Raw genomic sequence first — 56,706 nt, forward strand, 5'->3', positions numbered from 1 at the left:
GTGCGGCGGCATCCGCCGCATTCACCCAGCGGTAGGTCAGGTGTTCCGTGAACACGATCTCCCGCTCATGGGGAAGCGCAAGGCAGAACCACGATTCCGTATTGCGCTCAATGCCCGGTGCATAGCGATGACGTAAATGGCTAAAAATTTCAAACTCCACCGTGCGCTGACAGTCCTTCAGGGTCAGTTGCTCGCGAGCAACGTCAATGGCGACCTCTTCCTTTACTTCACGCGCGGCGGCCTGCGGCGCGGTCTCCCCCTCTTCCAGGCTGCCGGTAACCGACTGCCAGAAATCCGGATCGTCGCGCCGCTGCAACATCAGCACCCGCTTCGTGTCTTCTGCATAAATGACCACCAGAACCGAAACGGGACGCTTATATGCCATATCAGTTTTTCTCTTCCTTCTTCACCACCTCAATGCCCAGCTCAGCCAGCGCGGCTGGGTTGGCAAAGCTTGGCGCTTCAGTCATCAGACACGCCGCTGCGGTGGTTTTCGGGAAGGCGATCACATCACGGATGTTGTCGGTGCCGGTCAGCAGCATGGTCAGACGGTCAAGACCGAAGGCCAGACCCGCGTGCGGAGGGGTACCGTACTTCAGGGCGTCCAGCAGGAAGCCAAACTTCTCGCGCTGCTCCTGCTCGTTAATGCCCAGAATGCCGAACACGGTCTGCTGCATTTCACCGCTGTGAATACGCACGGAGCCGCCGCCCACTTCGTAGCCGTTGATGACCATATCGTAGGCGTTTGCCACCGCGTCTTCCGGCGCCGCTTTCAGCTCTGCCGCCGTCATCTCTTTTGGCGAGGTGAACGGGTGGTGCATCGCGGTCAGGCCGCCTTCACCGTCGTCTTCAAACATCGGGAAGTCGATTACCCACAGCGGCGCCCATTTGCTTTCGTCGGTCAGGTTCAGGTCTTTGCCAAGCTTCAGACGCAGCGCGCCCATCGCATCCGCAACCACTTTCTTGTTGTCTGCGCCGAAGAAGATCATGTCGCCATCCTGCGCGCCGGTGCGCTCAAGGATCGCTTCCACGATGTCCGCATTCAGGAATTTCGCCACCGGGCTGGTGATGCCTTCCAGACCTTTTGCACGCTCGGTTACTTTAATATAGGCCAGACCTTTCGCGCCGTAGATCTTGATGAAGTTGCCGTAGTCGTCAATCTGCTTACGGCTCAGGGCAGCACCGCCCGGAACGCGCAGGGCAGCCACGCGGCCTTTCGGATCGTTAGCCGGGCCAGCAAAGACCGCGAACTCAACGGCTTTCACCAGGTCTGCCACGTCCACCAGCTCCATCGGGTTACGCAGGTCTGGTTTGTCAGAACCGTAGCGACGCTCGGCTTCCGCGAAGGTCATGACAGGGAAATCGCCCAGCTCAACGCCTTTCACGTCGTTCCACAGGCTACGCACCAGGGCTTCCATCACCTCACGCACCTGCTCAGCGGTCATGAAGGAGGTTTCCACATCGATCTGGGTAAATTCTGGCTGACGGTCAGCGCGCAGGTCTTCGTCGCGGAAGCATTTCACGATCTGATAGTAGCGATCGAAGCCGGACATCATCAGCAGCTGTTTGAAAAGCTGTGGTGACTGCGGCAGCGCGTAGAATTTGCCTTTATGGACGCGGGATGGCACCAGGTAGTCGCGCGCGCCTTCCGGCGTGGCTTTGGTCAGCATCGGGGTTTCGATATCAAGGAAACCGTGGTCATCCATAAAACGGCGCACCAGGCTGGTGATTTTCGCACGGGTTTTCAGGCGCTGAGCCATTTCCGGGCGACGCAGATCCAGGTAGCGGTATTTCAGACGCGCTTCTTCGGTGTTGACGTGGTTGGAGTCCAGCGGCAACGCTTCCGCGCGGTTGATGATCGTCAGATCGGACGCCAGCACTTCGATAGCGCCGGTCGCCATGTCGGCGTTGACGTTTTTCTCGTCACGCGCACGCACGGTGCCCGTCACCTGAATGCAGAACTCATTGCGCAGCTCAGAAGCCAGCTTCAACGCATCAGCGCGATCCGGATCGAAGAACACCTGAACGATACCTTCGCGGTCACGCATATCAATAAAGATAAGGCTACCAAGATCGCGACGACGATTGACCCAACCACACAGGGTGACCTGCTGCCCGACGTGGGACTGACGCAGCTGCCCGCAATATTCTGTACGCATGAGATATCCCTTAATTAGCCGCAGGCTGATTGTCGCCTGTCTCGCAGGCTACGATGTCGCAGCTTTCTGTATGTCACAACTGGATGAAAAAAGGCGGCTATTATACTGGAAATTCTGCCGCACGATAAGAGCGAAGCACGGCCTGACGCGCGTTTGCTGAACTCTTATTGCCTATTCTCACAAAAATTAACAAAATTATCCGACCGATAACAGGCCATCACGTCGTAAGGTGTAGAAAAGCAATCATTTGACGGGAGTGACGATGTTTACACTTGATGCCACCAAAACCGCCCTTGTGGTCATTGATTTACAGGAAGGCATTCTGCCTTTTGCCGGTGGTCCGCACACCGCTGACGATGTGGTCAGCCGCGCTGCGCGCCTGGCAGAAAAATGCCGCGCCAGCGGCTCGCCTGTTGTTATGGTGCGCGTCGGCTGGTCCGCTGATTTCGCCGAAGCGTTAAAACAGCCGGTTGATGCTCAGGCCCCGGCGCAGGCGCTGCCGGACAACTGGTGGACATATCCTGTCTCGCTCGGTAAACGCGACAGCGATATAGAAGTCACCAAACGCCAGTGGGGCGCATTCTACGGCACCGACCTGGAGCTCCAGCTGCGCCGTCGCGGGATCGACACTATTATTCTGTGCGGGATCTCCACCAACATCGGTGTGGAATCCACCGCCCGTAACGCCTGGGAGCTGGGCTTTAACCTGGTGATCGCGGAAGATGCGTGCAGCGCAGCCTCTGCGGATCAGCACCAGGGCAGCATGACCCATATCTTCCCGCGTATCGGTCGCGTGCGCAGCACGGATGAGATCCTCAGCGCGCTATGATGTACGTGGGCCTGCCCCAGTGGTCGCACCCGAAATGGGTGCGCCTGGGTATTACCAGCCTTGAAGAGTATGCCCGACACTTTAACTGCGTGGAGGGCAATACCACGCTGTACGCCCTGCCCCGCGCGGAGATCGTCGAACGCTGGCGTGAGCAAACCAGCGACGACTTCCGCTTTTGCTTTAAATTCCCGGCGACCATCTCCCACAACGCCGCGCTGCGCAACTGCGATGATTTAACCCACGAGTTTTTCACCCGGATGTCGCCTCTGGCCAACCGTATTGGCCAGTACTGGCTCCAGCTTCCCGCCACGTTTGGCCCGCGCGACCTGCCTGCCCTCTGGCAGTTTCTCGACGCCCTGCCGCATGGCTTCACCTACGGCGTAGAAGTAAGGCATCCGGAATTCTTTGCCAAGGGCGACGCGGAGAAAGCGCTCAATCGCGGCCTGCATGAACGATCGGTCAACCGCGTGATCCTCGACAGCCGCCCCGTACACAGCGCAATCCCGCACAGCGAAGCCGTTGTTGATGCCCAGCGCAAAAAACCGAAAGTGCCCGTCCATGCGATCGTAACGGCGCAGAACCCGATGGTCCGGTTTATCGGCAGCGATAACATGCAGCAAAATGAAGAGATGTTCGCCGTCTGGCTGCAAACGCTGGCGAAATGGGAGCACACCACCACGCCGTATCTTTTTTTACATACGCCGGATATCGCGCAGGCGCCTGAACTGGTCGATGCTCTCTGGCAGGCCTTGCAGCAGGCGGTTCCGTCGGTTGGCCCCGCGCCGTCCATCCCACAACAATCTTCTCTTTTCTGAAATCACCCCCTATCATAGAGACGTGCCATCTGCCAAAAACAGGGAGTTAGTATGGTCAGCGCGCTGTATGCGGTGTTAGGTGCATTACTGCTGATTAAATTTTCATTTGATGTTGTGCGCCTGAGAATGCAGTACCGCGTCTCGTACGGTGACGGGGGCTTTTCTGAGCTGCAAAGCGCAATCCGGATCCACGGCAACGCGGTCGAGTACATTCCCGTCGCGTTAATTTTACTGCTGTTAATGGAGATGGATGGCGCTGAAACCTGGATGGTGCACGTCTGTGGGCTGCTGCTGATTGCAGGGCGTTTGATGCATTATTATGGTTTTCACCACCGCCTGATCCGCTGGCGTCGTTCCGGCATGAGCGCGACCTGGTGCTCGCTTTTGCTGATGGTGCTGGCTAATCTTTGGTATATGCCGTGGGAGTTGGTTTTCTCCTTCCATTAGCGCACAATATGCCCCTTTATTTTTCCCGGATTTTTACGTTATGTCAGATCGCGACACGCTTTTTTCCGCGCCTATCGCCAGCCTGGGCGACTGGACCTTTGATGAACGGGTAGCCGAAGTCTTCCCGGATATGATCCAGCGCTCTGTTCCCGGTTATTCCAATATTATCTCCATGATCGGCATGCTGGCGGAGCGTTTTGTTCAACCCGGCACGCAGGTCTATGACCTGGGCTGTTCGCTGGGAGCGGCAACGCTGTCTATTCGTCGTAACGTTCATCACGAAGGCTGCAAGATTGTAGCTGTCGATAACTCACCGGCCATGGTCGAACGCTGCCGTCGCCACATTGACGCGTATAAAGCCCCTACGCCTGTGGAGGTGGTAGAAGGCGATATCCGCGATATCGACATCCAGAACGCCTCGATGGTGGTACTGAACTTTACCCTTCAGTTCCTGGTGCCGGACGATCGTCAGCGGTTGCTGGATAAAATTTATCAGGGCCTGAACCCGGGCGGCGCGCTGGTGTTGTCTGAGAAATTCAGCTTTGAAGACGCCAGCGTGGGCGAACTGCTATTCAACATGCACCATGATTTCAAGCGTGCAAATGGCTACAGCGAGCTGGAGATCAGCCAGAAGCGCAGCATGCTTGAAAACGTCATGCTGACGGATTCCGTAGAAACCCACAAAGCGCGCCTGCGCAAAGCCGGATTTGAACACAGCGAACTGTGGTTCCAGTGCTTTAACTTTGGTTCTCTGGTGGCGCTTAAAGCCGGAGACGCAGCATGATCGAGTTCGGTAATTTCTATCAGCTGATTGCCAAAAACCACCTTTCCCACTGGCTGGAAACCCTGCCTGCGCAAATTGCCACCTGGCAGCGCGATCAGCAGCATGGTCTGTTGAAGCAGTGGTCCAACGCCGTGGAGTTTCTGCCTGAACTGACGCCTCATCGTCTGGATTTACTGCACAGCGTGACGGCGGAGAGCGAAGAGCCGCTCCCGGCCGGGCAGATCAACCGCATCGAAACGCTGATGCGTAACCTGATGCCGTGGCGCAAAGGGCCGTTCTCGCTGTACGGTGTAAATATCAACACCGAGTGGCGCTCTGACTGGAAGTGGGATCGCGTTCTGCCGCATTTATCCGACCTGACCGGGCGCACCATTCTGGACGTGGGCTGCGGTAGCGGCTATCACATGTGGCGCATGATCGGCGCAGGCGCGCATCTGGCCGTCGGTATCGATCCGATGCAGCTGTTCCTGTGCCAGTTTGAAGCGGTGCGTAAGCTGCTGGGTAACGACCAGCGTGCGCACCTGCTGCCGCTGGGTATCGAGCAACTCCCTGCCCTGAAAGCGTTTGATACCGTTTTCTCGATGGGCGTGCTGTACCACCGTCGTTCCCCGCTGGAGCATCTCTGGCAGTTGAAAGATCAGCTGGTCAGCGGCGGCGAACTGGTGCTGGAAACGCTGGTCATCGAAGGCGATGAACATGCCGTTCTGGTGCCGGGCGATCGCTATGCGCAGATGCGCAACGTTTACTTCATCCCTTCCGCGCTGGCGCTGAAGAACTGGCTGGAGAAATGTGGATTTGTCGATGTACGCATCGCCGATGTGTGCGTGACGTCGGTTGAGGAACAGCGCCGCACCGACTGGATGATCACCGAATCGCTGGAGCAATTCCTCGACCCGGACGATCACAGTAAAACCATAGAAGGCTATCCGGCCCCGATGCGTGCGGTATTGATTGCGACCAAGCCGTAGCCTTTAGCCGGGTGGCGGCTGCGCCTTACCCGGCCTACGCGTGATTTCGTAGGCCCGGTAAGCGCAGCGCCACCGGGCAAAAAAGAAAAAAAGACCCCTGTGTAATTTGCAGGGGCCTGGTACAAGCAAGCATCATATTGGGCGACATGATGCGCGGTAAAAATCGGTACGTTGCTACACGTGATGACGTTCAATCAACGATTTCATTACCGCAACCGACTCTCCATCCACACCGTAGCGCGAGTACTCATCCGCTTCAGCATCCGTCGACATTGACAACCCTGTATTGCGATAACGCATGGGTGAAGGTATCCATTTACCCGCCGAGCTGTGCAGCTCTTCCACCCCTGCGTTTAAAAACAGTTCCAGATTGCTGGCGCGTACTCCTGCGCCCGCCATGATTATTGGAACACCGGAATGTGCTTTTAGTTCCGTAATTAATTTCAGTCCTTTTTCAGCCGAGGACTGCTGGCCCGACGTCAGAACGCGCGCCACGCCCAGTTCTGCCAGCGTATCAAAGGCTTGTATCGGATCCTTACACATATCGAACGCACGATGAAAAGTGACCGCCATCCCCCGGGCGGCGCGCATGACCTGACGCATACGCGGAAGATCGATGTTGCCGTCTTCGTCCAGCACACCGATCACCAGCCCCGGAAAACCGGAATCACGGACGAGGGCGATATCCTCAAGCATGGCACTGAACTCACCCGCCGTATAACAAAAATCACCGCCGCGCGGGCGAATAATCGGGTGCACCGGAATGGTGATGGCCTGGCGGGCTGATTTCAGCACGCCAAAGGACGGGGTTAATCCTCCTTCTTTCGGTGCCGCGCAAAGCTCGATGCGATCGGCCCCCTGCCGTTGCGCAGTGACGGCACACTCCACGCTGTAACAACAAATTTCCAGCAGCGCCATGTCATCCTCCTTAAATTTCACTCAACGTACCATCGTGGCACGTTGCCCGATTGGTGTCTGGATCGACGCTCACAATGCTTACGCTTCGCTGGCGACGATCTGCTCGATAGTCCAGGGATGGAATTTCACCGTCACGTTGCCGTCCGTTACGGCAAGCGTAGGGTTCGGTAAGCGTTCGCGCTCCCCTTTTGGCGAGCTGGTTTTGACGAAAATACCCGGCTGGCTTAACCCCTCGTCGGAAAGCAGCGCCAGCGCACGGGCGTTCAGCGTCTCGGGCTCCCCAGGCAGAACAATTTCGATATGCTCCCAGCCTTCGTGCGGATAACGCTTCTCTCCTGGCCAGGGCAGTTCCACAACGGTGAATTGCCAGTGCGCCACCGTTACCGGCGCGTGAAGTTTGAACAGGCAGATCGGGCGACCGTTAATGATATTCTCCGACAGCAGTTCTCCGCACTGCTCAAAGCCACGCCGCCAGCGTTCGGCGGTGGCATTCTGGTGGCAGCGCAAAGAGATGTGATCGGCCTCAAGCGGCGCGATATCTAGCCCGAGACGGGTGGCAAGTTCTGTGAACGCCTGAGTGAAGCGCGGTAAATCTGCGGAAATATCATGCAGTTCGTCAATGGTATGCCAGTTCGCCATAGGTCAGTCTCGTTTCGTGTCGCAAAGCCGCTAATTTACTCTGTTGCCCTCTGTCGACCAACCGCAGAATCACGGTTTTTTCGACTGCATGATTATGCATACCGTCTTCGCCTGGATTCTGAGCGATCTTCGCCCCCCGCAGGGCTGACGCCCGAAGGCATTTGCAGTATACTCCCGCCCTAAATTCTTAAACTGGCGTGGGTGTTTTTTACCCGCATCAAAAACGTAAGGTATCCAGGTGAATATTCAGGCTCTTCTCTCAGAAAAAGTCAGTCAGGCACTGATTGCCGCAGGTGCGCCTGCGGATTGCGAACCACAGGTTCGTCAGTCAGCGAAAGTACAGTTTGGCGACTATCAGGCTAATGGCGTGATGGCAGTGGCTAAAAAACTGGGCATGCCGCCGCGACAGCTCGCTGAGCAGGTACTGACGCATCTGGATCTCACCGGCATCGCCAGCAAAACCGAAATCGCCGGTCCAGGCTTTATCAACATTTTCCTTGAGCCTGCATTCCTCGCAAGCCACGTTGACGCGGCGCTGAAATCTGACCGTCTGGGCGTGGCTCAGCCAGAAGCGCAGACCGTGGTGGTTGACTACTCCGCGCCAAACGTGGCGAAAGAGATGCACGTCGGTCACCTGCGCTCCACCATCATCGGTGACGCGGCGGTGCGTACCCTCGAGTTCCTTGGTCACAAGGTGATCCGCGCTAACCACGTAGGCGACTGGGGCACGCAGTTCGGCATGCTGATCGCGTATCTGGAAAAGCAGCAGCAGGAAAACGCAGGCGAAATGGCGCTGGCAGACCTGGAAGGTTTCTACCGTGAAGCCAAAAAGCACTATGACGAAGATGAAGCCTTCGCCGAGCGCGCGCGCAGCTACGTGGTGAAACTTCAAGGCGGCGACCCGTACTTCCTCGAGATGTGGCGCAGGCTGGTGGACATTACCATGTCCCAGAATCAGCTCACCTATAACCGTCTGAACGTGACCCTGACCCGTGACGACGTGATGGGTGAAAGCCTGTATAACCCGATGCTGCCAGGCATTGTGGCGGACCTGAAAGCTAAAAATCTGGCGGTGGAAAGCGAAGGCGCAACGGTGGTGTTCCTTGATGAGTATAAAAACAAGGAAGGCGAACCGATGGGTGTGATCGTCCAGAAAAAGGATGGCGGCTATCTCTACACCACCACCGACATCGCCTGTGCGAAATACCGTTACGAAACCCTGCATGCGGACCGCGTGCTATATTACATCGACTCCCGTCAGCACCAGCACCTGATGCAGGCGTGGACTATCGTGCGTAAAGCGGGTTATGTGCCGGATTCCGTGCCGCTGGAACATCACATGTTCGGCATGATGCTGGGTAAAGACGGTAAGCCGTTCAAAACCCGTGCGGGCGGCACCGTGAAGCTTTCCGATCTGCTGGATGAAGCGCTGGAACGCGCGCGTCGCCTGGTGGCCGAGAAGAACCCGGATATGCCTGCTGACGAGCTGGAGAAACTGGCTAACGCGGTTGGGATCGGCGCGGTGAAATACGCGGATCTCTCCAAGAACCGTACCACCGACTATATCTTCGACTGGGACAATATGCTGGCGTTTGAAGGCAACACGGCGCCATACATGCAGTACGCTTATACCCGCGTACTCTCCGTCTTCCGTAAAGCCAATATCGACGAAAGCGTGCTGGCGAATGCTACGGTGACCCTTACCGAAGACCGTGAAGCACAGCTGGCTGCCCGCCTGCTTCAGTTCGAAGAGACGCTCTCCGTGGTCGCGCGTGACGGTACGCCGCACGTTATGTGTGCATACCTGTACGATCTGGCCGGTCTGTTCTCTGGCTTCTACGAACACTGCCCTATCCTCTCTGCCGAGAGCGAAGCGGTGCGTCACAGCCGCCTGAAGCTGGCGCAGCTGACGGCGAAGACACTGAAGCTCGGTCTGGATACCCTGGGTATCGAAACCGTAGAACGTATGTAAAAAAGAAACCCGGCGAGCGCCGGGTTTTTTATTATCAGAAATATTTCCGCAAATATTCCGTCAGACACAGAATCGCCATTGCCTGGCCATACGGCATCGAGGTCAGCGGTATCTGGCGGTAAAACGCCAGATCGCTTCCCATCCCCGTCCCGAAGGACGTTTGCAGCAGCTCCCCTTCCGGCGAGATGTTTTGCACGATGCCGCGAATCGCTTTCTCCGCCACCTCTGCGTACTCTGCGCCGACATAACGCTTGCGCACGGCTTTCAGAATGCCGTAGGCAAACCCTGCCGTGGCCGACGCCTCCAGATAAGAATCAGGATCGTCCAGCAGCGTATGCCACAATCCGCTCTCGTCCTGACATTTTGCCAGTGCGGCGATCTGCGCGTTCAGTACCTGCACCAGATAGCGACGAACGGCGTTGTTTTCCGGCAGATCCACCAGCTCGAGGAAATCCGGGATCACGATGGTCAGCCAGCTGTTGCCGCGCGCCCAGCGAGCCCGGGCAAAGTTGTGATTGCCGTCGTAATTCCAGCCGTGGAACCACAGCCCGGTCTCCCGATCCATCAGATTCTGTACGTGGAGCAGGAACTGATAGATCGCCTCCTCGACGTACTCCGGCTTGTTCAGCAGCTTGCCGATTTTCGCCAGCGGCAGCACCGTCATCATCAGCGTGTCATCCCACATCTGCTGATGGTTCTCTTCCGCCAGGGTGATGTGCTGCATGCCGCCATGTTCGGTGCGCGGCATCTCATTCATCGCCCATTCCGCCCAGCTTTCCAGCCACGGCAGCCAGGCAGGGTTTTTGGTCTCTTCGTAGCGATACGCCAGCGTCAGGAACGGCGACATGGTATTCACGTTTTTGGTGGTTGCGCCTTCAGCGAAACGGTCAGCAAACCAGCTGTCGATAATCTCGCGCATGCCTTCGTCACCGGTCTGGCAGTAATACTGCCAGATACCGTATAAACCGACGCCGTGGGTCCATTCCCATCCGGCCCAGCCTTTGGTGTCGATCACGCGCCCGTCGTCCAGCCGCAGCAAAAACTCACCCGTTTTGTCGTGGATATTGACCAGGTTATGCGTCACCTTTTGAATCAGCGATTTCAGCTCATCCCTGGCGATAAAGCGCTCAGGCTGACGCAGTAACGGGCTATGTTTGACAGGCCAAACTTTCATCATCTTAACCTCTGTTGTATGTCGAATTCAGTACCGCACGATCCTTCAGCGAAGGGGCCGCCGGCTTATTGCGATTCAGATAACCGATGTTGTTGTTGCCCCACAGGGATTCATACGGCATACCGGCCAGCATCTCCACGGTAGCGCGGGCCTGCGGGGTCACCGCCTCTGGCATCGCATGGCCGGACTCGCGCATTTTCGCGGTCTCTTCACGCAGGGTGCTGTGGGTCTGCAAATTGAGTTTGAAGCGCAGGGAGACAAGGAAGCCGCAGAACAGCACCAGAATAGTGCCAACGCTCAGGATCATCAGAATGGTGTGGCTCACTTCCGCAGGCTGCACTTTTTGCCCGCTGACAAAGCCCGACATCTGCATCACGATCCCCACCAGCATCACCGCACCGGCCTGAGACGCTTTACGGGTCAGCGTCATGATGCCCGCGAAGATCCCTTCGCGACGCTGACCGGTGATCACTTCGTCCACGTCAGCAATGTAGGTGTAGGTATTCCACGGTACGTAGTTGATACCCCCGCGGCCAAGACCGGCAACCGCAGAGATCAGCAGCAGCAGAGCGTAAACGTCGCTCAGGCCCGCGTAATAAAGCACCGCGTAAGAGAGCGAAGCCAGACCAAACAGCACGACCACCATGCGGTAAGACGGCGCAGGTCCGAAGCGAATGCACAGCGGGATCATGCCGATCACGGCGAGGAACTGGAAAATGGCCATCGTGCCCAGCAGGTTGGACGCCATTGACGCCTCCTGCATCAGCACAAATACCACGTAATAAGTGAACACCGCATTAAAGACGTCCTGGGCGATGTAGCCGCCAAGGTACATTCCCAGATGCTGGCGGAAAATCTTGATGCGCAGCGTCGAACTTAATTCGACAAAAAGACGGTTCAGGCTCTGGCCCAGGGTCAGCTTTTTCTTCTCTTCTTCAGCACGCAGGGCCGCTTCAGACCACTCTTCCCGCGGACGCTCCCAGGTGAAGAACCAGACGAAAGTAAGCATCAGCGCGCAGAGTACGGAGAAGACCAGGCTTGCATAGAAGAAGGAGATCGCGTTGTCTTTGCCGAAATGCGTGAGCAGGATCCCCGGCAGGAAGGAGGCCAGAATGGCGGACATCTGCGCCATTGAGATACGCGCCCCGGAGAATTTGGTTTTCTGTTTGAAATCGTCCGTCATCTCCGGCACCAGCGTTTCGTATGGCACCAGGATCATGGTGTAGACGATATCAAAGATCAGATAGGTCAGCAGGTAGTACCAGAAACTCATGTCCCCTACCCACATCAGCGAGTAGCTGAAAACGCAGGGAATACCGAGCAGGATGAAGAACTTACGACGGCCAAAGCGCTTGCCCAGCCAGGTGGTGCCAAAGTTATCGGTTAAAAAGCCCATTAACGGGCTGACAACCGCATCCAGCACCCTTGCGGCAGCGAAGATAAAGGTTGCTTCAATCGGTGTGAGTCCACAGAAGGTGGTATAAAAATACAAAAGCCAGGCGGCCGTCAGGGCGGTAGTCCCCGCCCCGAGGAAGTCCCCTGACCCGTAAGCAAAATAATTTGCGAGTCCAATTTTACGTGTTTTCATTGCCGTCAACCCTAATCAGTTTTGGGAGACTCCCTGTAAGCAACCTCGTCCGGGAGTTTTTACACGGCTACAGTAAAAGTATCGACCTGTTGATACCTTTCTGTTTCTGCCATCACAAAGTGGTGAATGGCAAAAACGCAAAGAGTGTCAATACGCGCGTCACTGATTTATAAAACAGCGTTTCTTTTGTATCAAAAGGGAAGGTCATTTTTGCGAGCCAGCCTTCAGAAATGCCTGGAGACTGGCGAAAAGGCGGGCAGTTAGCGGTAGTTGACGAGCACCTCGTTGCGCTGAACCTTCAGCGCCGGGATGAGACGTCCACCGCCTGGCACTTCCCAGATAAAGCGTAAAGGCTCCTGAGCAGACACCCCGTTGAAGGCCTGGGTAGTGCCACGTTGACCCTCGATTTCCGCGCAGCGGGTCAGCGAGCACAGCCGCACCTGCAACCCGGCCGGTGTGGGTCCCGTCAGGGTGTAATTCCAGGCCACCAGCGTCATCTGCCCGGACACGGGCTCAGAGGCGGACAGCGGACGGGAGGAGATCGACTCACCCCGATGGTTGAGCGTCAAGCCGATACTGCTGGCCTGCCATGCCCCCTCGCCTGCGGCCTGCGCCGCCAGCGGGAAAAGTAAGATCCACAGCCACTTACGCATTATTTCCCTCCTATGGTCGCCGTCATGCGAATATTGCGGTTATCGGACAGCTCCATATTCGACAGCACTACCAGCTGGTTCAGGCTCCGGCGCAGGAAGCGCGACAGCAATGGACGCAGCGCGTGATTCACCAGCAGCACCGGCGGCGCGCCCAGCATCTCCTGACGCGCCAGCGCCTCCTGGGTTTGCGCCAGTAATCTGTCCGCCAGACCCGGCTCCAGCCCGCCACCGCCCTGCAACGCCTGAAGCAGCAGACGTTCCAGCGGCGTGTCCAGGCCAATGACCTGCACTTCGCCGGTTCCCGGGAACCATTGCTGGGTAATGGCGCGTCCAAGCGCCACGCGCACCACCGCCGTCAGTTCGTGCGGATCGCTTTGCAGCGGCGCATGTTCGGCCAGCGTCTCAAGGATGGTACGCATATCGCGAATGGGCACCTTCTCATCGAGCAGATTTTGCAGCACTTTGTGCAGGGTGGTTAAGGTCAGTACGCCCGGCACCAAATCTTCGGTCAGCTTCGGCATCTCCTGCGTTACGCGGTCGAGCAGCTGCTGCGCCTCCTGACGTCCAAACAGTTCCGCGGAGAACTGGCCAATCAGGTGGTTGAGGTGCGTTGCCACCACGGTACTGGCCTCAACGACCGTGTAACCCTGAATCTGGGCCTGCTCTTTCAGGGCGCTCTCAATCCAGATTGCCGCCAGACCAAAGGCCGGGTCGGTCGTCTGCTCACCCGGCAACGTGCCTGCGGCGGTGCCCGGGTTAATCGCCAGCCAGCGGCCGGGGTACGCATCACCGCTGCCGATTTCCACCCCTTTCATCAGGATGCGGTAGCGCGCGGGCGGGAGATCCATATTGTCCCGGATGTGGACCACCGGCGGCAGGAAGCCCATATCCTGGGCGAATTTTTTACGAATGCTGCGGATACGGCCAAGCAGCTCACCATCCTGCTGGAAATCCACCATCGGGATCAGGCGGTACCCCACTTCCATCCCCAGCGAATCTTCGAGCTGTACGTCGTTCCAGGTGGCTTCCACCGCCTGGGTGTTCTCAGGCATTTTGACCGGCGCAGGCTCTGCCTTAGGCTGCGTTTCCCGGCCACGCATCCACCAGGCAAGCCCCAGCAGCGCAGCGGTGAACAGCAGGAATACCAGGTTTGGCATGCCCGGCACCATACCGAGCAGGCCCAGCACCGCCGCGGAGAGCAGCATAACGCGCGGGTTGCTGAAGAGCTGCCCCACCATCTGCTCTCCCACGTCCTGATCGGTACTGACGCGAGTCACAATCACGCCCGCCGCGGTGGAGATCACCAGCGCCGGGATCTGCGCCACCAGACCGTCACCAATGGTCAGCAGCGTATAGCTTTCCGCCGCGTGGCCCATGTCCATGCCGTGTTGCAGCACGCCGACGAGCAGGCCGCCGACGACGTTAATCACCATGATCAGAATGCCCGCGATGGCGTCACCGCGCACAAACTTACTCGCACCGTCCATGGAGCCGTAGAAATCTGCCTCCTGGGTCACTTCGGCACGGCGTTTTTTCGCTTCATCTTCCGCGATCAGCCCGGCATTCAGGTCGGCGTCGATGGCCATCTGCTTGCCCGGCATCCCGTCGAGCACGAAGCGCGCGCCCACTTCAGCGATACGCCCCGCCCCTTTAGTGATAACCATGAAGTTGATAATCACCAGAATGACGAACACCACGATACCGATGGCGAAGTTGCCGCCCACCAGGAAGTGACCGAAGGCTTCGACCACCTTGCCCGCCGCCGCCGCGCCGGTGTGCCCTTCCATCAGGATGATACGCGTGGAGGCAACGTTCAGCGCCAGGCGCAGCAGCGTGGTGAACAGCAGGATCGTTGGAAACGCGGCGAACTCCAGCGTGCGCTGGGTGAACATCGCCACCAGCAACACCATGATGGACAACGCAATGTTGAAGGTGAAAAGCAGGTCGAGGATAAATGCCGGTAACGGCAGCACCATCATCGACAGAATTAGCAGGATCAGAATCGGTCCGGCAAGGATCTGCCATTGCGTCGATTTCAGGTTGCCGGGCAGGCGCAACATTGCCACCAGATTAGCCATCAGTGTCCTTCTCGTTCAAAAAATCCAGTGCTTCAGGCACCGGAAGGTTCTCAGGTTTTACAGGTCGTTGACCGCCCGCTAAACGCCAGCGTTTCAGTTGCCACACCCAGGCCAGCACCTCTGCGACAGCGGCGTAGAGCTGGCCCGGGATCTGCTGTCCAATTTCCGCGTGGCGATACAGCGCGCGAGCCAGCGGCGGTGCTTCGAGGATCGGCACACGGTTTTCCGTGGCGATTTCACGAATGCGCAGCGCAATCAGCCCGGCCCCTTTCGCCACCACTTTCGGCGCGCTCATTTTGTTTTCGTCGTACTGAAGCGCCACGGAGTAGTGGGTCGGGTTGGTGACGATGACGTCGGCTTTCGGCACATCTTCCATCATGCGCCGACGCGCGGCGGCACGCTGCATCTGGCGGATACGGCCCTTAACGTGCGGGTCGCCTTCCATCTGTTTATATTCATCGCGGATGTCCTGACGCGACATTCGCAGCTTTTTGATATGGGAATAGATCTGGAAGATAACGTCGAACGCCACCATCGGAATAATGCTCAGTACCACCAGCAGCGAGCATAACGCGACCAGGTTCAGGGCATTCTTCATCGCCGTCATCGGGGACTCGCTGATGAGGCGCATCATCTCCGGCCAGTGGTGCCACAGAAAAAACCCGGCGGTACTGCCCATAAGAAGCGATTTCAGGATCGCTTTAAGAAGCTCTGCCCCGGTTTGCGCGGAAAACATTTTCGCAATACCGGGTAACGGGTTGAGCTTGGAAAATTTCGGTTGCAGCGATTTACCGCTAAACACCAGGCCACCGAGCATGACCGGCGAAACAAGGGCCACGATGACCACGCCCGCGATCAGCGGCAGCAAGGCGAGCATCGCGCTTTTCACAAGGTTGATGATCTGAATGAGGATCAGATTGGGGTCATTGACCATGCTGTGATCAAAACGTAAGCCAGCCGAGAGCATTCCCGCCAGTCTGCGGGCGAGCATCTCCCCGCCCCACCAGATTATGCAGACGCCCACCACCAGGATCAGCAGGGATGTCAGCTCTCGGGATCGGGGGATCTGCCCATCCTCACGGGCTTTTTCAAGTCGGTGGGGTGTGGGGGCTTCTGTTTTGTCGTCGTTCTCTTCTGCCACTGTGCCTGCTCGCAGCCCATTAATTCACGGGTATCATGCCAGCGCAGAGAAAATCCAATGGCGGGAAAAGCCCGTTTATTCGGGCTCTTTTCGCTGTTTTTGTTCTGAGCTGCCTCAGGCCGCGTTAACGACCTGAGGCAGAACGGGCAATCAGAAACCAAGACTGTCCAGCAGATCGTCCACCTGATCCTGGCTCGCCACCACGCCCGCTTTGCTGGTGTCAAGCTGTGGACCATTGAGCAGGCTTTCGTTCTCGCGTTTCGGACGGGCAGCCGGTTCCGGAATGTTCTCCAGCAGCACCATCAGCAGCTGACGTTCAATCTCCTGAATCACATCCATCATGCGCTTGATCACCTGGCCGGTGAGGTCCTGGAAATCCTGCGCCATCATGATGTCCAGCAGCTGGGCGTTAGTGAAGCTGGTGTGGCCCGGCACGTCACCCAGGTACTGACGGGTATCCGTTACCAGTTCGCGAGCATCCGCCAGCTCAATAGGGTTCTCAAACCACTCATCCCAGCGTTTGCTCAGCGCTTTCGCCCCCTTCTCCATCGCATCCTGGTGCGGCTGCGAGGCTTCAACGCTGTTCAGCGCACGCTCGGCCGCCTGCGCGGTCATCTGCACGACGTAGTCCAGACGGTCGCGCGCGTCAGGGATGGCTTCCGCCGCTTCGGCGATAGCCTGGTCCAGCCCCAGCTCACGCAGGCTGTCACGCAGCATGCGGGTCAGGCTACCAATGCGGGCAATAATGTCGCTCGGCGAATGTTCTTCAACGGGTTTCATAGCAGGTTGCAACATATCCATCACCTCACATGCCGAGTTTCTCGAAGATCTTCCCGAGCTTCTCTTCCAGAGTCGCCGCGGTGAATGGCTTCACCACGTAGCCGCTTGCGCCCGCCTGTGCAGCGGCAATAATGTTCTCTTTCTTCGCTTCTGCGGTCACCATCAGCACCGGCAGAGAGGCCATGCCCGCATCCGCGCGGATGGTTTTCAGCAGTTCGAGACCGTCCATGTTCGGCATGTTCCAGTCGGAAATCACAAAACCAAACCCGCCAGCCTGGAGTTTGTTCAGCGCATCCACCCCGTCTTCTGCTTCTTCAACATTGTTGAAGCCCAGCTCTTTCAGCAGGTTGCGCACAATGCGACGCATGGTGGAAAAGTCATCCACAACCAAAAACTTAAGTTCTTTATCCGCCATAAAATAATACTCCTGAGTCAAATACGTATTGCCTGTCCGGCACTGATTTTCGCCAGCATCTGCTGGCTTACCTGGCTAAGATCGACCACTTCGCTTACGCCACCCATATTGATGGCCTCGCGCGGCATGCCGAACACCACACAACTTGCTTCATTCTGCGCAATCGTCCAGGCGCCAGCCTGGTGCATCGCAAGCATTCCGGCGGCGCCGTCGTTGCCCATTCCCGTCAGGATCACCCCAACGGCGTTGCGCCCCGCATGTTTCGCCACCGAATGAAACAGCACATCCACCGACGGACGGTGCCGGTTAACCGGCGGCCCGTCATGAATTTTGATTTGATAGTTCGCCCCGCTGCGCGCCAGCTCCATGTGCTTGTCACCCGGGGCGATATAGGCGTGACCCGGCAGCACGCGCTCGCCGTCTTCCGCCTCTTTCACGCTGATCTGACACAGCTTATTCAGGCGCTCCGCGAACGAACGGGTAAACCCTGGCGGCATATGTTGCGTAATCAGAATACCCGGGCTTGAGAGCGGCAATGGCTGGAGTACATGGCGAATTGCCTCTGTTCCTCCGGTTGACGCCCCAATGACCAGCAACTTTTCCGAGCTGAGTAACGGCCCTGCCTTCAGGGTTGCCGGAGCTGCCATCGGCTTGTGGGCCGCGAGTTTTGCGCGCGACGCGGTACGGATTTTCTCGGCGATCATCTCGCTGTACGCCAGCATCCCCTCGCGAATGCCGAGCTGCGGCTTGGTGACAAAATCCACCGCCCCCAGCTCCAGCGCGCGCAGGGTGATTTCTGAACCTTTACCGGTCAGAGATGACACCATCACCACCGGCATCGGGCGCAGGCGCATTAATTTTTCCAGGAAATCGATGCCATCCATGCGCGGCATTTCAACATCCAGCGTCAGCACGTCGGGGTTATATTTTTTGATTAAATCCCGCGCGACCAGCGGATCGGGTGCTGTCGCCACCATCTCCATATCGCTGTGGCTATTGATGATTTCGGTCATGATCTGACGCATCAGCGCCGAATCATCGACAGACAATACCCTGATTTTACTCATGCTTTTTCCTTACTCAGCGCATATACCGTTTGCCCACGCAGGCTAAACTCACGCACGAGGTTGCTGAAGTTTTCCGAGTGCCCGGCAAACAGTAAACCGTCAGGCTTGAGCAACGGAACAAAGCGACGCAGGATGTCCTGTTGCGTCGTTTTATCAAAATAGATCATCACGTTACGGCAAAAAATGGCGTCGAATGGCCCCGGCACGTTGTACTGCTTATCCAGTAAATTAACGGGAGCAAATTCCACGCAGTTCGCCAGCTCCTGGCGTACGCGCACCAGTCCTTCATGCGGGCCGGTACCGCGCATGAAGTAACGCTGTAGCTGCTGAGGAGACAGCGTTTTAAGCTCATCCTGGCGATAAACGCCGTTACGGGCTTTTTCCAGCACTTCGGTATCGATGTCGCTGGCGTACACTTTCCAGCGGCCCGGCGCCATGCCCAGGGTGTCCGCCAGGGTGATGGCCAGCGAGTACGGTTCTTCCCCGGTAGAGGCCGCCGCGCTCCAGACGCGATACTCTCCGCTACGGCGACGGGCGTGTTCCGCCAGCACCGGGAAGTGATGCGCCTCGCGGAAAAACGCGGTCAGGTTGGTGGTTAATGAGTTGATAAATGCCTGCCATTCGGCGCTGTTCTGGTTCGCTTCGAGCATGCTCAGATAGCGGCCAAAATCATCCAGCCCCAGCGTACGCAAGCGCCGCACCAGCCGGTTGTAGACCATGTCTCGCTTATGGTCCGCAAGCACGATCCCCGCACGCTGGTAGATTAACTGACATATCCGACGAAAATGCGCGTCGGACAGCGCGAGGCGCTGTGTCATCTGCAACAATAATGACGTTTGCCCTGAGGGCATGGGTGATGTCATAGCGCCTTCTTAATCACATTCAGGATACAACGGGCACGGCCTGTGACCGTCCGACTTCTGTTACTGCTTCAACGTGCTCTTTCACATTAAATACGGCGACCAACCCGGTAAGGTGATCCGCCTGGTTTGCCAGCTGATCGGTAGCCGCCGCCGCCTCTTCCACCAGTGAGGCGTTCTGCTGCGTAACCTGATCCATCTGTGTAACGGCCTGCGCCACCTGCTCAATACCACGGCGTTGTTCATCAGACGCCGAGGCAATCTCGCCCATAATGTCGTTAACCCGCGTCACGGAGGTGACAATCTCGTGCATGGTCTGCGCGGCGGTATCCACCAGCGCGGAGCCCTGCTGAACGCGGGAGACCGACTCTTCTATCAGCCCTTTGATCTCTTTCGCCGCATTGGCGCTGCGGCTGGCGAGGTTTCGGACTTCACCGGCAACCACCGCGAACCCGCGCCCCTGCTCCCCGGCACGCGCCGCTTCAACGGCCGCGTTCAGCGCCAGAATATTGGTCTGGAACGCGATACCGTCGATGACGCTGATAATGTCGCCAATTTTCTGCGAGCTGGCGGCAATCTCCTGCATCGTGCTGGCGACGTGAGAGGCCTGATCGCCCCCACGTTTCGCCGTCATCGCCGCCTGTTTTGACAAGTCGGACGCCTGACGCGCGTTATCGGCGTTCTGGCTTACCGTCGCGGTCAGCTGCTCCATGCTGGCCGCCGTCTGCGCCAGCGATGCCGCCTGCTGTTCGGTGCGGGATGAGAGGTCGTTATTGCCTGCCGCAATCTCGGAGATCCCGGTATGCATGGCGTAACTGCCCTGGCGAACGTTGCTTACCGTTTCCCGCAGCGACCCCTGCATCGCCTTCAGGCTGGCGAAAATCGCTGATATTTCATTCCTGCCATACACGGCCACCGGACGCGCCAGATCGCCCTTCGCCATACTGTCGAAGTGGCTGCTGACGATGGCCAGCGGCTGGACGATCATTTTGCGCGACCACCACAGCGAGCCGCCGGTCAGCAGGGCGGCCAGGATCACCATGGTCAGGAAAATCGCCCCTGACATGCGGTAGCTGGTACGGCTGTCCGCACCGGCACGCGCCACAAACTGGTTAATATCCTGCTGCCAGGCGTTAAAGCTGCCGTCGAACGCCGCCTGAGACGCCTGCACCGGCGCGGTCAGGAAGTCAGAAAGCTGGTTGTTCTCCAGCCACGTCGCCTGATGGTCGAGATCGCCGTACCACACATCAAAGGTCTTTTTCATGGAGACTTTCAGCGCTTTCTCTTTCTCACTGACCGCCTCCTGCGCCGTAAAGGCCTTAAACTGCGCGTCGGCCTGCTTCAGGCTGCTGCGGGCCACGACCATCAGCGCCTTAATATCCTCCGGCGGATAGCTCAGCGCGGTTAACGTCCCTGCTTTGTTCAGCGCAGTGCTTGCCTGCAACAGCACGGCACGCGTTTGTGCCAGTGCGGAGCGCTGCTGATTACTCGTCTCAACTTCCTGCAAATTCTGATAGCCATCGCGAAACGCCCAGAAAGACAACCCGTTACTGCCAACCTGCAAAACCCCACACAGGATCAGAATCAAAAACAGTGTGGTCGAGATACGAATACGATTTAACATCCACGCTCCCATCAAGCGGCAAGCAGCCGCGGTTTAATTGTCAGTCAAAATGTTTCCCAGTTTTCATCTTGTCCGGTCACCGCTGCGCGCGTACGTGTTGTCACGGGCGCCGGGGTTGCTTCGCTGTACGCCGACCGCGAGCTGACCGTATTTGTCGTTTTTGAAGTAAGACGGAACGCCGAGACGGCCATTTTCAGGCGGCTCGCCTGGTCCTCCAGCGCAGCGGCCGCGGCAGCGGACTCCTGCACCAGGGCGGCGTTTTGCTGCGTCACACGATCCATTTCCGATACCGCCAGGGCGACCTGGTCAATACCACGACTCTGCTCATCCGATGCAGAGGCGATTTCACCCATGATGTCCGTCACGCGCGTCACGGCATTCACGATGTCATTCATGGTTTCACCCGCACTTTCCACCAGCACCGAGCCGGTATCCACGCGTGAAACAGAGTCTTCAATCAGGGCTTTGATCTCTTTCGCCGCATTGGCGCTGCGGCTGGCGAGGTTACGCACTTCGCCGGCGACCACGGCAAACCCGCGCCCCTGCTCGCCCGCACGCGCCGCTTCAACGGCCGCGTTGAGCGCCAGGATATTGGTCTGGAAGGCGATACCGTCGATTACGCTGATGATGTCGGCAATTTTCTTCGAGCTGTCGGCAATGTCATGCATGGTTTTCACCACGCCGTCGACCACCCGACCGCCGCGCTGGGCGGTGTCGGACGCGCTTTCTGCAAGCTGCGACGCCTGGCGGGCATTGTCGGCATTCTGCTTCACGGTCGCGGTGAGCTGCTCCATGCTGGCCGCCGTCTCTTCCAGTGCGGATGCCTGCTGTTCGGTACGGGACGAGAGATCGTTGTTGCCCATCGCGATTTCACTCGTGCCGGTATAGATGGCATCCGCCCCCTCGCGCACGTTGGCGACGGTATCAATCAGCGAACGCTGCATATGGTCGACGCTGGTTGCCAGCTCGGTGATCTCATTGCGGCCAGAAACGGTCAGCGTTTTCGTGAGATCGCCCCGGCCAATATCACGGATATGGGCAATGACGCGGCCAAGCGGGTTAAGCAGGATATGACGAATGCCGTACCACACGGCCACCAGCACGATGACCAGCGCGAGGGCGAGAACCGCCATCTGCCATTTCGCGAAACGGTAGTCGTTCTGGCTTTGCGTGAACGCGGAGTGATAAAGCTCGCCGCTGGCTTTGGCGTACTCGCCGAGCGCCGCGCCGAGGGCGTTCTGCATTCCCTGGGTCGGCTGCGCGAAATAGGCGTCCATATTGCCCTTTTCCAGGAACTGCACCAGCTCCGTGAGGCCGGCGAAGTAGGCCTGATATTTTTCATCTATGTTCGCGCTCGCCTGCGCCATTGCTGGCTGAGGGGCGATTTTTTTGAAGGCGTCGTAATGTTTCGCCGCGTCTGCCAGCGTGGCGCGCGCATTCTTCAGCAGTTCCGTTTTTGCGCTGCTCTGCTGGTTATTTGGGTCCATCATCATGCGGGCAGACGAGCGGCTCAGGTTGATACGCGTCTGCAACATCAGATCCCAGGTCGTGGTCAGTTCGCTTTGCTGCATTCGCAAATCGTTCGAGGCCGCGAAGCTGTCCTGGTTCTGTTTTAACGACGAGAAAAAGAGGCCGCCAGAAGTAAGCTGAAGAAGTGCGAAAATGACCAGCACCATCATAAGCATTGTGACAACGCGGATACGGTTCAACATACAACACCTTCTCATAGATTTATTAACGGTGTTATCGGCACAGGCCACAGGAACTTTACATTTGCGAAAGGGAAAAGCGCGGGAGTCAGAATGCGACGTCGACAATCAGCGTGTCGGTGTAGGTTCCGGCAGGCGGCGTGGCCTGGCTGGTCAGAACTTTGGCGGTGTAGTTGTAGGTACGTAAAAGCCCGTCCGTACTGACCTGCGATGAGCTGGCGCTGGCCCAGCGCTCGCTGCCGCTGCTACCCCAGCGGTTGCTGGTCGCCTCTTTGTAGATGTCGTAACTCATGAAGTTGCTGCCGCTGACCATACGACGCACGTTGTTCAGGGCATTTGCCCCATTATTAATGCCTATGGTGTAGGTGCTGCCTTTGGTGCAGGTGACGGCAACCGACTGTGAAACGGTGGGAAAATTTTGCACCAGCGGCGCGCTGTTAAAATTCACGTCCGGCGTGGTCATGGTGCTGCAATCGTTGGTGACGGTCATGTTGAGGAGGATCGAGGTGGTTGCCGTGCCGGTTTGCGGGGTCAGGCACGCTCCGACCGCGCCAACGGCGCACACGTTGTAGTTAATGCTGAACGTTAACAACACCTGATACGGCCCGGCGGTGACGTTCTGCCCCATTACGGTCCGGAAATAAAGGGGAATGTTGTAGCGCCTTGAACCCAGCAGCCCGAGCAGCGTGTTTCCGCTCCAGGTATAGGCTTTGCTGATTTGTATTTCACTGTTTCCGCCGCAGCCGGACGCCCCGCACAGCCGCGCAGGGATGACATCGGTAATAGCCGCGTTGTCCGTACGCTTCATGGTCGCCCGGCTATTCGCGAAGACGGATGCCGAGGTGTAATTCAGCGTCACCGAGTCGTTAGTTAACAGGTTGAGAACGGTATCGCAGGTCACCACCAGCGTGCCCGTCGTTTCCACTTCCCCGGTGCCGCTGAGTGCGAACGAGGTGACGCTGCCAAACGAGGCATTCACCGTACTGACGGTACAGGCCGCCCAACTGCCGCCGGAGCACAGCAGCAGGAGCGCGATTAACAGGCGTCTCACGGCGCCTCCCGACAGGTCAGCGGACCGTAAGTTTGCAGTTTATGCTCAGGGTTTGCGCCAACGGTCAGCGTTGCCGTACAGCGTTTACCCTCCGGGGTGATGACCTCGAGCGGATTCACGTCGTTGAGGTTTTCCAGCCAGGCGAGGCCGTCGTAGCCGACAACCGCGCTGCTGCGGGACGCGCGTCTGACCTGGCTTCCTACCGGGATCGCATTGCCCTGCGCATCGTGCAGGATCACGCTGGCAACCCGCTCCTGCTCCATCGGGAAATCCACCAGATAACCGTTATGCCGACGAATCGCCACCCGACGCTCGGTCTCTTTCAGCCGGGTATCCGCAGGTAAGTTCAGGGTATCAATGCGGTAACTTGCCGGGTAATAGGCGGAAACGCCGCTCACCAGCAGATAGCCTTTGTTATTGGTTTTTCCGACCGGCTGGTTTTCGTAGCTGACGGGAACATCCGGATGTCCGTCGGTGCTGATCACCACAAACGCATCGTTGATTTTGTTCGCCGCAAACAGCTCACCGTCCATCAGCACGACAGAGCCCATCGCCTCGCCCCACCAGGTCATCATGCCCTTCTCACCGTAGCCGCCGCCCTGTAGCTCCACGTTGTTATTCCGCCAGCCGAGCGTGGCCTGCTGATAGTTACTCGACTGCGACTGGTTGGCCCAGGCCATGTTCCAGCTAAAGCCGCCGTCTGAAGGCATCGAGTGGTTGTAGTTAATGCGTTGAGTGCTGCCTGCGTCAGGGGTATTTTCAAAGGTGACGGCGGCGCTGTCACGTTCGCCGAGGGGAACCTGCAACGACAGCGCAACCGTCCAGTCGCCCCGCTGCTGGTCACGGCTGGCAGCCAGATAAATACTGCTTGAGCCCCACAGATTACGGCTCCAGGAGAGGTTGAGCAGCTCAGTTTTCTGGCTGTCAAAACTCTCAACGCCGATCCACGCCGCGCCGATATTGCCGTATCCGCCGAGGTTAAAGGTTAAGGAATACTGGTCGGTATTGCGGCTCAGGCTGGCAACGGGGTTATCATTTTCATCATAAACGGTGGGCTGATCGTACAGGGCGAGATTGCCAAAACCACGATCACGTCGGGTATGCTGGGTCGCTACGCTAAACTCGCTGGTGTTGTATTGATAGCCCCAGTTTATCTGGCCGCCGCTATCGCCGCGCATGCGGCTTTGGGTCCACGAGGTATTTACCACGCCAAAACGCCCGAGCTTCAGTACTGTGCCCGCGCCGCCAAGCGCCAGCGACTCCGCCCCTTCCGCATGCCCCTCCAGCGTCAGCCAGTCGGTCACCCCGTAGCGGTACGATCCGCTGCCCGCCGCCGGGCCATAGTCAAAATTCTCAATACCGTAGTTACGCCGCAGGCTGCCCAGCGTCACGGCGCCGTCGCTTAACCCCTGCTTAAGCAGATCGCTGCTGACATAAAACGGCAGCGTGGTACTCACCTGACGACCCAGCGCATCAGTGGTAACCAGTACTGCATCGCCAGCACCGTTGATATACGGCAGATTGGTGAGGGTAAACGGCCCCGGCTGAAGGCGGGTGGAGCCGGAACGGTAGCCGTTAATAAAGAGATCGACCGAGGTCGGGACAGCCGCCTCGCCGGAAAACGCCGGCAGCGGCCAGGTCACCAGATCCGGACGCAGGGAGAAGTCGCGCCCGTAGCTGATCCCGCCCATGCGCACGCTGGTGCTCCAGCTCAGCGCATCGCTGATGACGTCCCCGGCGGACCAGGTGGTGGCATCCTCTTCGTTGGTGATCAGTAACGTAGAGTCATAACGCACGTACCCTTCCTGCTGTCCGCTGTTACCGGTGAAATTCTGCCGGGCGTAACCCGTCGATGAAAATGAATAATCCTCATTGAAATAGCGGAACTCGTGCCAGACCGACGCCTGGCCGCCCGTGTGTTCGGAATGGTTGGTATAAACGTCGTAATTGAGCAGCGCGCCGCGGCCATAGTGCGGTTTGCTTTGCGTGCTCTGTTCGCTGAACGGCGTGATCCGCGCCGCGACCCAGTCCCGGGGGACCGTCAGCAACAGGCGCTGGGCCGTACTGTCGTACTCTGCGCGTACCGACGTAAGCGTCGAGAGATTCACCTCTCCGGCTGGCACATGCGCGGGCGGCAGCCCGGCGCGGAGCAAATCCGCGCCCGAAATAAACCAGGCGCCCTCACGCTGCGTCACCGGCACCACCAGACCCGTGTCATAGTGGTTCAGCACCAGGGCGAGCTGGAATACTGCTTCGCCGTTTATCGTCCGTGCATCCGGCGGCGGCGGTAAACTGTCGTCGCCGGTTTCGGCAAAGGCGCTGGTACTGACGCAAAGCAGGATCATCATCGCCGGTTTCAGTTGACGGGCGTCGATTGCCATTGCGTATCCCTGGCATTAATTTGCGCGCTCATCCGGTTCGGCTGATAAATCCCAGCCGGAAGCGGCCAGCTTCGGGTGCTGCCTGGCAGCACATAACCCAGCAGCCCCTCGGCAACCGTGCGTTTTTGCCCGCCCTGCTCAACCGCAACCTGGCTGAGCCGGACGTGCACATCCCCCTGATTACGGACCTGAAGCGCGGGTTTCCCCCCTTCCTGAACGACCCGCCAGCTCAGCTGTTGAGTATTCGCCAACGCGTGGTGCGCCCCTTCGTTGAGGGTGGGGATCCCCTGCCCATAAACAAATAAGGGAATGGAATAGCGCATTTGCAGTTTGAGGCCCATGGACGGTTCCGCTTTGGCATCCGGCTGGGGAATTTCATCCACAATAATGCGGTAGGCCTGCTCAACCCCCGACGGGATTGTCCCCTGCTTGATCAGGCGAATAAGCTGTTTACTGCCTTTGGCGATGGTCACGATCGGCGGGCTGGCAACCACATCCTGCTGGGCGGTGTAACGCTCATATCCTCCCTCCTGCTTCCAGCGCACAATACGCACCTGCATTGTCGTGGCGCTGTTGCCCTGATTCTGGATCCACAATTCAGTTGCTCTGGCCTCTGCCGAAAGCCACGGATCGATGGGCCACAAAAGAATGGTTGCCGCTGCCTGCGCCTGGCCCGCTGCCAGAGCCGTTGCCCCCAACAGACCCACCAGGCCTGATCGCCTGAAAAATGGCTTCATCGATGTTCTCCCTTTCCTACCATGACAAGGTCACGGTGAGTTGATCTGAATATGTTCCCGGCAGGCTAAACCCCGTCAGGAGCGCGACGCCAAAAAGAGGCAGCGCGATGTTATTGCTGTTGGTATAGGTAATCGGTATGGCCTGGTTAACCCCAATTTCGCTGTTCGCCGCCAGAGAGCTGCTGCTGTAAAGCCGGTAACCAACAACTTCGGTCCCACCTGAACGCGTCATCCGTCGCACCGAGCTGTAATTCTGGCCGCCGTCAATGCTCATGCTCAGCGCCACGCCCGGCGTGCAGGCGATGGACAACGCACCGTCGGCGACAAAGCTGGTGCTGACCGGCGTGTTGTCCACGCCGTTACGGGTTCCAAAATCCAGCGTCCCAAAGCGCCCGCCCGTGCCGGTACTCACCGAGCACCCTGGTACTACCGTCGCGCTCACCCTGAAGGACTGGGAGGTCACCGCTCTGGCGTCGCAGTTCATCATCAGCCCGACGATCAGGGCCAAAAAAGGGTGCACGACGCCCTCTGCGCTTTCGCGCAGACATAAACACAATGCCTTCATGGCTGAATCAGTAGGTGACGCTGACGTTAATCGTGTCGGTATAGGTTCCCGGTACAACCGTTACGCTATTGCCACCGCCCGTTATGCGTCCGTAGAGGGTATAGCTGTCCACCCCGCCCGCCGTGGAGGCAACGGGCAACGCGGCGTTGTTAGCGATCACGTTGTTGTACCCGCTGTCGCTATAGAGGCTGTATGCCACGCCCTGTGCCGCATTGGCGGTGTTCACCAGATAGCGGGCGGGTGTGCCGGGGGTGCCGACAACGGTTCCGGGTGCGGTCGCGTTGGTGTTGCCGGTGATCGCCACCGTGTAACTGGCAGTGGTACATTGAATGGTAAAGGTGTTTCCGCCGCTGGCCCCGGTTAACTGGGTTGTCAGGGTGGAGAATGTCGCAGGATGGGTCCCGAAATCGAGTGTCCCGAAGTTAATGCCGTTTTGCGTTGGCGAGCCGTTGATCAAACAACCGTTCGTCAGCGTCAGCGTCGCCCCGATAGTACCGCTACTGGTGACTGCCAGCGCCTGACCGACAGTCGCCGCCGTCAGCAGTGTACCCGCGCAGATAAAAAGAAGTGTTCTTTTCATTTACCACCCTCCAGAAGAAATAATGGTCCGCTTACCCTATTTTATTCATACTGTTCAGTATGTTAGCCCCGCTTAAACATTCCCCGGCGCGGTTACTGAGAATTTAGTTTATGGTTCACGCTTCAACCACTTTCAACGAAGGTGAGACACCCGCCCTCCAATTAACAGACTATTAACAAACATTACAAAGAGTTAGCAAAATAAAACGGGCATTATTCTTGCTTAATTTGAGGATATATCGCCTGTAATGTGATCCACGTCACAATATATCGTCATAGTAAAAACAACGAATTTTATAAAAATTAAAAACAAGTTGTAACTCACGCAGCTTTACTTCAATTTATGCCCCGAATATTTTCCTGCGCTTAAATAAAAATTTTGTATGCATTGACGCAGGAAACTCTTTTAGCGCATAGAGGATCTTTTTGTGGCAAGTGCAAACAAACTCACGCTCTTCATCGTGATTTTCATGCTGGCGGGCATTCTTTCAGGTGCGGCAATCCATGAGTATGCTTCGCCCGACGCGATACAGGCCTGGTCGGAGAACATCACCCTGCTGACCGATATTTTCCTGCGGCTGATTAAGATGGTGATTGCCCCGCTGGTGTTCAGCACCCTGACGGTGGGCATTATGAAGCTGGGTGAAACGTCGACGATTGGGCGCGTCGGGGGTAAAGCGATGGTGTGGTTTATCAGCTCATCCGTGCTTTCCATTCTGGTGGGGCTGTTTATTGTTACCCTTGAACAACCCGGCAGCGGTCTGAACCTGAGCATTCCGACAGAGACGGTTGATACCGGCCTGGCCGTTAGCGGGATGTCGCTGAAAGCCTTCCTGTCACACACTATTCCAACCAGCATTGCCGGCGCGATGGCGAACAATGAGATCCTGCAAATTGTGGTCTTCTCGATGTTCTTCGGCATCGGCGGCGCGTCATTAGGTCAAAAATTCAACGCCCCGCTGGTGGCGGCGCTGGATGTGGTCTCCCACATTATGCTGAAAGTGACGGGCTATGTGATGTACGTTGCGCCGCTGGCCATTTTTGCCGCGATTTCGTCCGTGATTGCCACTCAGGGTCTGGGCATTTTGCTGAACTATGCCTCGTTCATTGGCGGTTACTATGTGGCGATCCTTCTGACCTGTCTGGTATTGCTGGCGGTAGGTTACATGGTACTGAAAAAAGAGATTTTCCGTCTGGTGGCGATGCTGAAAGATCCGGTGCTGGTCGCGTTTACCACCAGCAGCTCAGAAGCGGCATACCCGAAAACGCTGGAGCAGTTAGCGCGCTTCGGCTGTTCACGTAATATCGCCTCTTTCGTCCTGCCGATCGGCTACTCGTTTAATCTGGTCGGCTCCATGGTGTACTGCTCGTTCGCCTCGATGTTTATCGCCCAGGCATACAACATTCACCTGAGTTTCACCGAGGTGACGGTGCTAATGTTAACGTTGATGCTGGCCTCGAAAGGGATTGCGGGCGTACCGCGCTCGTCGCTGGTGGTGCTGGCGGCAACTATTCCGAGCTTTAACATTCCGGTGGCCGGGATCCTGCTGCTGATGGGGATTGACCATTTCCTGGATATGGGACGATCGGCCATTAACGTGCTGGGGAACGGGATTGCGACGGCGATGCTGTCGCAGAATGAAGGGGCGCGGGAAGCGGAATCAGCGCTGGTGGAGCAGGAGGCGTAAGGTTACAAAAGAGCCGGGTGGCGCTGACGCTTACCCGGCCTACGTGTTCGAGCCATTTGTAGGCCGGGTAAGGCGAAGCCGCCACCCGGCTTTGTTTTATGCTACATGATTCGCCGCGATATCCAGCAGCGCCATCTCTTCGCTGTTCAGCAGCTTCTCAATATTCACCAGAATCAGCATACGCTCGCCGAGCGCACCCAGCCCCGTCAGGTATTCCGTCGACAGCGTGACCGCAAACTCCGGCGCAGGACGGATTTGATCGGCGGTCAGCGACAGCACATCAGACACGCCATCCACCACGATCCCCACCACGCGCTGCCCCAGATTCAGGACGATCACCACCGTGTTATCGTTGTACTCCACATCGCCCTGGCTAAACTTCACGCGCAGGTCCACGATAGGCACAATCACACCGCGCAGGTTGGTCACACCCTTGATAAACGCTGGCGTGTTCGCAATGCGCGTTACCTGGTCGTAACCGCGAATTTCCTGCACTTTCAGGATGTCGATACCGTACTCTTCATCCCCTAAAGTGAAAACCAGGAATTCCTGTCCAGATGGCTCGCCCGCCAGTTTCGTTACGTTACTCATACCGGTCATGTTATTACCTTTTACTTAATCAGGCGGCTGTGTTCGCCACACGTTGTTCACGATTTAATCCCTGAAGTGCCGATACATCGACGATCAGCGCGACGCTACCATCACCCAGGATGGTGGCAGCAGAGATCCCCGGCACTTTGCGGTAGTTACTTTCCAGGTTCTTAACCACCACCTGATGCTGACCAATCAGCTGATCGACCAGCAGCGCGTAGCGGCGTCCGGCGCTTTGCAGGATCACAACGATACCCTGCGTGGCCTCGGTTTTTGCCCCGTCCACTTCAAACACTTTCCACAGTTCCACCAGCGGCAGGTACTCGCCGCGCACTTCGAGCACGCGCTCGCCGCCCGCCAGCGGATGCAGATCTTCTTCACGCGGCTGGAGGGACTCCATCACCGCGTTCAGCGGCAGAATAAAGACTTCGTCCGCCACTTTAACGGACATGCCGTCAAGAATGGCCAGCGTCAGCGGCAACAGGATACGAATCGTGGTGCCCGCGCCCTGCTTAGACTGGATCTCAACGTGACCGCCCATCTCCTGAATGTTACGTTTCACCACGTCCATGCCCACGCCGCGGCCGGAAACGTCGGTGACCTGCTCTGCGGTTGAGAAGCCCGGGGCAAAAATCAACATGCCCACTTCTTCGTCGGTCATATTTTCGTTGACCGCCATTCCCTGCGAAATCGCCTTCGCCAGAATGCGCTCGCGGTTCAGGCCCGCGCCGTCATCGGTCACTTCGATGCAGATGTTGCCGCCCTGATGTTCCGCTGACAGGATCAGGTTGCCCACGGGCGATTTTCCAGCTGCTACGCGGTTTTCCGGCAGCTCGATGCCGTGGTCGAGGCTGTTACGCACCAGGTGCGTTAACGGATCGATAATGCGTTCAATCAGGCTCTTGTCCAGCTCGGTGGAGCTGCCCATCAGCGTGAGTTCGATCTGTTTGTTGAGCTTGCCGGCCAGGTCGCGCACCAGGCGCGGGAAGCGGCTGAAGACATATTCCATCGGCATCATGCGGATGGACATCACCGATTCCTGCAAATCGCGGGCGTTACGTTGTAACTGGCCCATGCTGGTGATGAGATCGCCGTGGGTCACCGGGTCCAGCTCGTTGGAGCGCTGGGCCAGCATCGACTGGGTGATCACCAGTTCACCGACCAGGTTGATCAGCTGATCCACTTTCTCCACCGCCACGCGAATGCTCGTGGACTCGCTGGAACGCGCCGCCGGTTTTTCACCACGGGCCGGGGCAGCCGTCTCTTTTGGCACGGCTTTCAGGGCCGGGGCAGCGGCAACTACCGCAGGGGTATTCTCTGCCGGAGCTGGCGCTTCAACGGCCACCGCCTCGGTTTCAAACGCAATCTGATCCGCTTCAATGACGAAGCACAGCACCGCCACGATGTCATCCTGGCCGATCCCGCCGTCGAGCGTCGCGGCCAGGCTGTCTTTGCCCTTCACCACGTTGCTGAGCGTCGCCAGGTTCCCCAGCTCCTCTTCCAGCAGGTTGACCTCGTTCTCCTTCAGACGTGACAGTACCACGCGCAGTTTTCCTGCGGGCGCGTCAGGCGCCGTATCGGGTTCGGCCACGGCGTCAACAACGCTCAGTTTTGCCGCAGGGACAGCGGGCGCAGACGCCTCACCTTTGGCTTCCAGCGCTAACTGACGCAGCGCGTTGCAGATGTATTCAAAGCTGGCGGCATCAGGCTCTGCCGAACTTTTATAGGCGTCGAGCTGTTCCTGCATAATATCTTTCGTTTCCAAAAACAGGTTGATAATGTCGGTATTGAGCTGCATCTCACCGCGTCGTGCTTCATCCAGCAGGTTTTCCATTAAATGGGTGGTTTCCTGCAAAATGGTAAATCCAAACGTTCCGGCACCGCCTTTAATGGAATGCGCCGCACGGAAGATGGCATTGAGCTGTTCTGAGTCCGGTGCCTCGGGCACCAGATCCAGCAAATGTTGCTCCATATCGGCCAACAATTCGTCGGCTTCATCAAAAAATGTCTGGTAAAAATCGGTAATATCCATGCTCACGCTATCACCTCGGATTGGCTGGTGGCGATGTTGGAACGGCAGCCGAAGGGACGGCCCCAGGCTGTTTTAAATCGTCCAGTGACTCATTCTGACTTTCGGCGTTTTCATGCAGGATGGCCTGCTCCGCCTGCTGGTTCAGCACTAAAAGACTGATACGACGGTTGATGGCGTCATCCGGTCCGCGGTCGGTAAGGCGCATGGTTGCAGCCATGCCGACCACGCGCAGGACCTTGCCATCATCAAGCCCACCCGCCACCAGCTCGCGACGCGAGGCGTTGGCGCGATCGGCAGAAAGCTCCCAGTTGCTGTATCCTTTCTCTCCCGTGGCGTACGGGAAATCATCCGTGTGTCCGGACAGGCTAATGCGGTTTGGAATACCGTTCAGCACCGGTGCAATCGCACGCAGAATATCGCGCATGTAGGGCTCCACGTCGGCGCTGCCGGTTTTGAACATCGGCCGGTTCTGGCTGTCGATGATCTGAATACGCAGCCCTTCCTGCACCAGGTCAATTTTCAGATGCGGACGCAGCGCGCGCAGCTTAGGGTCCGCTTCAATCAGCTGATCCAGGTCACCGCGCAGTTTTTTCAGGCGCGCCTGCTCCATCCGTTTTTTCAGCTCGTCGATGTTCGGCTGTTTTTTCACTTCGCCCTGCTGCTGGGTGTAATCGTCACCGCCGCCGGGGATCGGGCTGTCGCTGTTCGAAATGCGCGGCCCGCCGGTGACCGCCGTCGCCAGCGGCGTCCTGAAATATTCCGCAATCTGGATTAGCTCCTTCGGGCTGGAGATGGAGATCAGCCACATCACCAGAAAGAAGGCCATCATGGCGGTCATAAAGTCGGCGTACGCGATCTTCCAGGAGCCATGAGAACCGTGACCGTGCCCCTTATGCTTGCGCTTTTTTACGATGACGATCGGATGGGACTGGTTTTTCATGCGTCCTCAGTTGTCGTCTGTTGGTTAGGGTTTTTCACCGCACGCACGTGCTCTTCCAGTTCGATAAACGACGGACGTTCGCTGGAGTAAAGCGTCTTACGACCAAATTCGACGGCAATCGGTGGCGCATAGCCGTTGAGGTTTGAGAGCAGCGTAATTTTCACGCACTGCATCATTTTGGTGGTTTCGGCGCTCTTCTGGCGCAGCACGCTCGCCAGCGGGGAGATAAAGCCGTAGGCCAGTAAAATACCGAGGAACGTCCCCACCATCGCGTGGGCAATCAGCGCCCCCAGTTCAGCCGCCGGGCGATCCGCCGAGGCCAGGGCATGAACGACGCCCATGACCGCCGCCACGATGCCGAACGCCGGAAGCGAGTCGCCCACCAGCGCCAGGCTGTTGGCCGGTACTTCGGACTCGCTCTCGTGGGTTTCGATCTCTTCGTCCATCAGGGCTTCAATTTCGAAGGTGTTCATGTTGCCGCTGATGATCAGTCGCAGGTAATCGACGATAAAATCGAGCATCATCGCGTCGGCCAGAATACGCGGGTAGCTGGCGAAAATTTCGCTCTCTTTCGGGTTTTCGATGTCCCGCTCCAGCGAGAACATCCCCTGCTGACGTGACTTCGCCATCAGGCGATAGAGCAGCGCCAGCAGATCCATATACATGCTTTTGGTGTATTTCGAGCGACGAAACAGCAGCGGAATCGCCTTCAGCGTGCCCTTGATCGATTTGCCGTTGTTACCAACGATAAAAGCCCCTACCCCTGCACCGCCGATGATGACAAGTTCAGCCGGTTGATAGAGTGCTCCAAGGTGCCCGCCGGTCATCATGTAACCGCCGAAAACTGTACCGAGAACTACCAGGTAACCTAATAAGATAAGCACGACATCATCCTTCCGCTAGTGACTATGGCAGGACGTTCATTTCGAGCGCATGACCTGAACGCAGGGTAAAAAAAAGCAGCGGTAATCGCTTACCGCTGCTGGAATCTTGCCCACAGGTTCGGGTTAAACAGCGTGTTCGATCTGTTCATCCAGCAGTTGTGGAATAATATCGGCAGCATCCCGGGAAAGTTTACGTCTTTTTACGGCTCGGGATGGAGGCTGGCACAAACTACAGGCGAAGCTGCCCGCAGGCTGGTGCGCGTGGGTAATGAAATTGCCGTCACAGCAGTTGCAGCGGGACAATTCAAGCATTCCGCTTTCAACAAAACGCACCAGCGTCCAGGCGCGGGTCAGCGCCAGCAGGGGTCCCTCTTCCTGCTGCGGGCATTGCTCAAGGTAAAGTTTGTAGGCTTTGATCACGGCATCAACGCCGCTGCATAAGCCCGTTTTAAGCAGGTACTGCCAGGCGTTACAGAACATGGAAGCATGGATGTTCTGCTCCCAGGTCATGAACCAGTCAGTCGAAAACGGCAGCATACCTTTTGGCGGCGGGCTACCACGCAATTCTTTGTACAGCTTGATCAGACGACCACGGCTCAGCTGCGTCTCGCTTTCCAGCATTTGTAAACGCGCACCGAGCGTGATGAGTTCCATCGCCAGCTGGATATCACGGGCTTCCTGAACAATGCTTTTTTCGCTCATTGTTAAGCCCTTTTCTTCCGGGCTACGTCATCAGGCTGGCTGATTTCGTTGAGCAGGCGGGTGGAGAGAAGAATACCGGTGTGGATCTGTTGCAGATCGTCCACGCGGGATTCCTGAGTCAGACGCGTAATGGTCTGCGGGTTATCAAAACGGAACTGGCAGACAAGTTGATTGGTTTCAGCCAGCTTGACCATTTGCGGGAGGGTTAATCCACCCAGCATGGTTGCCATCTCTTCGTTAACACCCAGACGAAACATCGCTGACGGTTTGTCCTGACTAATCAAACGCTGCGCGAGCAATAAATACGACAAATTGATGTCATAAATATGTTTTAGCAACTCGGATGTATGCATTTTTCCCATCCCGAATAACCAACTATTATTTTTATGCGGAAAGACCGCACCCCGTGATGTCGCCGGGAAATCACCCGGTATAAAAAGAAAAGGCCAAATGCATAGTTGAATTTAGGTTTGTACGTCGTAAAGCGCGTGACCGGTTAACATGGCCAAAATGTCGGTTACACATTTTATCTTTTCTTACAAATAACTAAGATTTTTCCTAATTCGACGCAAACTCTACTCGTCAGTTTTGACACATACAATGCAGCCCCCCCTGGAATTTAAAAAAAATGTGATCTACGTCACATAATTTACGCGAATGTAACCCATAAATCCATCAGCGCGACTTGTAATTTGACTATTTATTGAGCAAGTGAAGCTTGTTTATATTCTTATGGAACGAATACTCATGCAGAGGGATGAGGGGATCGGGTATGAAAATTGCTACGTCGAAGAAGCACTGCCCTTTCGCGTTACAACGGGCGCGAACGCCAGAGAAGAGGCGGAGTTAATTAAGTAAAAACAGCAGCTTAAGTTTTCTTTTCGAGAAACAAGTTTCCATGGGTAACCATCACGCTTGCGTTGACGATCGGTTAACGCGATTTAACAGCACGGAAGGCTAAATGTGTGATTTACGTTAAGTTGTTAATTACTTTCATTTAGCGTCCCCATTTCGTTATTCTTCTTATAAGAATAATTAATGAATAATTATGATAAGCTTCACACTATTGTCGCATGTGCCTCTTGCAGAAGCGGCAGATTCGCGGTAAAGCTTGAGAAAGGTGTCATTCTGACATAAAAGGAGTGTGTGATGAGTTACTCCCATCTTCTTGTTTCTGTTGCGGTTTCCCCCGAAAGTCATCAACTCGTCGCCCGTGCCGTTTCCATTGCCCGCCCGAATAATGCCCGCATAAGTCTGATTACCCTGGCTGCTGAACCCGAAATGTATAATCAACTGGCAGCGCCAATGCTGGAAGATATTCGTGAGGTTCTTCAGGAGGAAACGCAGCAATTTCTGCGCGAGCTGGTTGAGCGGGCAAAATATCCTGTCCACCAGACGGTGATTGCCACCGGCGAGTTAAGTGGACATATTCTCGACATTTGTCAGAAACAGAATGTTGACCTGGTCATTTGCGGAAATCATAACCAGAGCTTTTTTTCCCGGGCGGCATGCTCGGCAAAATCCATCGTTTCGTCAAGCCAGGTGGATGTCCTGCTGGTGCCTCTCGGGGGCAATTAATGCCCCCGGAGAAAATCAGGCGAGTTTAGGGAAGGTCGCGATCTTTTTTTGCAGATCACCTTCCTGAGTTTGCGGCTGGATCGCGCGCAAATCGTCAATAAAACGCGCCTGCCAGCGGTTGATATCATTCTTAACGATGGTCTCCATCATTTCTGAATGACGTGAAATACGTTCCGCAAGCGGCATGGTTAACGCGCGGTTCAGGGCATTTGCCACGTCATCGCGATCGTAAGGGTTCACAATCAGCGCCGAGGTTAACTCGTTTGCCGCACCGGCAAATTGGGACAGCACCAGCACGCCCGGGTCAGCAGGATCTTGTGCTGCTACATACTCTTTTGCCACCAGATTCATCCCGTCGCGCAGCGGGGTGACCAGCCCGACGTCCGCATAGCGGAACACTTTCATCAGGATTTTGCGCTCAAAGTGCTGATTCAGATAGAAAAGTGGAGTCCAGCCGAGCTGACCATAGCGCCCGTTGATGCGCCCTGCTTCGGTCTCCAGCTGGTGACGAATATCCTGGTAAGCCTGAACCTCACCGCGCGAGGTCGGCGCTATCTGGGTATAGCGGATCTTGCCGTGATGCTGCGGGAATTTATCCAGCAGGGTTTCATAAGCGAGGAATCGCTCCGGCAACCCTTTGGAATAATCCAGTCGTTCAACCGAAAAGATATTCTTAACGTGCTTGAGTTCGTCCTTGAGCTGGGCAAGCTTCGGCGGCAGCGGACCAGAGGCCTGCTCGGCGATTTCGTCTGGCTCAATACCAATCGGGTAGACTTCGGTATAGAAATTTCGTCCCCACGCGGTGTGAGATTTGCCGCCGTGAGTGACCAGCCGGGTTTTACCCGACACGCTGTCGAGGAACGCCAGCCTGTCATTTTCCGTCTGGAAACCGAGCAGGTCGTAATCAGACAATGCTTCAAGAATTTCATCATGCTGCGGTAGCGCCGTAAAGATCTCCGGGGTCGGGAACGGAATATGCAGGAAGAAGCCGATCCGGTTCTTCACACCCCGTTTACGCAGCTCCCTGGCGAAGGGCAGCAGATGGTAATCGTGGATCCATAAAATATCGTCTTCTTCGATTAGCGGCAGCAGTTTATCTGCCAGCAGCGCGTTAACGCGCATGTAGCCTTCATAGGATTCACGCTGGAATTTCACCAGATCCAGACGATAGTGAAACGCTGGCCACAGCACGGCGTTTGAGAACTCGGAATAATATTCATCGTAGTCCTTCTCGCTAAGGGCGAAGGAGGCCCACGTGATATTGCCCCGTGACACCTTTTTTAGCGGTTTCTCATCATTACTGATTTCCCCGCTCCAGCCAAACCAGAGACCACCCGCGGCTTTGAGGGCACCTAATACCCCGACCGCCAGGCCACCGGCACTGGCTTTTTTATCATCCGGCGGTGCGATGCGATTAGAGACGACGACTAAGCGACCCATAATGATTTCTCCCGTTGTTTTGCGCTATTTGTTGTTGTTGCTGGTTAGCGACGTCAGATATCCACTGCCAGACGCTGGCGACATTTTCCAGCCGCCATCCGGCAATGGTTTCACCAGATCCAACCTTGACAGACATGCCCTGGGCCTGGTTTACCACCCTGAACCCGGCCTCGTCGGTCAGGTCATCCCCAAAAAAGACTGGCGTACGCCCTTTGAACGGCGCTTCCGCCATAAACGCTGCAATGGCAGCGCCTTTATTAATTCCTGCCGGTTTAATCTCGACCACACATTTACCCGGCTGTAACGCCAGCTCCGGATGGGCTTCCGCCACGCTTCTTGCCACCGCAAAGATCGCCGCCTCATGATGGGGCGCCTGACGGTAGTGCAGCGCAAAGGCCATGCCTTTGGCTTCCAGTTCCGTACCGGGAAGCATTTCCAGAGCCGAAGAGAGTTGCGTATGCAGCGCCTGAATCAGCGTGTCGGGGAGTGAAACTATATGCAGTTGATCATGGATATCGCGGCGCTCCGCTCCGTGCACACCGGCCAGCGGAAAGTGATAAGGACTGGCGAGCACGTCCAGCTCGGCCATTGAGCGCCCTGAAATCAATGCCAGTGCCCCCTCGTTCTGTCGGGAGAGCTGCTGCAAATTCTCTAACACCGTGTCCGGTACAACGACGTCATCCGGATGCGGTTCAATCCCGGCGAGCGTCCCGTCGAGGTCAAAAAAGAAAGCAAATTTTCCGGGCAGTACAGGCGGTGCGGTTAACAAGTCAGCCACCCTAATCCTCCTTACAGTGAACAAAACAGCCATGTAAGTATAGACAGTGTGACGGTGCTCGCCATTTGGCAACCGGCCCGTCAGCAAAACTGGCGGGCCGGTCAGGGGGTCAACTATGGTTAATAGTTGAGCATATTGATGGCTAAAAATAAATCAGACGGTACGCTTCGCTTTTTGCTTGTAACGGTCGAAGATCACCGCTGCCAGCAGGATCAGGCCGCGTACGACGTACTGAGAGAACGGAGAAATATTAAGCAGGTTCATGGCGTTCTCCACGGTCCCCAGAATCAGGATCCCCGCCACCACATATGAGATTTTTCCGATGCCGCCCTTGAGGGAAACGCCCCCTAAAACGCAGGCTGAGATGACGATCAGCTCATAACCAATGGAGGTCATTGGCTGGCCGCTGGTCATACGCGACGCCAGAATAATCCCCGCCGCCGCCGATACCAGCCCGGAAAGCACGAAGATAATGATCTTGGTCCGTACGACCGGGACACCCGCCAGACGCGCCGCCTCTTCATTGCCGCCAATCGCCAGCGTGTTACGGCCAAACGTGGTGCGGTTAAGCAGGAAACCGAACAGGATCAAACAGCCTACCGTCAGCCAGATTGGCGCAGGCAGACCCAGCCAGTTGGCATAGCCCAGCGTGAAGAAGCGCTCGTCTTCAATCCCCACGGCTTTCCCGTCGGAGATGATATAGGCCAGACCGCGCACGATTTGCATGGTCGCCAGCGTCGTAATCAGGGCGTTAATCTTCAGGCGCGCAATGACAAACCCGTTCACCAGGCCGCTCAGCACGCCGAGCAGCAGCCCGGCCAGCACGCCGATCCACAGGCTTTCGGTCATGTTGATCACCACGGCAGTGGTGACGCCTGCACAGGCAATCACCGAGGCAACCGACAGGTCAAAATCGCCGGAGGCCAGGCAGAATAGCATTCCGCAGGCCACCATGCCGGACATGGAGATAGCCAGCCCCAGCCCCTTCATATTGATGAACGTGGCGAAATTCGGCACAAAAATCGCGCAGGCGACGAACAGGGCAGCAAAGACCACCAGCATGCCGTACTGGTCCCAGATGCGGCCAAAACTGAAAGCCGACTTCGGCGCTCCGGATGTAGTAACAGAGGACATCATTGACTCCTTACTCAGGCGACAGCCTGGCTAACTTTAGGCATGGCGAGACTCAACGCCTGTTGTTCATTCGCCTGTTCATGCAGCAATTCACCGGCAATTTCACCTTCACGCATCACAACAATGCGGTCGGCGACGCCCAGCACCTCAGGCAGATCGCTGGAGGCGAACAGGACCGCCACACCGCGTTTTGCCAGTTCATAGATGACGTTATAGATTTCGTGTTTCGCCCCCACGTCGATACCGCGCGTTGGCTCATCCAGCAAAATGACCTTCATATCTTCCGACAGCCAGCGCCCCAGAATGGCTTTTTGCTGATTGCCGCCGGACAGGTTCATGATCAGCTGTTCAGCCCCGGGGGTTTTGATGTTCAGCGAACGGATATGGTGATCCGCGTTGCTCGCCTCCCAGCCGTCGTTAATCAGACATCCCGCACGGATGAACTTGCGCCGGGCAGAGATGTTGATGTTGTCGCGCACCGAGTGCACCGGAATAATGCCCTCGGCCTTTCGATCCTCCGGGCAGAGCATAATCCCCGCGTTTATCGCCTGCGCAGGCTTCTGAATATCGACCTTTTTCCCGTCGACGAAAACCTGACCCTGGGTTATGCGCGTCCCGCCAAACAGTCCTTTCATCAGCTCGCTGCGCCCTGCCCCCACAAGGCCAAACAGCCCGACGATTTCGCCGCTGCGCACCGAGAGTGAAATGGGCGTGCGCACGCCCGGGGCTTTGACGTTATCCAGACGCAGACGCTCCGGGCCATACTCGCGCGGTTTCCAGTGGTAAATATCCCCCAGATCGCGTCCGACCATCGCCTGCACCAGTTGGTCATGATTGACCTGCTGCATATCGGTGAAGGTGCGCACGTAGCGGCCATCTTTAAACACGGTGATGGCATCGCTTAAGGCAAAAATCTCTTCCATACGGTGAGAAACGTACAGAATGATGCGGCCCTCTTTGCGCAGCTCGCGGATCACGCGAAAGAGATTTTCTATTTCACGCGCCGAGAGCGAACTGGTTGGCTCATCGAAAGCGATGATTTTGGCGTTACGCGCCAGCGCTTTGGCAATTTCCACCATCTGCCACTGGCCGATGGAGAGATACTTAAGGGGCGTTTGCGGATCGACATCCAGCCCAAGGTGCTTGAGCTGCAAGCCCGCTTCATAGTTGAGCAGCGAGCGGTTGACCACGCCGCTTTTATGCGGAAGCTGGCCCAGATAGATGTTCTCCGCCACGGTCATTTCAGGAATGAGATGCAGCTCCTGATAGATGATGGCGACGCCCGCGTTTAATGCTGCCGTAGTGTCGGCAAAGGCCACCTCTTCGCCGCGAATGGCCAGCGTGCCGGTGGTGGGCGTGTAGTTGCCGCTGAGAATTTTGAGCAGCGTGGATTTTCCCGCGCCGTTCTCCCCCATCAGGGCATGAACCTGGCCGGCATAGCAGTCGAAGCTGATATCGGTCAGCGCGTTTACACCGGGGAACGTTTTACCGATGCCGCGGAAAGAGAGATACGGATCAGACTGTTGCATAACGACTCCGTGATTCCTGTAGTGTGTACGTCTGGCCCCTCACGGTGAGTGAGGGGCGCAATCACAGCGTATTACTTACCGCCCAGTCCTTTTTTCGCCAGCTCCTCTTTGAAGTTATCGCGGGTAATCAGCACCACATCGGTCACTTCGGTGAATTTCGGCGGTTCAACCCCTTTGGTCACCCAGTTGTAGAGCATTTCGCTGGATTTATAGCCGTGGACATCCGGGCTTGGCAGCAGAGAGCCATAGAAGCCGGTCGCCTGCGCTTTAGACAGTTCGCTCACGGCGTCAACGCCGTTGATGCCGATCCCGATCACGTCCGGCGCTTTAAAGCCCTGGCCTTCCGTTGCACGCACGCCGCCCAGCACGGTGTTGTCGTTCATCCCCACCACCAGCCAGTGCTTCACTTCCGGATGCTGGACGAGCATGGAGTTCGCCGCATCAAAGGCGCCCGGAATATCGTTGGATTTGGTCGGGACTTTGTAGATCTGTTTTTCCGGGAAGCCAGCCGCTTTCAGGGCGTCCATGGACCCGGTGGTACGACGACGGGCGGTGTCCAGCTCGTCAGCGGTAATGGCCATCACGGCGGTCTCTTTGACATCCCAGCCGCGTTTTTGCATCTCTTTATAGAGCTCCTGGCCCTGACGCTCACCGATTTTAGTGGCCGCCATCATTACCAGCGGAACGGTATCCATCGGTTTGCCTTTGGCATTCACGAACTGATCGTCCACCGCAATCACTTTCATGTCGTAACCGCGCGCTTTCGCGGCAATCGCTGACCCCAGTTTTGGATCCGGCGTACAGATAACGAAACCTTTCGCGCCGCTGGCCGCCAGGCTATCAATGGCGTTCAGCGTTTTCTCACCGTCAGGTACGGCGATTTTAATTACCTCAAATCCCAAATCTTTTCCGGCTTTATCAGCAAATTTCCATTCGGTCTGGAACCACGGCTCTTCCGGCTGTTTAACCAGAAAACCGAGCTTTAAATTTTCAGCGATAGCGGATTGTGACATAACGGCAGCCAGGCCGATGGCCGCCAGCGCTTTAGTAAATTTGTGCATGGTAAACTCCAGCTTTAGCATTCTTATCTGTAGGGAATAATGGCGAACGACTTATTTAATCGGACTTAAAACAAGGCATTAGCGCTTACCTCGTCATAAGCGTTATTGCTGGAGATAGTTTTAGCGGGAAATTAATCATCCATAAGAGAGCAACATCACACCGCAGAATTACAGTAATTGCGTACATAAATTCAGCGGAAAATGACATAAAAAAGGACGTAATTGTCCTACAAATGGAAAGGAGTTAAGCAGGATTATCCATAAGGTCAGCTAAGAAATCCCTGTAACCCGGACGCCTTAGCGCCCGGCAGAAAAATTACCAGCGGTAATAGATGTGTTCAGCATGATCGCGCACGGGGGCGTCGTCACCCAACAGACGAGCAGAGAGCGTCAGCGCAAAGTCAAAAGCGTGCCCCAGCCCCTTGCCGCTGATGAGGTTATTATCCACCACGACCGGCGCATCTACATATACTCCATCATCAACGCTCTGCCAGAGATCGCCGGAACAGACGTAGCGACGCCCCTTCAGTAGCCCGTTACCGCCCAATACCCGCGCGGCCGCAGAGCAGATCGGGCAGATGAGTTTGCCCTGCTCGTCATGGGCGGAAACAAAGCGGAGCACCTCCTGGTTAGCCGCAAGATTGACGCTGCCCTGCGGCCCACCGGGCAACACGACTGCGTCATACAGCGTATTAATGCGCTCCGTTAACGTACTGTCAGCCACCATGGGAATATTGTGGTAACTCACTACCGCACGGGACGCCGCGCAGGCCAGCGTCTCCACTTCAATCTGTAAACGCCGCAGAATATCAATCGTGATAATCGCTTCTGCTTCTTCAAAACCGGGTGCCAGCAGCACCGCAACGTTAGCCATCATAAACCTCAACGAATTAAACGATGTAAAACAGTGTTTCATTTTCTCGGATTATCAGATTGCAATCTTGCGTCGCGATCACAGAACCGTATATTGAGTGAAAATTGACTTAGCTCAAATTTGATACAACAGGATATATTTGCAGATATTATTTCTGATTTAACACTTTTACAGAATTTCCCGCCAAAGAACGTTTCCTGAAACGATAAAAATGAGCAAAATTAATTTTATGTTCATAAAAATCAACAGTTTATATAAAACACAATCTCGTAACCCTCTTTCCATTCTGGGCTATATTTAAATTTGTAATGTATGGTAAACACAGCCCAATTAAGAGTTTTCTTAAGTCAAAGAGAAGCGTATGCTTATTTAAATCGAACACAGGAAGTGAATTTTCGAGTTTTTTTACCTTGCAGAAATCTATTTCTGCCATTCAATCGTCAATACCTGCCGGGTCAGGTTAAGTAGCGGACATCAAGTCCCGCAGTCAATAAGGATATGAGAATGACTACCCAAACGATGATGCAAAAACTGAATGCCCAGATGAACCTGGAGTTTTATGCTTCAAATCTGCATCTGCATTTGAGCGCGTGGTGTTCCAGAAAAAGCCTCAACGGCACTGCCACCTTCTTTCGTACTCAGGCGCAAAGTAACGTCACGCACATGATGCGCGTCTTTAACTTTTTGAAAGCTGTCGGCGCAAACCCTACCGTCAAAGAGCTTGAAACGATTGAAGATAATTACACTTCTCTGGAAGAACTGTTTCAGAAAACGCTCGAAGAGTATGAGCAACGCTGTGCGAAGCTGAGCAAACTGGCTGATGAAGCCAAAGCGCAACGGGACATCATTACCCTCAAGTTTTTACGTGATATGGAAAGAGAGCAGCAGCAGGATGGCATGCTGCTGAAGACGCTCGCAGATGAAATCCGCAACGCGAAACGCGCGGGGATTTGTCTGGAGCAGACGGACCGCCATCTTCTCGACATTGCTACCGTGCAACACCACTAAGTCCCTTCACCCACTCCCGTCAGGGAGTGGGTACCAACTCCCTGCTTTTGCTGACATTTAACAAATCAGATCTTGCTCCCAATGAATAACCATACATCGTGTAATGATTTGTTTAATTACATTCATTAACGAGGGAGCATCATGATCACCATTGAGTTTATTGTCATTATCCTCTGCCTGCTGATAGGCACCCGCTTCGGCGGGATGGGCCTGGGGCTGATAAGCGGCATCGGCCTGTTTGTTTTGAGTTTTGTCTTTGGTCTGCAACCCGGTAAACCGCCGGTTGACGTGATGCTCACGATCCTCGCCGTCATCGGCTGTGCGGCCACGCTACAGACCGCCGGTGGCCTGAATGTAATGATGCAGTTTGCAGAGCGCCTGCTGCGTAAACATCCCCAGCACATCACCCTTCTCGCACCGTTTACCACCTGGATGTTGACCTTCCTGTGCGGGACCGGGCACGTCGTCTACACCATGTTTCCCATTATCGCGGATATCGCCCTGAAAAAAGGCATACGCCCGGAACGGCCGATGGCGGTGGCCTCGGTGGCATCTCAGATGGCGATCACCGCCTCCCCCGTTTCCGTGGCCGTCGTTTCGCTGGTCTCGATTCTTGGTGCGCAGCACGGTATCGGCCACGCGTGGGGGATCCTCGAAATTCTTGCGGTCTCCGTACCGGCCTCACTGTCTGGCGTCGCCATTGCGGCACTGTGGAGCTTGCGTCGCGGGAAAAACCTCGCAGACGATCCTGAATTTCAGGAAAAGCTGAAAGATCCGAAACAGCGGGAGTTTATCTATGGAGGAACGGAGACGTTGATGGATCAACGTTTCCCGAAACAGGCCTACTGGTCCACGTGGATCTTCTTCGCCGGAATTGCCGTAGTGGTCCTGCTGGGTGCGCTGCCCGAGCTGCGTCCGGCGTTTGAGATCAAAGGGAAAATGACGGCCCTGTCGATGAACCTTGTCATTCAAATGATGATGCTGATCGCCGGGGCCATCATGCTGATGACCTGCAAGGTGAATGCGTCGGCCATTTCAAACGGGGCGGTATTTAAGGCGGGGATGGTCGCGATTTTCTCGGTGTTTGGCGTGGCGTGGATGAGCGATACCTTTTTTCAGGCGCATCTCGACGAGCTGAAAATGGCGCTGGAGGGGGTGGTGAAAAGTCATCCCTGGACGTATGCCATCGTGCTGTTCCTGGTATCAAAACTGGTCAACAGCCAGGCTGCGGCCTTGACCGCGGTCGCCCCGATGGGGTTGATGCTGGGCATCGATCCGAAAATGCTGGTGGCCTTCTTCCCGGCATCCTACGGCTACTTTGTGCTGCCCACCTATCCGAGCGATCTGGCCTGTATCGGGTTCGATCGCTCCGGCACCACCCGCATCGGTAAATTCATCATCAACCACAGCTTTATTCTGCCGGGGCTGATTGGCGTCAGCTGTGCCTGCGTGGTGAGCTATCTGCTGGTGCAGACGTTCTTCTGATCCTTCTGCGGGCGACAGGCTCTGTCGCCCTTCGACGTAAAAGCAGAAAAGATTTTCTAATTTTAAAACATCGGTTTATTTTAGTGAGACTCGCCCTGCGGTGTGAAGCGGAGTTCAATCAGCGCAATCGCTTTCTGGATCGCGCGGAGCGTAACCGGGTCCGCCGCAGCAGGATGGTTGGTGAAATCGATGTTTTTCAGTTGGGTCGACATCTTTTCGCGCACTTCTACCGGCGCGATAACGTCAATTACATCAAGGATTTGTTTGATAACCAGCTGGCAGGCGACGACGTCAGATACCAGTTCCTGATCGGCGCTCAGGTTTTGTGACATGGGGTTCTCCTTATTCAAAGGCCGCCATAGTAGCAAAACAGACGCCCTTCCATCTCCCTCTCGTCGTCCGCAGACATAAAAAAACCTGCCGAAGCAGGTTTTTTTATCAGAACATCGCACCCGGTGGGACGTCTTTAAACGTTGTGCAGTAGTTTGCCCACATGCTTTTCAGGATTTTGCGCAGTTTCATTATGTTGCTCCAGTAACGTGTTATGCAGGTGTTATTGTCAATACGCTTATAATATGACCACCATCACAAAAATCAACCATTTTGTGACCTGTGTCACGGTTATTAAACCCTCAGTGCTGCTGGTTTGTTAAAAAAAGCCATGATAAATCCGCACGTTACAGGCTTATAAATTCCAGTAAATGTTTATAAAATTTTTTGAGCGGGCAGGAAGAGAATGAGTGAAAACGTATCCGGCAAAGAGAGCCGTGGATTATCACCTGCGGCGCTGCTGGTGGCCGGTGCTTTCTTTATGGAGTTTCTGGACGGGACGGTGATTGCCACCGCGCTGCCGGATATGGCAAAAAGCTTCGGCGTACAGGCGGTGGATCTGAATATCGGCATCAGCGCCTATCTGATCACCCTGGCCGTGCTGATCCCCGCCAGCGGCTGGATCGCCGACCGCTTCGGCGCGCGAAAAGTGTTTGCCCTCGCGCTGGCGATCTTCACGCTGGCCTCGGTATTGTGCGGCCTGTCCACCACGCTCGATAAGTTCGTTGCAATGCGCGTCCTCCAGGGCATGGGTGGCGCGCTGATGGTGCCCGTGGGTCGCCTGGCCGTGCTACGCACCACGCCAAAACATCAGCTCATCACGGCAATCGCCACCCTGACGTGGCCTGCGCTGGTCGCGCCGATCATCGGCCCGCCGCTGGGTGGGTTCATTACCAGCTATGCCGACTGGCGCTGGATCTTCTTTATTAACGTGCCGCTGGGGATAATCGCCATTTTGCTGGCGCTGCGCATCATTCCAGACCTGCATGAAGATACGCGCCGACCGTTCGATTTACCGGGTTTTGTTGTCACCACCCTTGCCATGGTGAGCCTGGTTTATGCGATGGAGTTGATGGGCGGAGAGCCTCTGCGGACAGGATTAACCGCCACGCTGTTTATCGTTGGTATTGTCGCGTTGAGCCTGGCGCTGCGTCACTTTAAGCGGGCAACCTGGCCGATGATCAGGCTCGATGCGATGCAGGTGCCGACGTTTCGCGTCACCCTGTACGGCGGATCGCTGTTTCGCGCCTCCATCAGCGCGGTTCCGTTCCTGCTACCGCTGATGTTCCAGGTCGGTTTTGGCATGAACGCGTTCCATTCGGGCCTGCTGGTGCTGGCGGTTTTCGTTGGCAATCTCACCATTAAACCGGCGACGACGCCGCTGATCCGCAGCCTGGGGTTTAAGCGGCTGTTGCTGATTAACGGTGCATTGAATGTCCTGGCGTTGCTGGCCTGCGCGTTTCTTACGCCGCAGACGCCCGCGTGGCTCATCATGCTGATCCTCTATCTGGGCGGCGTTTTCCGTTCGATTCAGTTTACAGCCATCAGTACGCTGGCTTTTGCGGATGTGCCATCGGCGCAGATGAGCTATGCCAATACCCTGTTTTCAACCGCAACGCAGCTTGCCGTGGGGCTTGGGATCACGCTCGGGGCGATTGGTATTCGTATCGGGGAAAAAGTCAGTGAGGCGATGGGGATTGCCGGTATGCCGGGAATGAGCTTCCGGCTGGCATTTGTGGCAATCGCGCTGATCTGCCTGGTGGGAATGGTTGACACGCTGCGTCTGACTAAAGATGCGGGCAGCGCGGTCTCATCGAAAAAGTAACGCTATCTGCCGGGCAGGCAACGCACCGCCCGGCAAAGTAAATCAGCCAACAATACCGCGCACGAAGGCTTCGATCTCTTTGTCCTGGCAGTTCTCGAAGAAGCACTGCTGGAAGCGCTGGCCCGAGACGGCGGTTTTAACCAGCTCAGGATCGATTGCACGCAGGGTATCCAGATAGTTTTCTTTCACCACCGCCGCTTTCACCTGGTTCAGGATCCCGGCGTTACGCACCTGCGGCTCTTTACGCTCTGGTGGATAGCCTTCGCCATTGCGTCCGGTAAAGGCTTTCTCAAAGATAAAGCGTACGTTCAGTTCTGCCCCCCAGCCGAAGCCCTTCGCAAACGGCAGAGAGAGCGCGTTACCGTTGTTGATTTGCGCAAACAGGAAGGCATCCGCAGGATCGATGCAGTAACCGCAAATCACACCCGGATGGATGTTCAGGGACATCAGCGCGCCCTGCCCAGTACCGCAGCCGGTAACAACAAAATCGACTGCTTTCGCGTTAAGCAGAATGCTCGCCATGATGCCCAGGTGAATATAAGTGAGATGATGATCGTTCTCATCACTCATACCGACGTTATAGACCGGGAAACCTTTCTCATCAGCAACGGCTTTCAGCTCATTAAGGATGATGGGATTCTTAGCGGCCTGGCTGTTTTCCATCATCAGTGCAATTTTCATCTTGTCTCTCCTGAATGCATGGCGGGCGATCCCGCTGTGGATACCTTTTCAACTTAACCTTACTATCAAACAAACACACTTTCAAATTAAGTGAAAACTTGTTTTAAAAAACAAAGATGCGCTCACAATTTCGCGCGGTGGCCCGGCTCGTTGCACAGTGAGAGGGCAGATCCTCCGGCTATTCCAGCCATTGCGTGCCATCGCGTTGGTTACAATGGCGTATTTCCCGTCACGCAGAGTGAACCATGAAACGTGTAATCATAGCCGGAACGATCCTGTTGCTCGCCGGGTGCAGTATCAACCGTCAGGCAGAAGTCAGCAGTACGGATGCCCCAAACGGAATTGTGCGCCTCGACTATGGCCAGGCCATGCTGCAAAACGCCTGGTCTGATGAGTATGTTAATAACGGTACGGCAACCAAAGCCTGTCAACATATGGGCTACGCCACTGCGTCAGCCTACGGGCAGCCAATTAAAACCTGCACCCTGATCAGCGGTTCACTCTGTCTGAACGAAAGTGTGACCATTCAGTATAAATGTCAGGGATATGCTGTTACCTCTTCCAGCCAGAATCCGTGGTATTAACCGCTACTGCCAGTCACGCTGGCAGTTTATTTAATAAGAACTAAAACAATTCTCATTAATAAATATAAATGGCGGCAATGCGTTTTATTCCCATTCGTATTTTTAATAAAGAAATATTTATTTTACTTTTTGCAAATAATTAAATAACAAATTATAGTGTCGCTCATCGTGAACCAGAATTAATAAACCGGAGCTGCACCATGTTAAAAACTGAAATGATCGACAAGCTCAATGCGCAAATGAATCTTGAGCTTTTTTCTTCCCTGCTTTATCAGCAGATGAGCGCCTGGTGCAGCTATCACAGCTTTGAAGGGGCGGCCGCCTTCCTGCGTCGTCATGCCCAGGAAGAGATGACGCACATGCAGCGTCTGTTTGATTACCTGACGGACACCGGCAGCCTGCCGCGCATTGATAACGTGGCATCGCCTTTTGCCGAATACGGCTCTCTTGATGAACTGTTCCGCGCCACCTATGAGCATGAACAGCTGATCACCCAGAAAATTAATGAACTGGCTCATGCCGCCATGACCAGCCAGGATTATCCAACCTTTAATTTCCTTCAGTGGTATGTGGCTGAACAGCACGAAGAAGAGAAGCTGTTTAAATCCGTGCTGGATAAATTATCTCTGGCAGGTAAATCCGGGGAAGGTCTGTACTTCATTGATAAAGAGCTGTCGACGCTCGATACCCAGAATTAACAGAAAAGCGGTGCTGAGTTTTCAGCACCGCATTATTTAATGGCGGCAAATTTTACTTTCGTGAGTGGAAAATCCGTCTGCTGCCGGAATGAATTTTCCGCGCGCCGCCAGAAACGCCACAAGCTCCGCGGCCGTCATCTCCGAAGCTGAACAGGTATGGAAACGCGCCGCTTCGCCAAAGCGGGCATGTATCGCCTCAACCAGACTCTCCTCCGTATAGCGCTCACCTGACTCAATCATCATATTCAGCACGTCGTGTCCGTGAATTGACATGGTTACCTCTCGCAAATAAAAAGCAGACTAAACGTTCCCTCTACGGCACGCTTTGCGCTGGCTCAGGTTACCCTTTTCTTTTTGTAAATTAATTATTACACCCTATGTAACGGTGATTTGACGAGATGGTGCTTTTCCCTTACTCTGCGCCGCAGAATGAGTCGCGGTATGGAAGCGTTGTAGAGGAAAGCGTGAAGAACAGAACTCTGGGAAGTATTTTTATCGTCGCCGGAACGACAATTGGCGCAGGAATGTTGGCCATGCCGTTGGCTGCCGCCGGCGTCGGGTTTGGGGTTACCGTAGTGCTGCTTGGCGGTCTGTGGGCCCTGATGTGTTACACCGCGCTATTATTGCTGGAGGTTTATCAGCATGTCCCTGCCGATACTGGCTTAGGCTCCCTGGCTGCACGCTATCTTGGACGCTACGGGCAGTGGATCACCGGTTTCAGCATGATGTTCCTGATGTACGCCCTGACTGCCGCTTACATCAGCGGCGCCGGGGAGCTGATTGCGTCAAGTATCAATGACGGCTTCGGTGCGTCACTTTCACCGGAAACAGGCGCCATTGTCTTTACGCTGATCGGTGGCGGCGTGGTTTGTGCGGGCACATCGCTGGTCGATCTGTTTAACCGTTTTTTGTTCAGCGCCAAAATTCTCTTCCTGATTGTGATGCTGGTGCTGCTGGCACCGCATGTTCACAAGATTAACCTGCTCTCCCTCCCGCTGGAGAAAGGTCTGGCGCTTTCGGCCATCCCGGTTATTTTCACCTCCTTCGGTTTTCACGGCAGCGTGCCGAGCATCGTGAGCTATATGAACGGTGATATTCGCAAGCTGCGCCGCGTCTTTGTTATCGGCAGCGCCATTCCGTTGATTGCTTACCTGTTCTGGCAGCTGGTGACGCTGGGCAGTATTGATTCCAATACCTTTATCGGCCTGATGGCAGAGCATTCTGGTCTGAATGGATTCCTGGTTGCCCTGCGTAACGTGGTGGCCTCTTCACACGTGGAGCTGGCGGTACATCTGTTTGCAGACCTGGCGCTGGCAACCTCCTTCCTCGGCGTAGCGCTTGGCCTGTTTGACTATATGGCGGATCTGTTCCAGCGTCGCAATACCGTTGCCGGACGCTTACAGACGGGGGCGATGACCTTCCTGCCGCCGCTGGCCTTCGCGCTCTTTTACCCGCGCGGGTTTGTGATGGCGCTGGGGTATGCTGGCGTGGCGTTATCGGTACTGGCCCTGCTGCTGCCTTCCCTGCTGGCGTGGAAGAGCCGCCAGCAACATCCGCAGCAGGGGTATCGCGTAGCGGGCGGTACGCCAATGCTTTGCGCGGTGTTTGGTTGTGGGGTGGTGATTATTCTGGTGCAGATTTTGATTGCAGCGGGGATGCTGCCGGAAGTGGGATAACTTATTTATACAGGTCCTGAGGTACTGTTCCGTTCACCTTAAGATCAACAGAATATAATTTTTTCACAGCATGTGAACGGGATAAGGGGGCCGCCGCGGCCCCCTTATCAATCCCCGCGGCCCCGCGGAAAATCGGTGCTTCGCACTGCGCTCACCTCCCGACCATCTGCCTGCGGTCGGCTCAACTCGACATCCTGTCTCGATTCGCCTCTGGCCGCCATCCATGGCGTCCAGCCCTTGTCATCTGGTCTCCGGTTCGCCGATTTTAGCGGGGACTCAACACCCGTGCCCCATTCAGGCTACAGTAATTAATGATTTAATGCAGGCAGCAGCTTTTAAACTTCTTCCCACTCCCGCACGGGCACGGATCGTTACGCCCCACCTTCGACCCGTTCACGATCGGCTTTTTCGCTTCCGGCTGCTGCGGGTTAGCCACCCAGTAGTTATACAAACGCAGCGCCGCAGGCTGAATGCTTTCGATGCTGGCCATGTACTCCTCTTCGGTCAGCGCATCCAGCTTCTCGCTGTTCTCTTCCGTCCCGTGCAGGGCAATCACCGCCAGGTCCGCTTCCAGCGCTTCCGGCAGGGATGACCAGTCCGTCAGCGCCACGCCGCGCATGTAGCCATAGCACCACTCTTCCACCACGGTATAGCTCTGACCGTCAACGTCGTTATAGCCAAACAGCGGTTCAAACTGATCCGGGTATTCGCTCAAACGCTCGGCAATATCGTTCATGTGCTTAAAGCAGAGATCGATAAAACGGTTCATCTCACGATCGTTTTTCCAGCGCGGAATATATTTCTCACCACCCCAGACCGCCACCAGCCAGGTGTCGGGCTCCACCACAACGGGACCGGAAAGTACTGCGGTAAGCATGCCGTCCAGTTCGGACACGTCAATCACGGATGCATCGTCGTGACCGTAAGAGATTAATGTCTCTTCCAGCCACGCCATCTCGCTTTCATTTAATGGGCCTTCAGCCATTGCTGATACTCCTGATAAAAAAAACGATCCTGACATATATCGCCACGCGTGCCTATCTGAAGTTTAGGTCTTTATTGCTGCAAAAACGTGCAAATCGTGACCGTTGCACAACTTATGGGCTTTGTTGTTAAGGAGATGTGATCTCCGCTGTAAATTCATCTCATCCCGCAAAGGCGCATAAAACGGCGCTCTATACTCAACGTGTTGTGACCCGGTCAAGGGATTAACCATTCTGGCAACCTTTTTGCTTAATATTCTGCGCGCTTCGCGGTGCGTGGGATCCTCGCCGTATTAAGCATGAGATTGCTTCTAAAGTGCATTTTGTTCTCGCTCTTGTTTTTGGATTTACGATGCCATCAGGCGTTCGGGTTTATACCTGGTGCAAAAACCTCTTTGCTAAGGAACATAATAATGTCGCTGAAATTTACCAAAACTCCCCTCTCCCTGGTGCTGGCCGGTTGTCTGGTGACGGCCTTTTCCGCGCAGGCCGATATCGTCATCGGCGTGGCCGGGCCGTTCACAGGCCCGAACGCAACCTACGGCGATCAATACTGGCATGGCGCTACGCAGGCGGCGGAAGACATTAACGCCGCCGGCGGGATCAACGGTGAGAAAATCAAACTGGTTCAGGGCGACGACGCCTGCGAGCCCAAACAGGCCGTCGCCGTTGCCAACCGCTTAGTCGATCAGGATAAGGTGAAAGCGGTCGTCGGCCACTTCTGCTCCTCGTCGACCATGCCCGCCTCCGAGGTCTACAGCGATGCCGGGATCCTCTCCATCACCCCCGGCTCAACGAACCCGCTTATTACCGAACGTGGCATGAGCGATATATTTCGCATGTGCGGACGTGACGACCAGCAGGGCCAGGTCGCCAGCGATTTCATTCTTGATAAGCTGAAAGCCAAACGGGTGGTCATCATCCACGATAAAGACACCTACGGTCAGGGGCTGGCGGACGCCACTAAGGCGGCGCTGGCGAAACGCGGCGTGAAGGAGGTGATGTACGAAGGGTTATCCCGCGGGGAGAAAGACTTTAACGCGCTGGTGACCAAAATTGGCGCACAAAAACCGGACGTGGTGTTCTTCGGGGGCTGTCACCCGGAAGCGGGTCCGCTGGTTCGCCAGATGCGTGAACAGGGCGTGCAGGCGAAGTTCTTCTCGGGAGACTGTATCGTCAATGAAGAGATGGTCACCGCCGCCGGTGGGGCGCAATACACCAACGGTATTTACATGACCTTCGGTAAAGATCCGCGCCTGATCCCGGACGGAAAAGCCGTCATCGAGAAATTCCGCACCGGTAAATTTGAACCTGAAGGATACACCCTCTACGCCTACGCGTCTGTGCAGGCTATCGCGGCGGCATTCAAGGCCACGAAAGGGACGGATTCCGCAAAAGCCAGCGAGTGGCTGAAGGCCAACCCTGTCGACACGGTGATGGGTAAAAAAGCCTGGGACAGCAAAGGTGACCTCAAAGTCTCTGACTACGTGGTCTATCAGTGGGATGACAAAGGCAAATATAAAGAAGTGCCATAACGGGACGGAATCTGCTCAGCGCCGGCAGGTCTGACTGTCGGCGTAACCCTTTATTCAGGTGCGCGACCATGAGTACATTCTTCCTGCAACAATTAATTAATGGCTTAACGCTGGGTTCGGTCTACGGTCTTATCGCCATCGGCTACACCATGGTGTACGGCATCATCGGTATGATCAATTTCGCCCACGGCGAAGTGTATATGATCTCCGCCTATCTCTCGGCCATTGGCCTGGCCCTGCTGGCGTTTTTTGGACTCCACTCCTTTCCGCTGCTGATCCTGGGGACGCTGGTTTTCACCATCGTGGTCACCGGCGTTTATGGCTGGACGATTGAGCGCATCGCCTATAAGCCGCTACGCAACTCGACGCGTCTGGCACCGCTGATTTCGGCCATCGGGATGTCGTTGATACTGCAAAACTACGTCCAGCTCAGCCAGGGCCCGCGCCAGCAGGGCGTGCCCACCATGCTTGATGGCGTGCTGCGTTTTCACCTCGGCGAAGGGTTTGTCCAGATAACCTATACCAAAGTCTTTATTCTCATCGCCTCGTTCGCGGGCATGCTGGTGCTGACCTGGATTATCAACCGTACCCGCTTAGGACGCATGTGCCGTGCGGTACAGCAGGATCGTAAGATGGCCTCCATCCTGGGTATCAACACCGACAGAATTATTTCGCTGGTGTTTGTTATCGGCGCAGCCATGGCCGGGCTGGCGGGCGTGCTAATCACCATGAATTACGGCACCTTTGATTTTTACGTCGGGTTTGTTATCGGCATCAAGGCCTTTACGGCGGCGGTGCTGGGCGGCATCGGCTCTCTGCCCGGTGCGATGCTTGGCGGGCTGATTCTGGGCGTCGCAGAAGCGCAATTCTCCGGGATGGTGAACTCGGATTATAAAGACGTGTTCTCGTTTGGATTGCTGGTCTTAATTCTGATCTTTCGTCCTCAGGGGCTGCTGGGCCGCCCCGTCGTGGCTAAAGTGTAAGGAACAACGCGATGACCTCTGACGGTTTTTCCCTGAAGCGCTGCATTCTGGACTCGATTTTTTCCGGAATGATCGCCCTGATTATTTTCGGCCCGATTGCGGGCGTGATACTGGATGGTTACAGCTTTACCTTTGACGGCCAGCGGCTGGCGTGGATTGTAGGCACGGTGATGGTGGGACGCTTTTTACTGAGCGCCTTTTCAGCTACGGCGGCCGGAAGACGTTTACAGGCACGGTTTGAATCCGACAATGCGGGGGTGTATGTCCGGCCGCCGGCGTATAAAAGCCGCATGCGCTGGATCATTCCGCTGATTGTCACGCTGGCGATCTGCTTCCCGTTTGTGGCCACTAAATACGTTCTGACGGTTGCCATTCTCGGACTGATCTACGTCCTGCTCGGTCTTGGGCTGAACATTGTTGTTGGCCTGGCAGGGCTGCTGGATCTGGGTTATGTCGCCTTCTATGCCATCGGCGCTTACGGGCTGGCGCTCGGGTATCAGTATCTGGGGCTTGGGTTCTGGAGCATGCTGCCGCTGGCGGCGCTAATGGCCGCGGGCGCGGGCGCCCTGCTCGGCTTTCCGGTGCTGCGCATGCACGGGGATTATCTCGCCATCGTCACGCTCGGGTTTGGCGAGATCATCCGCCTGGTGCTGAACAACTGGCTCACCTTCACCGGCGGGCCTAACGGCGTTTCAGCCCCTGCCCCGACCTTTTTTGGTCTGGAGTTTGGCCGACGCGCCAAAGAAGGCGGCGTCCCCTTCCACGAGTTCTTCGGCCTGACCTATAACCCCAACTTGAAGTTTATCTTCATCTATGCGGTGCTGTTCCTGGTAGTCATGCTGGTGCTGTACATTAAACACCGGCTGACCCGAATGCCCATTGGACGGGCGTGGGAAGCGCTCCGTGAGGATGAGATTGCCTGCCGTTCCATGGGGCTGAATCACGTTCTGGTCAAACTCTCGGCCTTCACCCTGGGCGCATCGACGGCAGGTATCGCCGGGGTGTTTTTTGCCACCTACCAGGGGTTTGTTAACCCGACCTCTTTCACCTTTTTTGAATCGGCCCTGATCCTCGCCATTGTGGTCCTGGGCGGGATGGGCTCCACCGTCGGCGTCGTACTGGCCGCCTTTGTGCTGACCGTCACGCCGGAACTGCTGCGCAGCTTTGCGGAATATCGCGTGCTGCTGTTTGGCATGCTGATGGTGGTGATGATGATCTGGCGTCCTCGCGGTCTGATCCGCATCAACCGCAGCGGATTTGCCGTGCGTAAAGGAGTGGTGCCATGAACGCAACGATTTTACGTGTAGAACATCTGATGATGCACTTCGGCGGGATCAAGGCCTTAAACGACGTCAATCTTGAGGTGCAGCGCGGCTCCATTACCGCACTCATTGGGCCTAACGGCGCGGGAAAAACGACCGTCTTTAACTGCCTGACCGGTTTCTACCGGGCCTCCGGCGGCAACATTCTGTTCAATGCACGAAATAAAACCACCAATGTCATTCAGGTGCTCGGCCAGAAATTCCAGCCGGGCGACTGGCTCAACCCGGCGCAGCTTGGTCAACGCCTGTTCTATAAGATGTTTGGCGGCACGCATCTGGTGAACCGCGCGGGTCTTGCGCGCACGTTTCAGAACATCCGCCTGTTCCGCGAGATGTCCGTTGTGGAAAACCTGCTGGTGGCACAGCACATGCGCGTCAACCGCAATCTGCTGGCGGGGGTGCTGAACACCCCTGCGTATCGTCGCTCAGAGA

The 56,706-nt window shown here is 56.0% G+C and carries 55 protein-coding genes (2 of these 55 running past the window's edge); 18 read left to right on the top strand and 37 right to left on the bottom strand.

Going from position 1 to position 56,706, the window contains the following annotated elements; all coding sequences use genetic code 11:
* Both nudB and aspS read right to left on the bottom strand, forming a co-directional pair.
* Nucleotides 1–385 carry the 5' portion of a dihydroneopterin triphosphate diphosphatase gene (gene nudB, locus LOC22_RS01355; protein ID WP_006811037.1) on the bottom strand. 59 nt of this gene lie to the left of the window's left edge, so 385 of the gene's 444 nt are visible here — the first part of the coding sequence; it begins with the start codon at nt 383–385; the stop codon falls past the left edge of the window.
* 1 nt (nt 386) lies between these two features.
* Complete coding sequence (aspS, locus tag LOC22_RS01360) at nt 387–2,159, bottom strand: aspartate--tRNA ligase (RefSeq protein WP_017384352.1); 1,773 nt, start codon at nt 2,157–2,159, stop codon at nt 387–389.
* A 262-nt stretch (nt 2,160–2,421) separates the two neighbouring features.
* On the opposite strand from aspS, the gene LOC22_RS01365 reads away from it, so the two are divergent.
* The 5 genes from LOC22_RS01365 to cmoB are packed head-to-tail and all read left to right on the top strand — an operon-like array spanning nt 2,422 to nt 6,002.
* Nucleotides 2,422–2,988, top strand: a complete 567-nt coding sequence (locus LOC22_RS01365) for a hydrolase (protein WP_017384353.1) — start codon at nt 2,422–2,424, stop codon at nt 2,986–2,988.
* A complete protein-coding gene (locus tag LOC22_RS01370; RefSeq protein WP_023303897.1) occupies nt 2,985–3,803 on the top strand; it encodes a DUF72 domain-containing protein in 819 nt (272 codons plus the stop codon). The genes LOC22_RS01365 and LOC22_RS01370 overlap by 4 nt, the downstream gene beginning before the upstream one ends.
* Before the next feature lie 51 nt (nt 3,804–3,854).
* The gene (locus tag LOC22_RS01375) at nt 3,855–4,250 is read left to right on the top strand and encodes an MAPEG family protein (RefSeq protein WP_003859737.1); all 396 of its coding nucleotides are present in this window, start codon (nt 3,855–3,857) and stop codon (nt 4,248–4,250) included.
* 40 nt (nt 4,251–4,290) lie between these two features.
* Nucleotides 4,291–5,034, top strand: coding sequence for a carboxy-S-adenosyl-L-methionine synthase CmoA (gene cmoA / locus LOC22_RS01380; RefSeq protein WP_003859735.1), 744 nt, complete (start codon nt 4,291–4,293; stop codon nt 5,032–5,034).
* Nucleotides 5,031–6,002 carry a tRNA 5-methoxyuridine(34)/uridine 5-oxyacetic acid(34) synthase CmoB gene (cmoB, locus tag LOC22_RS01385; protein WP_015570275.1) on the top strand — a complete coding sequence of 324 codons (972 nt, stop codon included), beginning with the start codon at nt 5,031–5,033 and terminating at the stop codon, nt 6,000–6,002. Before cmoA ends, cmoB begins: the two co-directional genes overlap by 4 nt.
* Before the next feature lie 174 nt (nt 6,003–6,176).
* Here the strand turns inward: cmoB and cutC are convergent, their stop codons facing one another.
* Both cutC and LOC22_RS01395 read right to left on the bottom strand, forming a co-directional pair.
* On the bottom strand, nt 6,177–6,920 hold the full coding sequence (cutC, locus tag LOC22_RS01390; RefSeq protein WP_062933462.1) for a copper homeostasis protein CutC: 744 nt from the start codon (nt 6,918–6,920) through the stop codon (nt 6,177–6,179).
* 78 nt (nt 6,921–6,998) lie between these two features.
* The gene (locus LOC22_RS01395) at nt 6,999–7,559 is read right to left on the bottom strand and encodes a VOC family protein (RefSeq protein ID WP_015570274.1); all 561 of its coding nucleotides are present in this window, start codon (nt 7,557–7,559) and stop codon (nt 6,999–7,001) included.
* A 238-nt stretch (nt 7,560–7,797) separates the two neighbouring features.
* Between LOC22_RS01395 and argS the strand changes: the two genes are divergently transcribed.
* Nucleotides 7,798–9,531, top strand: coding sequence for an arginine--tRNA ligase (gene argS, locus LOC22_RS01400; protein WP_017693239.1), 1,734 nt, complete (start codon nt 7,798–7,800; stop codon nt 9,529–9,531).
* Nucleotides 9,532–9,565: 34 nt separating this feature from the next.
* Here argS and LOC22_RS01405 read toward each other — a convergent pair whose 3' ends face one another.
* From LOC22_RS01405 to LOC22_RS01480, 16 genes are all read right to left on the bottom strand, one after another.
* Nucleotides 9,566–10,705 (bottom strand): glycoside hydrolase family 105 protein, encoded by a 1,140-nt coding sequence (locus LOC22_RS01405; protein ID WP_026080697.1) that lies wholly within the window; start codon nt 10,703–10,705, stop codon nt 9,566–9,568.
* A 4-nt stretch (nt 10,706–10,709) separates the two neighbouring features.
* Nucleotides 10,710–12,293 (bottom strand): MFS transporter, encoded by a 1,584-nt coding sequence (locus LOC22_RS01410; RefSeq protein ID WP_017693238.1) that lies wholly within the window; start codon nt 12,291–12,293, stop codon nt 10,710–10,712.
* 260 nt (nt 12,294–12,553) lie between these two features.
* Nucleotides 12,554–12,946, bottom strand: coding sequence for a flagellar protein FlhE (gene flhE, locus LOC22_RS01415; RefSeq protein WP_015570272.1), 393 nt, complete (start codon nt 12,944–12,946; stop codon nt 12,554–12,556).
* On the bottom strand, nt 12,946–15,024 hold the full coding sequence (flhA, locus tag LOC22_RS01420) for a flagellar biosynthesis protein FlhA (RefSeq protein ID WP_003859723.1): 2,079 nt from the start codon (nt 15,022–15,024) through the stop codon (nt 12,946–12,948). Before flhA ends, flhE begins: the two co-directional genes overlap by 1 nt.
* Complete coding sequence (flhB, locus tag LOC22_RS01425; protein WP_230239285.1) at nt 15,017–16,165, bottom strand: flagellar biosynthesis protein FlhB; 1,149 nt, start codon at nt 16,163–16,165, stop codon at nt 15,017–15,019. Before flhB ends, flhA begins: the two co-directional genes overlap by 8 nt.
* A 150-nt stretch (nt 16,166–16,315) precedes the next feature.
* A complete protein-coding gene (gene cheZ / locus LOC22_RS01430; protein ID WP_003859718.1) occupies nt 16,316–16,960 on the bottom strand; it encodes a protein phosphatase CheZ in 645 nt (214 codons plus the stop codon).
* 10 nt (nt 16,961–16,970) lie between these two features.
* Nucleotides 16,971–17,360 (bottom strand): chemotaxis response regulator CheY, encoded by a 390-nt coding sequence (gene cheY, locus LOC22_RS01435; protein ID WP_000763862.1) that lies wholly within the window; start codon nt 17,358–17,360, stop codon nt 16,971–16,973.
* A gap of 17 nt (nt 17,361–17,377) precedes the next feature.
* Nucleotides 17,378–18,427 (bottom strand): protein-glutamate methylesterase/protein-glutamine glutaminase, encoded by a 1,050-nt coding sequence (locus LOC22_RS01440; protein WP_014884341.1) that lies wholly within the window; start codon nt 18,425–18,427, stop codon nt 17,378–17,380.
* The gene (gene cheR / locus LOC22_RS01445; protein ID WP_017384409.1) at nt 18,424–19,290 is read right to left on the bottom strand and encodes a protein-glutamate O-methyltransferase CheR; all 867 of its coding nucleotides are present in this window, start codon (nt 19,288–19,290) and stop codon (nt 18,424–18,426) included. Before cheR ends, LOC22_RS01440 begins: the two co-directional genes overlap by 4 nt.
* A 19-nt stretch (nt 19,291–19,309) precedes the next feature.
* Nucleotides 19,310–20,911: a methyl-accepting chemotaxis protein IV gene (gene tap / locus LOC22_RS01450; RefSeq protein ID WP_230239286.1), complete on the bottom strand. Its 1,602-nt coding sequence runs from the start codon at nt 20,909–20,911 to the stop codon at nt 19,310–19,312.
* Between the two features lie 44 nt (nt 20,912–20,955).
* The gene (gene tar, locus LOC22_RS01455) at nt 20,956–22,623 is read right to left on the bottom strand and encodes a methyl-accepting chemotaxis protein II (protein ID WP_017384411.1); all 1,668 of its coding nucleotides are present in this window, start codon (nt 22,621–22,623) and stop codon (nt 20,956–20,958) included.
* Between the two features lie 85 nt (nt 22,624–22,708).
* A complete protein-coding gene (locus tag LOC22_RS01460) occupies nt 22,709–23,671 on the bottom strand; it encodes a spore coat protein U domain-containing protein (protein WP_017384412.1) in 963 nt (320 codons plus the stop codon).
* A complete protein-coding gene (locus LOC22_RS01465; protein WP_230239287.1) occupies nt 23,668–26,052 on the bottom strand; it encodes a fimbria/pilus outer membrane usher protein in 2,385 nt (794 codons plus the stop codon). The genes LOC22_RS01460 and LOC22_RS01465 overlap by 4 nt, the downstream gene beginning before the upstream one ends.
* Complete coding sequence (locus tag LOC22_RS01470) at nt 26,028–26,789, bottom strand: molecular chaperone (RefSeq protein WP_015570266.1); 762 nt, start codon at nt 26,787–26,789, stop codon at nt 26,028–26,030. The genes LOC22_RS01465 and LOC22_RS01470 overlap by 25 nt, the downstream gene beginning before the upstream one ends.
* A 16-nt stretch (nt 26,790–26,805) precedes the next feature.
* On the bottom strand, nt 26,806–27,354 hold the full coding sequence (locus tag LOC22_RS01475; protein WP_032669620.1) for a spore coat U domain-containing protein: 549 nt from the start codon (nt 27,352–27,354) through the stop codon (nt 26,806–26,808).
* A gap of 7 nt (nt 27,355–27,361) precedes the next feature.
* Nucleotides 27,362–27,934, bottom strand: coding sequence for a spore coat U domain-containing protein (locus tag LOC22_RS01480; RefSeq protein WP_017693232.1), 573 nt, complete (start codon nt 27,932–27,934; stop codon nt 27,362–27,364).
* A gap of 427 nt (nt 27,935–28,361) precedes the next feature.
* Here LOC22_RS01480 and LOC22_RS01485 point away from each other — a divergent pair, with 427 nt between their 5' ends.
* Nucleotides 28,362–29,621 carry a dicarboxylate/amino acid:cation symporter gene (locus tag LOC22_RS01485; RefSeq protein WP_017384415.1) on the top strand — a complete coding sequence of 420 codons (1,260 nt, stop codon included), beginning with the start codon at nt 28,362–28,364 and terminating at the stop codon, nt 29,619–29,621.
* A 96-nt stretch (nt 29,622–29,717) separates the two neighbouring features.
* Here LOC22_RS01485 and cheW read toward each other — a convergent pair whose 3' ends face one another.
* The 6 genes from cheW to flhD all read right to left on the bottom strand — a co-directional run bounded on the left by cheW (nt 29,718) and on the right by flhD (nt 35,123).
* Nucleotides 29,718–30,221, bottom strand: coding sequence for a chemotaxis protein CheW (cheW, locus tag LOC22_RS01490; protein ID WP_003859699.1), 504 nt, complete (start codon nt 30,219–30,221; stop codon nt 29,718–29,720).
* A gap of 19 nt (nt 30,222–30,240) precedes the next feature.
* On the bottom strand, nt 30,241–32,250 hold the full coding sequence (gene cheA / locus LOC22_RS01495; RefSeq protein WP_045348690.1) for a chemotaxis protein CheA: 2,010 nt from the start codon (nt 32,248–32,250) through the stop codon (nt 30,241–30,243).
* Nucleotides 32,251–32,254: 4 nt separating this feature from the next.
* On the bottom strand, nt 32,255–33,184 hold the full coding sequence (motB, locus tag LOC22_RS01500) for a flagellar motor protein MotB (protein WP_003859697.1): 930 nt from the start codon (nt 33,182–33,184) through the stop codon (nt 32,255–32,257).
* Nucleotides 33,181–34,068 (bottom strand): flagellar motor stator protein MotA, encoded by an 888-nt coding sequence (gene motA / locus LOC22_RS01505; RefSeq protein WP_003859696.1) that lies wholly within the window; start codon nt 34,066–34,068, stop codon nt 33,181–33,183. Before motA ends, motB begins: the two co-directional genes overlap by 4 nt.
* Before the next feature lie 123 nt (nt 34,069–34,191).
* Entirely contained in the window at nt 34,192–34,770 is a 579-nt protein-coding gene (gene flhC, locus LOC22_RS01510) for a flagellar transcriptional regulator FlhC (RefSeq protein ID WP_003859695.1), read from the bottom strand.
* 2 nt (nt 34,771–34,772) lie between these two features.
* Nucleotides 34,773–35,123 (bottom strand): flagellar transcriptional regulator FlhD, encoded by a 351-nt coding sequence (flhD, locus tag LOC22_RS01515; RefSeq protein ID WP_003859693.1) that lies wholly within the window; start codon nt 35,121–35,123, stop codon nt 34,773–34,775.
* A 796-nt stretch (nt 35,124–35,919) separates the two neighbouring features.
* Between flhD and uspC the strand changes: the two genes are divergently transcribed.
* Complete coding sequence (uspC, locus tag LOC22_RS01520) at nt 35,920–36,348, top strand: universal stress protein UspC (protein ID WP_017384418.1); 429 nt, start codon at nt 35,920–35,922, stop codon at nt 36,346–36,348.
* A 15-nt stretch (nt 36,349–36,363) separates the two neighbouring features.
* Here uspC and otsA read toward each other — a convergent pair whose 3' ends face one another.
* The 6 genes from otsA to LOC22_RS01550 all read right to left on the bottom strand — a co-directional run bounded on the left by otsA (nt 36,364) and on the right by LOC22_RS01550 (nt 43,164).
* A complete protein-coding gene (gene otsA, locus LOC22_RS01525) occupies nt 36,364–37,788 on the bottom strand; it encodes an alpha,alpha-trehalose-phosphate synthase (RefSeq protein WP_032671670.1) in 1,425 nt (474 codons plus the stop codon).
* Nucleotides 37,763–38,566, bottom strand: a complete 804-nt coding sequence (gene otsB / locus LOC22_RS01530; protein WP_023303910.1) for a trehalose-phosphatase — start codon at nt 38,564–38,566, stop codon at nt 37,763–37,765. The genes otsA and otsB overlap by 26 nt, the downstream gene beginning before the upstream one ends.
* Before the next feature lie 153 nt (nt 38,567–38,719).
* Entirely contained in the window at nt 38,720–39,700 is a 981-nt protein-coding gene (gene araH / locus LOC22_RS01535) for an arabinose ABC transporter permease AraH (RefSeq protein ID WP_003859689.1), read from the bottom strand.
* A gap of 14 nt (nt 39,701–39,714) precedes the next feature.
* Nucleotides 39,715–41,229, bottom strand: coding sequence for an L-arabinose ABC transporter ATP-binding protein AraG (gene araG, locus LOC22_RS01540; protein WP_003859688.1), 1,515 nt, complete (start codon nt 41,227–41,229; stop codon nt 39,715–39,717).
* Between the two features lie 71 nt (nt 41,230–41,300).
* Nucleotides 41,301–42,290, bottom strand: a complete 990-nt coding sequence (araF, locus tag LOC22_RS01545) for an arabinose ABC transporter substrate-binding protein AraF (RefSeq protein ID WP_017384422.1) — start codon at nt 42,288–42,290, stop codon at nt 41,301–41,303.
* A 316-nt stretch (nt 42,291–42,606) separates the two neighbouring features.
* Nucleotides 42,607–43,164 (bottom strand): DJ-1/PfpI family protein, encoded by a 558-nt coding sequence (locus LOC22_RS01550; RefSeq protein WP_229229098.1) that lies wholly within the window; start codon nt 43,162–43,164, stop codon nt 42,607–42,609.
* Between the two features lie 504 nt (nt 43,165–43,668).
* On the opposite strand from LOC22_RS01550, the gene LOC22_RS01555 reads away from it, so the two are divergent.
* Both LOC22_RS01555 and LOC22_RS01560 read left to right on the top strand, forming a co-directional pair.
* Nucleotides 43,669–44,172: a non-heme ferritin-like protein gene (locus tag LOC22_RS01555; RefSeq protein WP_230239288.1), complete on the top strand. Its 504-nt coding sequence runs from the start codon at nt 43,669–43,671 to the stop codon at nt 44,170–44,172.
* 141 nt (nt 44,173–44,313) lie between these two features.
* Nucleotides 44,314–45,657 carry an anaerobic C4-dicarboxylate transporter gene (locus LOC22_RS01560; RefSeq protein ID WP_017693227.1) on the top strand — a complete coding sequence of 448 codons (1,344 nt, stop codon included), beginning with the start codon at nt 44,314–44,316 and terminating at the stop codon, nt 45,655–45,657.
* A gap of 80 nt (nt 45,658–45,737) precedes the next feature.
* Here the strand turns inward: LOC22_RS01560 and LOC22_RS01565 are convergent, their stop codons facing one another.
* Complete coding sequence (locus LOC22_RS01565) at nt 45,738–45,989, bottom strand: DUF2766 family protein (protein WP_003859683.1); 252 nt, start codon at nt 45,987–45,989, stop codon at nt 45,738–45,740.
* Between the two features lie 106 nt (nt 45,990–46,095).
* Nucleotides 46,096–46,179, bottom strand: coding sequence for a stress response protein AzuC (gene azuC, locus LOC22_RS01570; protein ID WP_003859682.1), 84 nt, complete (start codon nt 46,177–46,179; stop codon nt 46,096–46,098).
* A 214-nt stretch (nt 46,180–46,393) separates the two neighbouring features.
* On the opposite strand from azuC, the gene LOC22_RS01575 reads away from it, so the two are divergent.
* Complete coding sequence (locus tag LOC22_RS01575) at nt 46,394–47,812, top strand: MFS transporter (RefSeq protein WP_230239289.1); 1,419 nt, start codon at nt 46,394–46,396, stop codon at nt 47,810–47,812.
* Between the two features lie 42 nt (nt 47,813–47,854).
* Here the strand turns inward: LOC22_RS01575 and LOC22_RS01580 are convergent, their stop codons facing one another.
* Nucleotides 47,855–48,493 carry an RpiB/LacA/LacB family sugar-phosphate isomerase gene (locus LOC22_RS01580; protein ID WP_003859680.1) on the bottom strand — a complete coding sequence of 213 codons (639 nt, stop codon included), beginning with the start codon at nt 48,491–48,493 and terminating at the stop codon, nt 47,855–47,857.
* 245 nt (nt 48,494–48,738) lie between these two features.
* Here LOC22_RS01580 and yecR point away from each other — a divergent pair, with 245 nt between their 5' ends.
* Both yecR and ftnA read left to right on the top strand, forming a co-directional pair.
* The gene (gene yecR / locus LOC22_RS01585) at nt 48,739–49,077 is read left to right on the top strand and encodes a YecR family lipoprotein (RefSeq protein WP_015570249.1); all 339 of its coding nucleotides are present in this window, start codon (nt 48,739–48,741) and stop codon (nt 49,075–49,077) included.
* 200 nt (nt 49,078–49,277) lie between these two features.
* Nucleotides 49,278–49,775 (top strand): non-heme ferritin, encoded by a 498-nt coding sequence (gene ftnA / locus LOC22_RS01590; RefSeq protein ID WP_003859676.1) that lies wholly within the window; start codon nt 49,278–49,280, stop codon nt 49,773–49,775.
* Nucleotides 49,776–49,811: 36 nt separating this feature from the next.
* On the opposite strand, the gene LOC22_RS01595 is transcribed toward ftnA, so the two are convergent.
* Nucleotides 49,812–50,048: a YecH family metal-binding protein gene (locus LOC22_RS01595; RefSeq protein ID WP_003859673.1), complete on the bottom strand. Its 237-nt coding sequence runs from the start codon at nt 50,046–50,048 to the stop codon at nt 49,812–49,814.
* A 191-nt stretch (nt 50,049–50,239) separates the two neighbouring features.
* Here LOC22_RS01595 and tyrP point away from each other — a divergent pair, with 191 nt between their 5' ends.
* Nucleotides 50,240–51,451, top strand: coding sequence for a tyrosine transporter TyrP (gene tyrP / locus LOC22_RS01600; protein WP_032620305.1), 1,212 nt, complete (start codon nt 50,240–50,242; stop codon nt 51,449–51,451).
* A gap of 316 nt (nt 51,452–51,767) precedes the next feature.
* Here the strand turns inward: tyrP and LOC22_RS01605 are convergent, their stop codons facing one another.
* Nucleotides 51,768–52,436: a YecA family protein gene (locus LOC22_RS01605; RefSeq protein ID WP_003859671.1), complete on the bottom strand. Its 669-nt coding sequence runs from the start codon at nt 52,434–52,436 to the stop codon at nt 51,768–51,770.
* Between the two features lie 411 nt (nt 52,437–52,847).
* Here LOC22_RS01605 and LOC22_RS01610 point away from each other — a divergent pair, with 411 nt between their 5' ends.
* From LOC22_RS01610 to LOC22_RS01625, 4 genes are all read left to right on the top strand, one after another.
* Nucleotides 52,848–53,969 carry a branched-chain amino acid ABC transporter substrate-binding protein gene (locus LOC22_RS01610; RefSeq protein ID WP_003859669.1) on the top strand — a complete coding sequence of 374 codons (1,122 nt, stop codon included), beginning with the start codon at nt 52,848–52,850 and terminating at the stop codon, nt 53,967–53,969.
* Between the two features lie 68 nt (nt 53,970–54,037).
* On the top strand, nt 54,038–54,952 hold the full coding sequence (locus LOC22_RS01615; RefSeq protein ID WP_003859667.1) for an ABC transporter permease subunit: 915 nt from the start codon (nt 54,038–54,040) through the stop codon (nt 54,950–54,952).
* A gap of 11 nt (nt 54,953–54,963) precedes the next feature.
* On the top strand, nt 54,964–56,238 hold the full coding sequence (gene livM / locus LOC22_RS01620; protein WP_023303913.1) for a high-affinity branched-chain amino acid ABC transporter permease LivM: 1,275 nt from the start codon (nt 54,964–54,966) through the stop codon (nt 56,236–56,238).
* Nucleotides 56,235–56,706, top strand: the 5' portion of a protein-coding gene (locus LOC22_RS01625) for an ABC transporter ATP-binding protein (protein WP_015570244.1). Its footprint extends 404 nt past the window's final position; only the first 472 of its 876 coding nucleotides appear in the window; it begins with the start codon at nt 56,235–56,237; the stop codon falls past the right edge of the window. The genes livM and LOC22_RS01625 overlap by 4 nt, the downstream gene beginning before the upstream one ends.

The sequence above is a fragment of the Enterobacter sp. AN-K1 genome, from assembly GCF_020971765.1.
Lineage (GTDB): Bacteria > Pseudomonadota > Gammaproteobacteria > Enterobacterales > Enterobacteriaceae > Enterobacter > Enterobacter hormaechei_C.

What these genes read in the sequence shown, in the direction of transcription:
- aspS (WP_017384352.1), bottom strand. Translation starts at nt 2,159, where the DNA reads ATGCGTACAGAATATTGCGGGCAGCTGCGTCAGTCCCACGTCGGGCAG.
- LOC22_RS01365 (WP_017384353.1), top strand. Translation starts at nt 2,422, where the DNA reads ATGTTTACACTTGATGCCACCAAAACCGCCCTTGTGGTCATTGATTTA.
- LOC22_RS01370 (WP_023303897.1), top strand. Translation starts at nt 2,985, where the DNA reads ATGATGTACGTGGGCCTGCCCCAGTGGTCGCACCCGAAATGGGTGCGC.
- LOC22_RS01375 (WP_003859737.1), top strand. Translation starts at nt 3,855, where the DNA reads ATGGTCAGCGCGCTGTATGCGGTGTTAGGTGCATTACTGCTGATTAAA.
- cmoA (WP_003859735.1), top strand. Translation starts at nt 4,291, where the DNA reads ATGTCAGATCGCGACACGCTTTTTTCCGCGCCTATCGCCAGCCTGGGC.
- cmoB (WP_015570275.1), top strand. Translation starts at nt 5,031, where the DNA reads ATGATCGAGTTCGGTAATTTCTATCAGCTGATTGCCAAAAACCACCTT.
- cutC (WP_062933462.1), bottom strand. Translation starts at nt 6,920, where the DNA reads ATGGCGCTGCTGGAAATTTGTTGTTACAGCGTGGAGTGTGCCGTCACT.
- LOC22_RS01395 (WP_015570274.1), bottom strand. Translation starts at nt 7,559, where the DNA reads ATGGCGAACTGGCATACCATTGACGAACTGCATGATATTTCCGCAGAT.
- LOC22_RS01405 (WP_026080697.1), bottom strand. Translation starts at nt 10,705, where the DNA reads ATGAAAGTTTGGCCTGTCAAACATAGCCCGTTACTGCGTCAGCCTGAG.
- LOC22_RS01410 (WP_017693238.1), bottom strand. Translation starts at nt 12,293, where the DNA reads ATGAAAACACGTAAAATTGGACTCGCAAATTATTTTGCTTACGGGTCA.
- flhE (WP_015570272.1), bottom strand. Translation starts at nt 12,946, where the DNA reads ATGCGTAAGTGGCTGTGGATCTTACTTTTCCCGCTGGCGGCGCAGGCC.
- flhA (WP_003859723.1), bottom strand. Translation starts at nt 15,024, where the DNA reads ATGGCTAATCTGGTGGCAATGTTGCGCCTGCCCGGCAACCTGAAATCG.
- cheZ (WP_003859718.1), bottom strand. Translation starts at nt 16,960, where the DNA reads ATGTTGCAACCTGCTATGAAACCCGTTGAAGAACATTCGCCGAGCGAC.
- cheY (WP_000763862.1), bottom strand. Translation starts at nt 17,360, where the DNA reads ATGGCGGATAAAGAACTTAAGTTTTTGGTTGTGGATGACTTTTCCACC.
- LOC22_RS01440 (WP_014884341.1), bottom strand. Translation starts at nt 18,427, where the DNA reads ATGAGTAAAATCAGGGTATTGTCTGTCGATGATTCGGCGCTGATGCGT.
- cheR (WP_017384409.1), bottom strand. Translation starts at nt 19,290, where the DNA reads ATGACATCACCCATGCCCTCAGGGCAAACGTCATTATTGTTGCAGATG.
- tap (WP_230239286.1), bottom strand. Translation starts at nt 20,911, where the DNA reads ATGTTAAATCGTATTCGTATCTCGACCACACTGTTTTTGATTCTGATC.
- tar (WP_017384411.1), bottom strand. Translation starts at nt 22,623, where the DNA reads ATGTTGAACCGTATCCGCGTTGTCACAATGCTTATGATGGTGCTGGTC.
- LOC22_RS01465 (WP_230239287.1), bottom strand. Translation starts at nt 26,052, where the DNA reads ATGGCAATCGACGCCCGTCAACTGAAACCGGCGATGATGATCCTGCTT.
- LOC22_RS01470 (WP_015570266.1), bottom strand. Translation starts at nt 26,789, where the DNA reads ATGAAGCCATTTTTCAGGCGATCAGGCCTGGTGGGTCTGTTGGGGGCA.
- LOC22_RS01475 (WP_032669620.1), bottom strand. Translation starts at nt 27,354, where the DNA reads ATGAAGGCATTGTGTTTATGTCTGCGCGAAAGCGCAGAGGGCGTCGTG.
- LOC22_RS01480 (WP_017693232.1), bottom strand. Translation starts at nt 27,934, where the DNA reads ATGAAAAGAACACTTCTTTTTATCTGCGCGGGTACACTGCTGACGGCG.
- cheW (WP_003859699.1), bottom strand. Translation starts at nt 30,221, where the DNA reads ATGACCGGTATGAGTAACGTAACGAAACTGGCGGGCGAGCCATCTGGA.
- motB (WP_003859697.1), bottom strand. Translation starts at nt 33,184, where the DNA reads ATGAAAAACCAGTCCCATCCGATCGTCATCGTAAAAAAGCGCAAGCAT.
- flhC (WP_003859695.1), bottom strand. Translation starts at nt 34,770, where the DNA reads ATGAGCGAAAAAAGCATTGTTCAGGAAGCCCGTGATATCCAGCTGGCG.
- flhD (WP_003859693.1), bottom strand. Translation starts at nt 35,123, where the DNA reads ATGCATACATCCGAGTTGCTAAAACATATTTATGACATCAATTTGTCG.
- uspC (WP_017384418.1), top strand. Translation starts at nt 35,920, where the DNA reads ATGAGTTACTCCCATCTTCTTGTTTCTGTTGCGGTTTCCCCCGAAAGT.
- otsA (WP_032671670.1), bottom strand. Translation starts at nt 37,788, where the DNA reads ATGGGTCGCTTAGTCGTCGTCTCTAATCGCATCGCACCGCCGGATGAT.
- araH (WP_003859689.1), bottom strand. Translation starts at nt 39,700, where the DNA reads ATGTCCTCTGTTACTACATCCGGAGCGCCGAAGTCGGCTTTCAGTTTT.
- araG (WP_003859688.1), bottom strand. Translation starts at nt 41,229, where the DNA reads ATGCAACAGTCTGATCCGTATCTCTCTTTCCGCGGCATCGGTAAAACG.
- araF (WP_017384422.1), bottom strand. Translation starts at nt 42,290, where the DNA reads ATGCACAAATTTACTAAAGCGCTGGCGGCCATCGGCCTGGCTGCCGTT.
- LOC22_RS01550 (WP_229229098.1), bottom strand. Translation starts at nt 43,164, where the DNA reads ATGGCTAACGTTGCGGTGCTGCTGGCACCCGGTTTTGAAGAAGCAGAA.
- LOC22_RS01555 (WP_230239288.1), top strand. Translation starts at nt 43,669, where the DNA reads ATGACTACCCAAACGATGATGCAAAAACTGAATGCCCAGATGAACCTG.
- LOC22_RS01560 (WP_017693227.1), top strand. Translation starts at nt 44,314, where the DNA reads ATGATCACCATTGAGTTTATTGTCATTATCCTCTGCCTGCTGATAGGC.
- LOC22_RS01565 (WP_003859683.1), bottom strand. Translation starts at nt 45,989, where the DNA reads ATGTCACAAAACCTGAGCGCCGATCAGGAACTGGTATCTGACGTCGTC.
- azuC (WP_003859682.1), bottom strand. Translation starts at nt 46,179, where the DNA reads ATGAAACTGCGCAAAATCCTGAAAAGCATGTGGGCAAACTACTGCACA.
- LOC22_RS01575 (WP_230239289.1), top strand. Translation starts at nt 46,394, where the DNA reads ATGAGTGAAAACGTATCCGGCAAAGAGAGCCGTGGATTATCACCTGCG.
- LOC22_RS01580 (WP_003859680.1), bottom strand. Translation starts at nt 48,493, where the DNA reads ATGAAAATTGCACTGATGATGGAAAACAGCCAGGCCGCTAAGAATCCC.
- yecR (WP_015570249.1), top strand. Translation starts at nt 48,739, where the DNA reads ATGAAACGTGTAATCATAGCCGGAACGATCCTGTTGCTCGCCGGGTGC.
- ftnA (WP_003859676.1), top strand. Translation starts at nt 49,278, where the DNA reads ATGTTAAAAACTGAAATGATCGACAAGCTCAATGCGCAAATGAATCTT.
- LOC22_RS01595 (WP_003859673.1), bottom strand. Translation starts at nt 50,048, where the DNA reads ATGTCAATTCACGGACACGACGTGCTGAATATGATGATTGAGTCAGGT.
- LOC22_RS01605 (WP_003859671.1), bottom strand. Translation starts at nt 52,436, where the DNA reads ATGGCTGAAGGCCCATTAAATGAAAGCGAGATGGCGTGGCTGGAAGAG.
- LOC22_RS01610 (WP_003859669.1), top strand. Translation starts at nt 52,848, where the DNA reads ATGTCGCTGAAATTTACCAAAACTCCCCTCTCCCTGGTGCTGGCCGGT.
- LOC22_RS01615 (WP_003859667.1), top strand. Translation starts at nt 54,038, where the DNA reads ATGAGTACATTCTTCCTGCAACAATTAATTAATGGCTTAACGCTGGGT.
- livM (WP_023303913.1), top strand. Translation starts at nt 54,964, where the DNA reads ATGACCTCTGACGGTTTTTCCCTGAAGCGCTGCATTCTGGACTCGATT.